Here is a 51536-nt window from a genome sequence, read left to right as displayed (position 1 = left end):
GTTATTGTCTGCGCCACCGAGCCCGAGATCAGCTGGGATAAGGTCCGGCCCCTCGTCGGTCGGGAACGTCATCCGATCCAGAAGGTCATCGATGTTGTCTCGGAGGAACGCCCAGTCGTCACCGAAGACGGCCGAGATCGGGGCATCGATGGTGACGCCATCCGCGTCGTCGTCCTCGACGATGGAGAGTCCGAAGTGTGTCGCGAGGTCGTTCTGTGTTCCAGCGAGGTCAACGAGGAGAACCTCGTGTCCCATGTTGTGTGCAGCGACGGCGATGTGGGCGGCGCTTGTTGTCTTCCCGACGCCCCCCTTTTCGACGTACGTTGCTGCCCGTTGCACTGATGCCATATACAGATACTGTATACATATCGGTGATACAAATAACTCCGTCAGACACTCACCGACTAGGGACAAAGTCAGCTACCGAATTACGGAGTAATTCGTCGAAGAATACCGAACATAGTGGATCCTTGGTTCAGATCAATTTGGGTGTACGGTCGCGTGGTCAAGAATTCTTGCTCAAAGTGGTGCTGACCGTAGCCTATGCGAGTTCATCCGGTCCCTCTGCGTCAGATACATCAGAGGTCGTTCAATGCTATGAATGAATCCCTTGAGGAGTAGCCACTCCGGTCGAACAGATATAACATCACTCGGTGGTGATTTTAATTTCGTCGTTGCACCACTGGCTTAGGAATACACTTTCTAGCTCTGCAATTTTTTCGACTGCTTCATTCTCTGTGTTGATCTGGTAGAGCGTACTTCCCCCCATCTCGCGGGTCTGTGCAACCACGCCCAATTCAACAAGGTCATCCAAGTGTTCATAGATCGCGCTTCGACTCACTCCGGAGAGTCTAGAGATGTCACTAATATTGATATCTCTCTCTGCTTCGCTCAGTAGTGCAGCGATAATTTTGACTTTCGGGGTATCTCCGAATGCCCACGTAAGGGGAGTATCCTCTGCATATGCCTCTTCGCTGTCTGGGTCTCGATTTGGTGACTGGTTGGCTTCCGTCTTCATAATGGACATTCCTCTGGTGGGTCCAGAATGGCGCTGGGTGACTGGAGTGTAAAGGTTTCGCGCCTATTTCTGGCCGCAGGGGCGTACTTGAGCCCGCTCAGTTGGTCGTAGCATACTCTACCTTATGTGGCACCGGTCTTGCCTACTGCCTGTCCCGTGGGGTTTCTATCGGCTCGCTGGTTGTTCTCGAGTGGGAATCCTGCGGTCATCGCTTCCGTGCAGCTTGCACAGGCGTTTTCGTAGCTTGGCACGCACACTCGAAAAATATGAGTGGTAACCGTAGATTACACGATTTCACTCATACCCCGGCCGGATGGCTAGGTACCATAAGTAGCAGCTAAGTCTGATTTTCGGCACGGTAGGCTTTTATCTTACCGTCGACCTAATCAGCAGCAGCCACGCGTATTCTTCTCTTTATCGCAATATCTGGTTGGCTAGGTATTGCAAGAGGAACTTCATCCTTTAACTTTCATTGTCGGATGCGTTGAGCTGCCGAGATTAGCTGCTCGGTAGAGGAGGGGGCTCATCTGATCCCACTGCGGGAGACACAGGGGATCGCTGCCCTCGGTGGGGCACTTCGCATCTTATTCAATGGCCTATGTATGGATAAATGTTTGGATAAAGGACATTGTTGTCTGAATTGAGTCCAAACCAGTAGTCACTAAGTACATCAGTGTTGTCTCTGGCAACACTTATTTGTATCTTTAATGCGTTTACTCGCATGGTGACTGGATATTTCAAATACATTAGAAGGGGTTAGTAACCACAATGACCCCACAGCCATTGGTGTGAAGCTCGCACAGAAGGCGCTGAGAAAGAGGATCGTGGGTTCCCGGAAGGTATCAGTACAGACAGCAGTGGGATGGCTCCCTTCAGATGAACAGGGTGACGGGAAGCAAGTGATTGATGTCATGTGTACTGATCCATCTCTGCCATTCGAACGCTACGGCGGCGGCGGTCGTGAGAATATACGCCTCACTTCCTGTGAAGATGCGATTGAGTTCATAAAAGAGTACGACGGCTCACTCCCATTCGGATTCGACTAGTCACCTCGAATGTCTGTTATATTGTCTCTCGTTCGTAGCGGAAAGGAGGCAAAGCAGGTCAACACAGGGACCTAATCTGTTAACTGGGAGGTAGGAGACCTGGTGCGGTTCTAAAAATCAACGGACATATATCTGCCTACTATGTATGGGTCCAACCCCAACATTGATTATTGTGGGGGTCGTACCCCAACATGCCCGCCCGGGCGTGAACATGTCGTCCGTAAACGACACATACGAAACTCCGGGTGGCAGCCTGATCGAAATCACACACACAGACGCGACAGATGATGAGGATATTCCACACGACCGAGCATACGAGTGCACCCTCACAGGGCCGGGAGGGCGCGAGCTCCTATACGCGACGAACAAAGGAGGTGTGTCTCACCGGTATCACGCAAGCGTTAGTGACGCTGTTGACCTGTACTCTACGCCTCGTCAGTCGTGGCGGGAACACCTCGACCAGTTTCTTGATATGGTGGAGGAACTGGACGACTCTGTCGGATAGTACTGCGCGGACACAGTCGGTCACTAGCCAGGTTGCCCCCAACTGTATAGCGCCTGGAGAGAGCGATCCACACTCTCTTCACGGCTCAACTGCCGGGCGGGGAAAAGAGGTGATAACACATGGAACACAACGGTATAACCGACGGAATTGCCGAGTAGGCGCTCGTGCTCGACAGACTTGCGAGAGCACCCCACCGGATGCCGACTTCGATAGAAATTTCGCAGTTGGCACAGGTTTGGGGCTGTTCACCCCTGAGACAGTCGGAAAGCCTGCATCGCTCCCCGGGCAAAGTGAGGGTCGATACTCCTCGCTTTGTCCGGCGAACCATGCTGCTGTGCAGCCTAGTGAACCAACGAGACTACACTGGAAACTATCAACGATGACCCCTCAAGAACTCGGTTCGAAGGAGGATGCTGAGTCCGTACTTCGGATCGAAGCAAAGCCGTGGGAGTCGTTCAAGGATGATGTCCTTACGACTGCTGCGGCTGTCGACGAAGGGGAAGATCCAGGTCCTGATACGGTGAGCTTTAGCGATCCAGAGCGGATTGCTCGGATCCTCACCGGGACACGTCTTGAACTACTCAAGGCGGTAATGGAAGAGGAACCTGAGAGTATGCGAGCCCTGTCGCGGCTCGTAGATCGCAACCCCAAGGAAGTGAACGATGATGTCCATCTCTTTGAAGAGTATGGCATCATCTCACTCGAACAAGACGGCCGCGCCAAACGGCCCGTCGTCCCTTACGACCGAATCGAGTTTGCGGTTACACTCGAATTAGACGACTCCAGCGAGTCTGATAGCGACGAACGACTCGCTGTGCAATAACACTTTATTCCTCCCAATCAGCGGTAGTTGATGAATAAGTGAATATGTGTAGTATAGATACAGACTGGGGACTCATCGCAATTCTCGGATTAGGTGTATTGATACCTGTTATAGTCGTTCTGGGATTTTTCATACTGCCACTCTGGTCAATTCACTTCTACACGCTGATTGATGTTCTTGGTGCAATTGCCCCACCGCTGGTATCGCTGGTTTTAGCGTATCTCTACCTACAGTTGCGGGACATTTCCTCGGACCAGCGAGATATTGACCAAACGCAAAGAGACATCCAACGGCAACAACAGCGGCTATTGGAATTAGCACAGCTACCGCAATTGATCGTCGACTCGTGGCGAATAGATGCTGATCAGATAGAGTTTGAAATATCGAACGTCGGTGATGGTGCTGCATACAATATCGGATACGTACTCGAAGCGATCCCATTCAAGATTCCGAACCCTCCAATCCAGACAGAATCGAATCCGACGTTCGATTTCGACCGGATGCTACCATTTGCTCGAGTTGATGACGGTGTCAGTCAACACAAGAATACGCTTGAGGCAGGACAGATGGGGTCATTTGCTGAAACTGCTTGTCTAACCTTCGAAGAGGGGGATACGTACCGCCCGTTTACGAGTTCCAGCGCTGATCTTGATTATCCAGAGCCGGAGTGTTATGTCAATCTCCGCCTCTGGCTCACATATAACGACGCAGTTCATGACGAACTCCAATCGCAACCAGTCATTGATATTAGCTTAAAACGTGAACACGTGGAGGGCGAAAGTTTTGAGGCAGCGATGTGTGCAGATCCGGTCGGCGACACTCGCTACGGAGACGGTAGCCGTATGGTTTTGCCTGACAACGTGGCCGAAAGTCGACTACAACGATTCCGACGCTCTGGACGGACAACAACCTACATAAAGTAAGGCTGAGATATGATGGTGCTTCCGACGGTATACATACTGGCTCAACTCCCGAGAGTGGTGTCAAATAGGCAGTGGCGCCGTAGGTACATACCGTAGTTCAGCTCATCAGCTTCGGCGATGTGTGCGGTAGCACCTCGTCGTGAATGAACCGCGTGAACTCGACCCTGTCCCTGTCTTTTGGGTTGTAGATAGCGAGCCACCCACCCTCTGAGAGGACGAGCTTCAACAACTGTCCTTCGTACTCCAGGTTCGTCAAGCCCAGCTGACTGTTCTCGTTGCTGTGGATGAACTTCACCAGATCGGGCTCACTGTCGATGTCGCCGTAGGCAGCGCCACTGTCGATCGGGCCGTTGCCCGACCGGAACCAGCCCATCCAGGGGTCTGCGTTAGGGTGTGCTGCCGCGAACGACTCGAGGTCAACTTGTGCCCGGTGAATCGTCTCACCTGTCGCCTCCTCCATGAGCTGGTCTGCGAACTCGTCCTGGGTACTTTCGGTGACAAAGAACTCGCCAGGCACGTGGGAAAACTCCGTCGTCTGCGGAACAACGTCGGTTTCCTCGCGTCCGACTTCGACGCCACCATCGGTACGGATACGAGTTGTCTTGATCTCGGCCGTTAATTCTTCGGCGATGCGACCATGCGCAACCTGCTGGCCGCCCAGCATGGACTGCTGCCAGTCGACGTCGACGGTCGCGAGTAATTCGTGACCGTCTTCGGTCCGCTTTTTCGGGAACTGTGCATCGTCGATGTCGTGACCGCTGTCAGTGACGACAGCGATGCCGCCTCGTTTCATAGTCGTTGGGTCAACTGCGTCTGGTCTGCCTGCAGCGTGACCCTGGGAGATGCCCCCACCCCGGCAATCGGAACGCTCTAGTGGAGGCCGGTGCTACACTCTCCCACGGGTCACTACGTGAGGCCCGCAATGTAGTACCACGGCGCGGACACGAGCGCCAGCCGAGTTGGTCCTGGTAGACATCCTCGGCTGGACGCAGTGTCCGGTCGGGGAACCATTCTCTCGGTACCGACCACACAGCACCTGGTGTGGGCGGTGCGATCGTCATCTGTGGCGCATGGTATACCCATGGGGGTCCCCCTGAAAAAATGGAATTATTGACCTAGCTGTAGTTTCAGTATAGCCAGCTGTACCATGGTCCTAGTGTTTTATTGTCGGGTAAGATATGCCCAGAGCTAGGTGTAAATTGGCGAATCAGGTATGAATGACTCCGAATCCGCGCCACCGGCACAGAAGGTGACGAAAGACGAGATAATCGCAGTAATCGATCAGATCTGCGAGAAACGGGGACAACCAGTTGTTCGACTTGATGATATTGTGGAGGTAGAATCAATCCCTGTCGGCAAGCAGGCCATCAAGAACCATCTTGATGAGCTCGAAGAAATGGGCCGTGTGAGATTTCTGCAGTATGGACAGAAGGGTGTCTGGTGGATACCAGCGAACAGCGATGTGCAGTCGGATACTGATGTCGGGGTCATAAATTGGGAGAACATCGATGCCAACGAAATCCCGCATAGCGTGCTAGCTGAGCTTCCTGAATTTCAAGACCAGACATACTGGGAACATGCCAGTGATACTTGGGGGACTGTCGGCGTTGGTGCATTCTTCCTCATGTTTGTCGGAGTTATTGCCGAAATCCTCCGACAGAACCTTTCACTACAGTTGGGTGCTGATGCTGCGGGTTTCTTTTCTGTCGTCATCGTCGGCGCTTTGAGTGTCGGTCTTCTGAGTCTCGTCCTCGTCTTTTTGATGCGGATCATGCAGTGGCTGGAAAATCAGGGAGTTCTCGATGGTAACCGAGGAATATACCAAACAGCGAAACACGAAAGTAGCCGTTGGATTCGAGATAGACTTCCCGATACTGAGTGATCTTCCAGAAGAGGAGTCCGTACAAATATAGACAGAGGGCGTTGTTTAGACGCTGCCATAATCGGCTCTCACGCGTTGTGACCTACGTGCTAAACCGGCCCGTGAAGATCTCACCACCGGATTCTAGTTGGACGACTGATTCCTGACTCGGCCATTCAAGAGCATCTAAACAAGGCCGAGAGAGTGTATCTTGGGAATTTGTAGCCCTCAACAGCCCAGTCAATACGTACTCAGCCCTATCGAAGGAGCATCAGCGTCGCCAGCGTCGGACTTCGCGATTGGCTCATATCCTCACATCGACGGCCGCGCTACAGGAAGCTGCAGTCGCTCACCGCTCAAGCCCATCTCTGACGCTCTGCTGGATGGCGATGGCGGCGATGTTGGTCCCGTACTCGGCGGTCCGCTCAACACTGTCCAGCAGCAGGCCGACGACGTACGCCTCGGCGGGGTCGTCGTGGCCGTAGAGCTCCCGGTCGAACGCGGAGAGCTCCTCGGCCACCCGCTCGTGGCGATCCAGCGCCGAGTGGGCCGCGTCGATGCCAGCGTCGGTGAGGATGACGTCGGCCGCGGTGTCGACGATCTTCCGTGCGTCGGCAGCCAGCGAGTTGAGCCGGTCGGCGAACGTCGGTGGGACCGCCGCGTCGGAGTCGTGAACGAACCGCGCCATCTTGACCGCGTGGTCGGCGACCCGTTCGCACTGCCGGCTGGTGTAGTAGTACTCGAACAGTTCGTCGCGGTCATAGTCGAGCTTCTCGACCTCGTGTAGGTCGGTCAGCGCCCGCCGGAAGTGCCGGGTCACCATTGCGAACAGCTTGTCGGCCTCGCTGTCACGATCGGCGACGCGGTCGGCTAGCTCGGGGTCGTCGTCAAGCACCGCGCTGACCGCGTCCCGGTGCATCGCGAGCATCACCAGCCGCAACCTGAGCGCCGACTTGCGGATGTCGACGTTCTCGGCGTCGATGAGGTTCGTCAGCTGGATGCGGGTGTCGCCGGTCGACAGCAGTTCGAACCCCGAGAGCTCGGTGACGGTATCCTCGACGAGACTCCGGCGCTCGTCGCTGTGGCCGGTCGTGTCGACCAGCGTCACGGTGTCGAAGCCGACCGCGTGCAGCGCCTGGATGCGCTGGCGAAGCGCCGCCGGCGAGTCAGTCGCGACGTCGACCGTCGTGGTGTGCTCGGCCGCCGACCGGTCGGTCGTCACCTCCACGAGCAGAGAGCCATCGCCGTTGGGGTGCAGCGACAGCACCGACCCCGCCTCGATACCGTGTTCCCGGGCCCACGCTTTCGGCAGCGACACCGTGTACGTCGTCCCACCGGATAGCTGGACTTTCCGCGTCTCCATACCCCAAGGCGGCCGCGGTACATACCTTATGTTTTATATGAGGGCTACGTTTCAGTTACAAATCCTATATACCTATATTTGCGTCCGTGAACGCGGATTTCGACGAGCTGGCGTCGCCCGGTCGGGACCGCTATATAGCCGTCCGGACAGTCTGTGGGCCACCGCTATCTTTGGGCACTGTGACGCGGACCTATGTCCAGACAACTGTGGCAGCGGCCGCTGGCGGCCACCCAGCAAGGCCGCGACGCCACACGCGCACAGATTATCGAGGTAATCGACCGGTCGGCCCCGGAGACGAAGTCGGAACTCGCCACCGCGGTGGGGATCTCAGAGCAGTACTGCTCGGAGCTCCTCCAGTCGTTGAAAGCCGACGGCGTCGTCCAGAAGGGATACGTCGTTGACGACACCGCGCTGTACGACAACGCCACTGGCATCTCGAGGCTCCATGGCGAGGACGACCCCGGCGTGGACGGAACGCCGGACGACCACAAGGGCATGCTCCCTCCGTCGGACCGCGGTCCCGCAGTACTCTCCCTGCTCAAACGGCTCGAAGCCGTCACCACCTCACAGTACGAAGCGGCCAGAACTGCCTTCGGAGGCAATGAGCCCGAACAGTCCGCGGACACGCTTGAGTCGCTGACCAACGAGCGGTACTTCGCGGTCGTCTCGGAGCTAAAATCGTACACGCTGACGACGGACTGGCCCGGAAATCGCGTCGCCGCAGACTTAGCGACCATTGCGACGAACTTGGAGATCGTCGGCGACCGCGCCTGCTTCATCGCCGACGTAGTCGACGAGCGCGCCGCGCCTTCCGCCGGCGTCGTTACCGAGCGGCTCCAGGACATCTTCGCCGCCGGCGACCGCATCAACGACCACTTCTCGGCCATCCTCTTCGACTGTGACCTCTCTGCGTATCCTGACCTCCGCAGCGAAGAGGAGACTGTCCATCGGGACCTGGATGAACTGTTCGAGCTCGTCACCGCTTACGACATGGAACTGTACGGCTACCTCGTGACGGTCACACGGGCTCTGGAACGGGCCATCTACTACTGGGCCGACGCCGCCGAACTGGCGGTGACGCTGCATTCGGGCATCCATCCCGACCACGCGCTGGACTAAATCCACTTTTTACTTCGTCGGGTGTCTTCGCGCCGCAAAGCGGTCTGGGCGCCTCTCCTCACAAAGATGTGGGGAAAATTGCCAGACGTCTCGGTCACTTCGTCCCCTCGCGTCCGGTGAACCGCCTCGTGGTTCGGGGGACTCGCAGAGTCCCCCGTCATCACAAAAGAGCGCGGGGCGCTCTTTCGAGCGACTCCGCTCGCCGGATGCTCGTGTCCACTATACCGACAGTACCACACAATTTGATTGCAACGTTAGTGGCTGCTCTATCTCGCTCACAGCGACGAAAACCGAACACTTCAGTCGGCTGCTTCGACAGATTCGGGCGCGTAGCGTTCCAGAAACAGATCGAGATTACGGAACGCGTCCAGCCGCTCGGCCAGTGTCGCGTGGTCCCAGTCCCACCACTCGGTCGCCTCGATGCGGGCAGCAATCTCGGGATCGAAACGCCGACGGATGGGATCGGCGGGGACGCCCGCAACCACCGTGTAGGGAGGCACGTCGCGGCTGACGACCGCGCCTGCGGCGACGACGGCACCGTTGCCGATGCTGACGCCCGGCAGGACGATGGCGCCGTGGCCGAGCCAGACGTCGTGGCCCACCTTGACGGACTGGTCGGCACGCCACTCGAAGATGGACTCGTCGTCCTCGCCCATCTCGTACATCCCCGCTCGGTAGGTGAAGTGGTGCGCCGTCGGGCGGTCGATGGGGTGGTTCGTCGGCCCCAGGCGAGCGTCGGCGGCGACGTTGCCGAACTTCCCCACGGTCGCGTAGTCCAGTTGCACGCGCTCCATCAGGTACGTGTAGTCGCCGATGGCCGACTCGTTGAGCCGTGCCTCGGCGCGTACCTCGGTCCACGCGCCGAGTTCGCTCTCGGAGATACTGACGGGTTCGTGCAGTGTCGGCTCCGGACCCAGTTCCCGGATGCGGTCGGTGCCGTGGTCCTCGATGTAGACCATCTACCGTCGCCCCGCGGTTGACTCGATTATCTTCTTCGGCGCGTTGACGAACGCTTCGAGGATACCACTCTGTTCGACGTCCTCGTCGTCGCGGAGGTACGACCGGACCCGCTGGCTGAGGAGTTCGACGGTCCCGGCCAGCAGGAGGATGAGGATGATGCAGGCCATCATCTCCGTGTAGTTGAACGTCTTGCGCTGGACGTCCAGTTCGAGGCCGAGGCCGCCGGCCCCGATAAGGCCCAGTCCGATAGCAACCCGGACGTTGTGCTCTAGGTCGAACGCGATCCAGGCGATGAACTGGCGGAACACCTGGCTCAGCATCCCGAAGGAGATTATCTGGGACTTGTCGGCGCCCGTGCTGCGGATGCCCTCGATTGGCCCGTCGGCGATCTCCTCCAGTTCGTCGGTGAAGAGCCGACCGAGGTAGCCGGTGGTGTCGATCATGATGGCGAGCGTCGCGGTGAACGGCGTCACCCCGCCCAGCGGGATGAGGATGAGCACCCACACCAGCGCCGGGATGGCGCGGATGAAGCTCATCGTTCCGCGGAAGAGGAAGTTCAGCGGGTAGGGGACGACGCGCTCGCTGGCCATCACGCCGAAGAACAGGGCGCCAGGCAGGCCCAGCACCGACCCCGCGAACGCGATGGCGACGGTGATGAGCGACGCCTGGAAGAGGTTCTCTTCGACGATGAACGACCAGTACTGGCCGACGTCGACGAAGGGGATGCCGTAGTAGGTCGTCGGCGGGAAGTAGCCGTACAGCGCCTCGATGAACTGCGGAATCTGACGGATCAGTTCGGCCAGCGAGAAGCCGACCGTCCGGAGGCTCACGAGGAAGAACAGCCCGCCGACGACGAGGCCGACGAGCGTGTAGAGCCGGCGCATCGTCTTGCGCCGTTTCATCTCCGTGAGCTTCTCGTCCGTGGGCGAGTCGCCGGCCTGCGCGAAGCCCAAGTACTCCTTCAGTCCCGTGTCGGGGGATTCGGAGCTCACGCCTGCACCCTCCGGTCGTCGGCCTGCTCGCCGGTGCCGTCCCGACTCTCACTGTCGCCGCCTGTTCGCGTGGTCTCGGCCAGCCCGACCGTCTCGACGTTCCCGTAGAGGCGGTCGATGCGCTCGGCGGTAAGTTCGTCCGGGCCGCAGTCGAACAGCAACTGGCCGTCCCGGAGGCCGATGAAGCGGTCGCCGAAGTGGGCGGCGATGTTGACCTGGTGGAGGCTCACCAGCGCCGTCACCTCGTGGAGGCCCGCGGCCTTCTTCAGGTATTCCATCACCGTCTCCGCGCTGGCGGGGTCGAGGCTCGCGACCGGCTCGTCGGCCAGTAGCAGCGACGGGTCCTGGACGAGCGCGCGGGCGATGCCCACCCGCTGTTGCTGCCCGCCGCTCATCTGGGAGACACGCTGGTGGGCCTCGTCGAGCAGGCCGACGGTCTCTAAGGCTTCGAGCGCCCGTTTCTTGTCCTCGCGGCTCTGCCACTGGAAGAGGCTCTCGAGGAACCCGCTGCGTTCGAGCGAGCCGTTCAGGGCGTTCAGGTACGCCGAGACGCCGTCGACGAGGTTGTGTTGCTGGAAGATCATCCCGACCTCGGGTTGGGAGCCAGCTAGCGACTCGCCGTCGAGGTAGACGCCGCCACTCGTGGGCTCGGTCAGCCCGTTCACGCAGCGCAACAGGGTGGACTTCCCGGCGCCGGACTCGCCCAGCAGGACGACGAACTCGTCTTCGATCTCGAAGGAGACGTCGTCGACCGCCGTGACGTCGCCGTACTCTTTGGTCAGGTTTTCGACTCTGAGTGTACTCATGATTGAAAAACTCCGCTGTCGCGGTTACTCGCCCAGCTCGATGCCGAGGTCGTTCAGTCGCATGATGACGGGCTCGTATTCTTCCATCGAGGTGTCGGCGAGCGTGGTGAAGGGGAGCTCCTCCTCGTTGTAGTCCTCGGGGTAGTACTGCTCGATGAGGTCCTGGTCGGAGTTGAGCAGGACGTTACCGATCTCCTCTTTCGCCGGGTCGTCCCACGTGGCGCGGGCGTAGACCGGCTGCTTCGGGATGGGGAAGGACCACCAGAACGGCCGGAACCGCGGCGTCTCCGTCTCCATGGTGTCGAGGAAGGAGCTCTTCTCCTCGACGCGGTCCGGGAGCTCGGTGTCCTCGGCGATGTGCGGGATGCCGTTGCCGCCCCACGTCGTCGCGGCGTCGGCCTCGCCGTTGCCCACCTTCTCCAGGGCGATGTCGTGGTTCGACCAGCTCCCCTCGAAGTCGACCGGCTGCCCGCTGGGGGCGTCACCCACGTCCAGGCCGGCCTCCTTGAGCGCGTAGACGGCGAAGATAGAACCACTCGTCGAGAGCTTGTCGGCGAAGGCCATCGTCTTGCCCTCGATGTCGGTCCGCTCGTCGATGCCCGAGTCGGGGTTGGTCACCATCATCGAGAAGTAGAACGCCGACCCGCCCGTGACGGTCGTCCCGTAGACGTCCATCAGGTCGGGGTTCGAGATGAGCGTGATGTCGTCCATCCCGATCTCGGCCTGCTCGCTCTCTAGGGCCGGCCGGATGGCCGAGTAGTCTTGGGGGACCTGCATCTCGACGTCGACGCCGACCTCGCCCTCGATGAGGTTCTGCATCGGCTTGTATCGCCGCCGGGCGTCGGCCGGCGTCCCCGGCGTGAGCACCATCGTAATCGTGTTCGAGCTGCCGGAGTCCCCCAGCACGCTCGAACAGCCGGCCAGGCCGGTGAGTGCGCCCGCCGCGACGCCCGACTTGATGATGAAGCCACGGCGGCTGGTCGTTCGCCCTGCTCCCACGTCCGCTGAGTTGCCATCTGTCATCGTCTGTGCGGTGGCAAAGGGTTCGAATAAGGGTTGGCTGCGTAGAGTCCGGGCCGGATAGAGCCGCCGTCGCGAACTGATTCGGCGGCCCTGAACCGAGGAGCGGAGTCCGGACTCGTCCATACCTCGAACGACGGGCCCGGGCTCGAACACCGACAGTCAGCGGACGATAGAGAGTACCCAGTCAACCCTTATGCGGGAGTTGGGCCGCCGTTCACCCAGTGTATGGGAGACCCAACTGACCGTTCGGACCGGTTCGAGCTCATCGCCGACTGCGACGGCGAGACCCTCGCCCGGTTCGCGAACGAGGTACTGGAATCGGACCCGCCGCTGTCGGTGCGACAGGACCCCCGGCCACAGCTGCTGATGCAGCAGGTGGTCGAGCCCGTCGAACACCGGCCGTTCAACCTCGGCGAGGTCGTCGTCACGCCCGCGGCCGTCGAACTCGACGGCCAGCGCGGCTTCGCGATGATACCCGGCAAGGCCGAACGCGCCGCGCTCTCGGGGGCCATCGTCGACGCCGCCGTTGCCGGCGACCACCCCGTCACCGACGACGTGCTTCGGGCCCTGGAGCAGGTCGCGGCCGACCGCGAGGCCGAGCGTGCGCAGGCCTGGGCCGAGAGCAAGCACACCACCGTCGACTTCGAGACGATGGAGGACGAGGAATGAGGGCGGTCGGCGTCGACCCGGTCCACGGGACACGCGAGACATACCGGGCGCTGCTCTCGGCGATGAGCCAACCCGGGACCGTCGAATCGACTCCCGAACCGGCCGATTACGCCGTCGTCGTGACGCTCGTCGACCACGAGGTCGGCTGCTGGACCGACGACGACGGGCTCCGCTCGGACCTCGCGGACCAGGGCCGTCTGGACGCGGTCGACCAGTCCGAGGCCGCCGTCGTCCACGCTCGCCACCACGAGAACGTCGCCGTCGAGGACTGCCGACGCGGCTCGCTGGTCGAACCGAGCGACGGCGCGACAGTCGTTTACCAAGTCGACGCGCTTGCCGAGGGCGCCGCTGCCGACCTGACCACGGTCGGACTCACGGGACCGGGCGTCGACGGTACGGCCGCGCTATCGGTCGCACTACCCGCCACCGAACTCGAGGCCATCGCCGCGGCGCAGTCGGACTACCCCCGTGGTGTCGACGCGGTCTTCGCGAGTGACGACGCCGTCGCTGCGATTCCCCGCTCGGTGACGATGGAGTCCCTGGAGGTGGCCTGAATGGGCTACGTCGCGGTCACCGCCGGCGAGGAGATCATCGAGCGCGCCGAGGAGCTGTTCGAGAAACAGCGCGTCGAGGGCGAGGCCGACGATGTCACCGTCGACCAGCTGGAGGGCCAGCTCGGCCGGCTCACCGCGCAGGCGATGAGCGAGGGCGGGCTGTACGCCCCGCAGCTCGCCGGGCTGGCCGTCAAACAGGCCCAGGGCGACACCGTCGAGGCGTCGTTCCTGCTACGGGCCTACCGCTCGACGCTGGAGCGCTATGACGAGACGGTGCCGGTCGAACCGAGCGAGATGGTCGCCAGCCGCCGGGTCTCCCCGGCGTTCAAGGACGTCCCCGGCGGGCAGATTCTCGGCCCGACGAAGGACTACACCCAGCGCCTGCTGGACTTCGGACTTCTGGACGGCGAGCCGGAGGACCCCACCGAGGACTGGAACACCGAGGACGTCGGCGAGCCCGAGGAACTGACCAACGTGATGGAACTGCTGCGCGAGGAGGGGCTGGTCGACGAGCCCGACGCGCCAGACGTCGACGAGCCGACCGACACCACCCGCGAGCCGGTGACCCATCCGCCCGCCCGCGACGCCGTGTTGCAGGAACTCGCCCGCGGCGAGACCGGCGCCGTGACGGCGCTTGGCTACTCCTCGCTCCGTGGCTACGGCCAGGTCCACCCGACGCTCGCGGAGGTCCGGGTGGGCCACCTGCCCGTGAAGATCGAACATCCCCTCACCGGCGACGAGGTGACCGTGTGTCACACCGAGGTCAGCGAGTCCGAGGCCGTCGTCCCCGTCTACGCGAAGCGGGACGACCCGCAGTTCGCCTTCGGCTACGGGCTGACCTTCGGCCGCAACGAGCGCAAGGCTATCGGGATGACCATCCTCGATGCGGCCATCCAGCTCGACGGCGTCGAGGAGCCCGCCGAGAACCCCGAGTTCGTCCTCGACGTGGTCGACGGGATGGACTCCTTCGGCTTCATCGAGCACCTGAAGCTGCCCCACTACGTCACGTTCCAATCCACGCTGGACCGGATTCGGGCCATCCGCGAGCGGCGGGGGCTGGCCGACGAGGGCCGCGTCGATGCGTCTGAGGCTGGGCGCAACGACGATACCGAGACCGAGGAGGACAACCGACCGGCCGAGGACGCGCCGCTCGCGGAGGTGAGCGATGATGACTGAGGAACTGACACAGCACGCGGACGACCCAGTGGTACAGCCTGAGGGCGGCACCGAAGTCGCGACGGAATCCGTCGATTCGACCCTCGAATCGCTCGGCAGCGAGGGCCTCTCGGGGTACAACTACGCATACCTCGACGAACACACTAAGCGAGAGGTCCGGCGGGCGACGCTGAAGGCCGTCGCGCTGCCCGGTCACCAGGTGCCCTACGCCTCCCGGCCGATGCCGCTGGCGCGTGGCTGGGGGACCGGTGGCATCCAGGCCTCGTTATCGATTCTCGGGCCCGACGACGTGTTCAAGGTCATCGACCAAGGTGCCGACGAGAGCGTCAACGCCGCCAACATCCGGCGGCTGGCCGAGAACACCGCCGACGTAGAAACGACGACCGATACCACCGAGGCGGACCTCGTCCAGACGCGCCACCGAATCCCCGAGGAGGTCCTGACCGACGACCAGATTCTCGTCCTGCAGGTGCCCATCACCGACGCACTGCGGAAGGTCGACCCCTCCGACGCCGCCAACCGGCGCCGGCACGCCCACCGGAACTACGGGAAGATGTGGGTCCACCTCTACGAGAACGTCGTCGAGTACGGCGAGATACAGATCGCCTCCCGCTACCCGACGATGGTCGCCGGGCGCTACCTGATGGACCCCTCGCCGATTCCACGCTGGGACGTGCCAAAACTCGACGACGCAGACAACCTCTTCGTCTTCGCCGCCGGCCGGGAGGCCCGCATCTACGCGGTGCCGCCCCACACCGAGGTCGAGCCGCTGGCCTTCGAGGACCGCGAGTTCACGGTCGAGCGGTTCCCCGGTGAGTCGTGTCACGCCTGCGGGTCGACGGACACCTATCTGGTGGAAGTCTCGGAAGAAGGGAGCGAGGACGACGGCTTCGACACCCGCTACGCCTGCAACGACTCGAGCTTCTGTGCGAAACGCCGCGAGGACCCCGGCCTCCCGAAGGACCACCACCTCGACCGCGAGGGAGTCGACTGGGGGCCGGGGACGCCGGACGACGAGACCGGAGACGCCGACACAGCAGACGAACCGGCCGCCGAGGCAGGAGGTGACGGGCAGTGACACTGCTGGAAGCAGAGGGCCTGCAGACGGTCTACGGCGACGGCTGTCCACAGTGCATCGACTCGACGGGCGACCGCGCCGGGACGAACCAGTGCCCTCACTGCGGCAGCGTCGTCGCCTGCGCCGAGGCGGACCTCTCGGTGCGCGAGGGCGAGGTGCTGGGCATCGTCGGCGAGTCCGGTTCCGGCAAGTCGAGCCTCGCCGAGCAACTGGCACTAGAGCGGGACCCCGACGCGACCACGGCGGGCGTCGTCGACTACGCCGGCCACGAGGGGAACCTGCTCGACGTCGACTACGAGACCCGCCACGACCTCCGGACGGGCGACATCGCCCTGGTCCACCAGCACATCCGCGACGGGCTGAACCTGGAGTTCACCGGCGGCGGCAACGTCGCCGAGAAGCTGCTCTCCGCGGGGTGGCGCTCCTACGAGGACGTCCGCGACCGGGTCCGGGAGCTGTTCGCGGAGACCGAGGTGCCGGTCGCGCGGATGGACGACCCCACCAGCACCTACTCCGGCGGGATGCAACGGCGGGTTCAGATTGCCCGCGCGCTCGCGAACGACCCTGAACTGGTCGTGCTCGACGAGCCGACGACGGGACTGGACGTCAGCGTCCAGGCCCGCGTGCTGGACATGTTCCGCCGGGTGCAGCGCGAGGAGGGGGTCGCCGCCGTCGTGGTCTCACACGACCTCGGCGTCGTCCGCCTGCTGGCCGACCGGACGCTGGTCATGCGCCACGGCCGCATCGTCGAGTCGGGTCTGACGGACCGCGTGATGGAGGACCCGCACCACGAATACACGCAGACGCTCATCAACTCAGTCATATGACAGTAATCACCGTCGACGGCCTCTCGAAGACCTTCGACATGCACGTGCTCGGCGACACGCAAGTCACCGGGCTCTCGGACGTATCGTTCGACGTCCGCGAGGGGGAGTTCCTCGCGGTCGTCGGTGAATCCGGCAGCGGCAAGTCCTCGCTGCTGAAGTGCCTCTACCGGACCTACGACCCCACCGAGGGCCGCATCGTCTACCACGGCGCGGACGGCGAGCGTCGCGAAGCCGTCGACCTCGCGTCGTGCGACGACCGAACCGTCATCCGACTGCGCGACGAGGCCATCGGCTACACCTCGCAGTTCCTCGACGAGATTCCCCGCGTCCCGGCGGTGGACGTCGTCGCCCGGCCGCTGCGCGAGCAGGGCCTCTCGACAGACGAGGCCCGTGAGCAGGCCCGTGACCTGCTCGAACGACTGCACCTGCCAGAGGAGCTGTGGGAGGCCTACCCCGCGACCTTCTCCGGCGGCGAGCGCCAGCGGGTGAACCTCGCGCAGGCGCTTGCGCCCAAGCCGGACCTCCTGCTGCTGGACGAGCCGACCAGCGCGCTCGACCCCGAGACTCGGCAGGCCGCCATCGACCTTCTGCGGGAGTACCTGGACGACGGCACCACCGTCGTCGGCGTGTTCCACAACACCGCCGTCATCGAGGCCGTCGCGGACCGCGTGGTCGTACTCGGCAACGGGGCGCTCCAGGGGATCGTTCCAATCGAGGCGTACGAGGGAGCGGTGGTCGGATGACGGCCTCTACGACCGGCAGCCGGACCGCGGGCCCGGAGACCGCCGCGACCAACTCACTCGTCGTCATCGACGGCCGAATCGTCACCCCCGACAGCGTCGTCGAGGGCGGCGTCCGCGTCGAGGGCGACCGCATCGTCGCCGTCGGTGACGTAGAAACCGAGGCCGAGACGGTCGTCGACGCCGACGGCCGCTACGTCATGCCGGGACTCATCGACCTCCACGGCGACGATATCGAGAACCACCTCCACCCGCGTTCGGGTGCCCGGATGGCGACGCCGATGGCGCTGGCCGCGGCCGACCGGAGCAACCTCGCAGCGGGCATCACGACGAAGTTCCACGCCATCTCCTTCGAGCTCGACGAGTCCGAGAACCGCTCGCCGGAGCTGGCCGCCGACCTCACCGACGCCATCACCGATGCCGACGACCTGCTGGCGGACCACCGCCTGCACGCCCGCTGTGAGGTCACCCAGCCCGAGTGCGTCGACGGCGTCCTGGAGGTCGTCGACAACGGCGACGCCGACCTCGTCTCGGTGATGAGCCACATCCCCGGCAAGGGGCAGTTCCGCGACATCGACTCGTTCCGCCAGTACTACGAAGAGTCGGCCAACCACACCGCCGAGGAGGCCGAGGAGATGATCGAGAAGCGCTGTGATGTGCCGATGGCGACGGTCCGCGAGCGCGTCACGCACGTCGTCGAACACGCCCACGACGCCGGCATCGTTACCGCCTCCCACGACGACGAGGACCCCGCGGAGGTCGACCGACTGGCCGACACCGGCGTCGACATCACGGAGTACCCCATCACCCTGGAGACGGCCCAGCGGGCCACCGAGCGGGGGATGCACACCGCGATGGGCGCGCCCAACCTCGTCCGCGGCGAGAGCCAGTGGGGCAACCTCGCGACGGCCGACGCCATCGAGGCGGGCGTCGTCGACACGCTCGTCGCGGACTACCACCCGCCATCCCTGCTGGCCGCGGCGTTCGTCGACACCGGCGAAGCCCTTCCCGAGCGGGTCCGCCGTGTGACGGCCAACCCCGCCGACGCCGTCGGACTCTCGGAGCGCGGTCGGCTCGCACCCGAACAGCGCGCCGACCTCGTCGTCGTCGACGACGAGCCCACGCCGACGGTGACCCAGGCAATCGTCGACGGCAACCCCGTCTACCGGGCCGACGCCGCGATCGGAGGGCAGCGATGACCGACCCGCGACTCGGCGCGGCGATGGACATCCGCTTCGGCGCGAGCGTCCCGGAGTTCCTCGACTATATCACGGGTCTGGGACTGGACCACGTCGAGTTCAAGCGCGAGTACCTCCACGGCCATCCCGACGCCCCCGACCCCGAGCGCGTCCGGGACCTCGCCGACGACTACGGCGTCTCGGTCACCTACCACGCCCCGTTCCGCGACTGGAACCTCGGGAGCTTCAACGAGGCCTCCCGTCGGGCGTCGGTCGCCCAAGTCAAGCGGACCATCGACTACGCCGCCACCGCCGGCGCGGGCGCCGTCGTCGTCCACGGCGGCTCGGTCCCCCGTCGCTACCCCGAGTGGGTCCGCTCGACGGCTCACGAAAATGCGCTGCAGTCCCTCGCCGAGTGCGCGGAGTACGCCCAGCTCGTGGGCGTCCCGCTCTGCCTGGAGAACCAGCCCGAGAGCGACGCGAAACGGCGCTACACGACGACCCCCGGCGACCTCGCGGCCGTCCTCGAGGAGGTGGATGTGACGCCGAAGTACTTCGGCGTGACGCTGGACGTGGGCCACGCGAAGGTCAACGGCCACGACTGGCGGGCGTTCGTCGACCGCTTCGGCGACCGTATCCGGGTGTGCCACCTCCACGACAACGACGGCACCGCCGACGAGCACGAACCACTCGTCGACCACGGGTCGGTCCGTGAGGCGGTGCCCGCGGACTACTTCGTCTTCGAGACGAAGTCCCTGCCCGACATCGCTCGCTCGGTGGGCGCCGAACCGACCGCGCCGGAGACGCGACTGGTGAGCGATGCCTGAGCGGGGTCGTTCGTGCGCGTACGAGGCCGTCGTCTTCGACATGGACGGCGTCGTCGTCGAGCCGACCGACCGCGCGGTGCTGGTCGATGCTGTCGTCGACACCTTCGCGGCGTTCGGCGTCGAGATCGACCGGGGCTTCGCCGAGCGGACCGTCGCCGAGGACTTCGTCCCGGTCGAGGCGGCCCGCGACCACGGTCTCGACCCCGAAGCGTTCTGGCACCAGCGCGAACTGACCGCCAGCCTCGCCCAGCAGGCCCACGTCCGCGACGGTGGGAAGTCGCTGTACGACGACGTGGCCGCAATTCGCGATCTCGACCGCCCGCTGGCCCTGGTGAGCAACAACCAGCACGCCACCGTCGAGTACCTCCTCGCCCACCACGCTATCGGCGACCGCTTCGAGTCGGCCCGCGGTCGGGCGCCGACGCTCGCCGGCGCGGCCCGACGAAAGCCCGAACCGGACTACCTCGAGGCCGCGCTGGCCGACCTCGGGACGACCGACGCGCTGTACGTCGGCGACAGCGAGAAGGACGTCGTCGCCGCCACGCGGGCGGGCATCGACTCGGCGTACCTCCGCCGGCTCCACGTCGCCGACGTCGACCTCTCGGCCGAGCCGACCTTCGAGGTGTCCGACTTGCGGGCGCTACTCGACCGGCTCGGCGCGTGACTGGCCCCAGGTCCGGACTCTCCGGACGGTACGTTGATACCGAGTCCGTCAGGGGCTACGGTATGCACCGACGTCGAGTCCTCGGGTCCGTCGCGGGCGGCCTGGGGATGCTGCTGGCCGGCTGTGGAGGTTCGACCGTCAGCGGCGCGGTCGTCAGCAACGACACGCCGTTGTCCATCGCCTTCGAACACGCCATCCAGGGAACGCCCTCCGGCACTCGTCTGCTCGTCGACGTCACCGCCGAGAACACGGGCTCGGAGCCAGTTACGCCCGACGGTGAGGTCCCGAAGCTCTCCTGTACGTTTCTCGATGGCGCCGGTAGGACGCTCCACCGGTCCGGCGTCCAGCCCGTGGAACCGATCGCCGCCGGCGACTCCGTTGCGTTCCAGTTCCAGCTCGGAACCCAGGTCAGCGACGTCACGCGATACGAACTCGTCGGCGAGTTGGTGCAGGAACAGGACTGAGCAGGCATCTCGGGCCGGCATCAATCAAGCAGACTGTCCCGCACACAGACAGGGAGCATTGCCAAACCTAGCGCGACTGTCGGATTCATCGACACCTACTGTCGGCCGGCTCGAAGAACTCCGGACTGAGAGCTGAATACAGACCTACTAACCGAAAGGCGACACGAGTGTGTGCCAAGGCGATAGTCGCACTCGCCAACCGTACTCTACGAACATCACCCGAGATTGGTAGATGTCGCGGTGCTCAACTCGCACATCTACTGACCAGTCGTTTCTGACTCTTCACGGTGAAAACAGGCTGCCAAACGCTCAAATCCGTCGCATCGTCGTCACAACCTCCCGGCCGGTGACTCGCCACTGACACCCATTCTAAACGGCCTCGATACGCTCGAACCCACCATCGCTCCGCGGCTCGAACTCGATCTTCCGCTTGGGACCACGCACGGGCTCGTAGACGAAGCCATTCGCGTCGACGACCGAAACCTCGCTCATGCTTCCACCGCCCGAACAAGGTCCCCAACCAACGACCCACCGACATGCGGGCCGATGTCCCAACCGCGCTCGGAACGCGTATACTCGCACCACTGCCCGAGTGTCTCGACGGGCGCCGCTGCCAGCTCGACTTTCTCTGCGTCGCCATCAGCCGAAACAACAGCACGGCGAACTCGTAGCTGTCACAGTAGTGGGCGGCACCCTCGCCGTCGACGCCGAGAAACAGCGGTCGGCCCTTAGTGAGTAGTTTGCGGGCGGTCGGCCTGTAGAGCCAACCGATTCTCAGAGTCCATCAGCATCTCTCAGTAAGCGAAGTAGCAGACCAAGAGTCAGTGCCATCGTTACAATGACTGTAACCGCGATAATGAGCGTCCCTATCCCAATCATACGTGATTTCGTGGAGTCTTGACCTGCTACGTCGGTGGGAGTCGTGTTTCCGAAGCCCACTGCAAGGTTGGGTTGCCACTAGTCGATTGCCAGACTGCTTCAAAGTCTAATCCCGACAGCTTTTCACGCGTGTTCGCACGAAAGATATCGGCAGATCCATCTCCAACAGCCTGTTCGACACCTGACCGTGAAACATTCCAATAGGTGTTTGTAACGGTACCGCCGTCCATCTTACCGATGACACCGCCCACCTGTGGTGGGTTCTCACTGGTGGTGACTCGGCTGGCCGAATAGGCTCGGTCTATCGTCCCGCCCTGCATATTGTGACCGATGAGACCGCCGATAGTACGGTGATGGCCATGGACTGTGCCGTTCGCGAATGAATCGGTAATACGCCCGCGAGCGTGGACTCCAGCAAGACCCCCCACCTTCCACCCACCGGTTACGTTTCCAGTCGCGAACGACTGGTTAATTCGTCCGACATTGGTTCCAACAAGGCCGCCGATTTCGCCAGGGTTCCCAACAAAGGCACCATTGACATCGCCGAGAGCTGCGGATTGAACGATCCGGCCGGTGTTTACCACAGCCACCCCTCCAGCACCCTTGCCGGTCACATTCACGTTTGATTTCACACGAACGAGTTTTGCGTCGGTGTCAGTCTTATACCGGTTCCCAGTTGAGTCTCCATTGGTCACAACCACCCCACCGATGTTACTGCCACCGTATCCGGCATCGGTTGGAGACCCACTAACCGTTCCAGTAACGGTCACGTTTCGAATCACTCCTCGGTTCTCGTGAGCAAGGATGGCAACCGACTCTTTCGCGACCACGTCTGCATCGGTAATACGAAGATCATGTATCGTCCCTCCGGTCACACCAAATAGTGCAACTGAGCCTCGGTGAGGTTGCCGGAGAGTAAGGTTCCGAATCGCGTGGCCATTCCCATCAAGTGTGCCTCGGAACACCGACCCATACCCACCGATTGACCTGAAGCCGGTACGACCAGCCGCATTGATATCTGCTGTCAGTTCGTAATTGGCATCTAGGTCAGCACGGATACAACTCAGTTGGCCGACCGTCTCTACTTCATATGGATTCGATTCGGTACCGACTCCACCCGCGAACTCGGGATTGACACATCGAGCACGGACTCCATTCGTATCCAGACCCCGCCCCATCGAGTTTGTAATCACACTCCAATCGTTCTGAGAAGTGCCTGATTCATCCCCTGTGGCGTATCCGACCGCGTCATTAGGGGCATTGTAGCTCATAACACTGGGATATTCGCTGTAAGGTATCTTTTCCGAGTCGACACCACGGAATTCCTTCAATCCAAGAGAGTGGCCGAGTTCGTGAGCGAATACCGACTGGTCCGGTTCGAACGCAAACTTGCCAACGCCCGCCATTCCGCCAAGCCTCATGGCATCCGCGTTGCTTCGTTGAAGATCGTTTACACCGAGAGCATAGTGGTATCCCTTTCGTTCAAAATCGCGGAATTTGGCTTCATATGCGTCAAAGTTATTGAGCTTCTCATTCCGAGATACCGAGCTGAAGTAGATTCCATCACGATACGGGACAGCCTCATCATACCGTATATGTAGAGCGATTCCTTCCGTCCCGTCCGGATTTGTAACCGGTGCGGTTGCAAATTCTTCCACAACCTCTTCTGTGTTATAATCGTTCCGGCTTAGCCCGTTACCGGTCATATAGTCTACTTCAACGTAGACATCTTTCCGGAGTGGGTCAGCATCAGGATAGATAGATGGTCTCTTGACTTCGAGACCATCAGGAATACCATCGCCGTCCGTGTCTCGTTGAGATGGATTCGTTCCAAGCGTGGCTTCGCGTTGATCGTTCAATCCGTCCCGATCTGTATCCCACCTTGTTGGGTTTGATTGGCCCTCGACCTCGGCGGAATCAGAGAGGCCATCCCGATCTGAGTCAGCTACCCGGGGATTCGTTCCGTATTTGCTGACTTCACGGCCATCGACAAGCGAGTCGCCGTCTGTATCGGCGACAGTTGGATCGGTATTCAGTTGAAGTTCAACAGCGTCAGCCAGACCGTCACTATCAGAATCATTCTGGTGCGGATTCGTTCCTAATTCCTGCTCGCGGGCGTCAGTAAGCCCATCACCATCTGAGTCGACAGGTGCCGGTGTTGAGGTCGTCGTTGACGCTTCAGTGGTTGCATCGTCTTGTATAGCGGCTTCCGTCGCGGTACCCATTGCTCGTTCCGGTGAGGAATCGGATAATCCGAAACCTGAGCAGCCTGATAGAATCACTAGGCCGACGAGTAAAAGCGTGATACACGGCCGTCGCATACAACCTTCCCTATCAGAAAACCATATAAAACTTGGTACGATATCATATTCGCCATACCCATAATAATAGCACACGCTTAATATATAACAAATAGTGGTAATTTTTAGAGTTCGCAGAAAAGATCATCACCAACGTAAATTTTGGATTACATATCAATGTTTTATGATATCCACAATAAAATAAAGCTCGGAAGTCTTGGTCCATTATATGATTCGACGGACAAGACGTGAATGGCTTCGTTACCTTGTCTTAGCCAGTGCCGGAAGTATGGGTGGCTGTTTGTCCTCAAGTGACAATTCTTCATCAAATGAGGAGACTCCAAGTACAGACGAAGTAGCTACAGAAACGAGAACACAAACTGAAAATCCAAGAACAGGGACAGATACCGAAACCGAGACTGAAACTGAGACTGAAACTGAGACCGAAACTGAAACTGAAGAACAACCAGAAATCAGCGGCTGGCCAATGTTCCAGTCTGATCAGGCTAATAGCGGAATTACCGCGGAATCTGGTCCTTCAGGAGGAGTCAGCGAATATTGGGCCTTTCAAACAGGTGAAGATATACATTCGTCGCCTGCCGTTGTAGACGGGACCGTCTATGTGGGTAGCAACGATGAGAGTGTCTATGCGCTGAATGCTGCGACCGGTGAGAAACAATGGGAGTACAGCACAGATAGTTCTGTAGAATCTTCTCCAGCAGTCGTGGCCGGGACGGTTTATATCGGTAGTAACGACACGACAGTGTATGCACTTGATGCGGCTACTGGCAAGGAAGAGTGGTCATTTAGTACAGGTGGCCCAGTACAGACGGATCCAGTAGTTTCGGAGGGCACTGTTTACATCGGAAGTGATGATGCGAATCTCTATGCCATAGATGCCGCTACTGGAGACCAGCAATGGGCATTCCATACTGACGGAGACATCACAGCCTCTCCGGCAGTATATGATGGCAGAGTATTCTTCGGGAGTTTAGACTACCATCTCTACGCTGTGGATGCTGCTACTGGGGACCAGCAGTGGTCCGTTGAAGCCGAGAGTTACATACGTTCAGCACCGGCAGTGGCAGATAATACAGTCTATTTCGGAGAGGGCGGTGGAATTGTCTACGCAATAGCAGTGGATACCGGTGAGCAACAGTGGTCCTTCGATACCGGGGGACCAGTATGGGGTTCGCCGGCAGTGACCGAGGATTCGGTGTACATTGGAAGCTATCACAGTTCTACCACGCGAAATGTGTACGCAATAAGAGGGGATTCTGGAGACCAACGCTGGGATAAGCCCCTCAATTCACCGATACCGGTGTCACCGGCAGTGATTGATGGAACTGTCTATCTCGGAACTGTACGAGGCAATCTTCACGCTCTCGAAACATATACGGGCGACCGAGAATGGGACTTTCAGCTTGGATCTAGAATACATTCCTCACCTGCGGTAGCAGATAAACGAATCTACCTCGGCAGTGGAGATACGCTGTACGCACTCACCGAACAAGAGCAGTAACAGTTCAGCGAGCACGTGTATTGACCAGCAGGCCCTGAGCCTTTCTGGTGCAAACGGAACGCTTGAAGTCTCAAATCCGCCGCATCGTCGTCACGACCTCCCGCCCAGTGACCCGCCACTGACACCCGTTCCAGACGGCCTCGATGCGCTCGAAGCCTCCATCCGACCGCGGCTCGAATTCTATTTTCCGCTTCGGCCCTCGCACCGGCTCGTAGACGAAGCCGTTCGCCTCGGCGACCGACAGCTCGCTCACGCCTCAACACCTCGAACGAGATCGTCGACGAGCGACCCACCGACGTGGGGGCCGATGTCCCAGCCACGCTCGCCACGAGTATACTCACACCACTCCGAAAGCGTCTCGAAGGGCGTCTCCGACAGTCCGACTTTCTCTACGTCGCCGTCAACTGAAACAACAGCCACAGCGAAGTCGTAGCTGTCCCAACAGTGGGCTGCACCGTTACCGTCGACGCCAAGGAAGAGTGGACGCTGGGGTGAGTAGTTCGCGGGCGAGCAGGTCAGTACAGGCAAAGTACCTACTGTTTCGTCTAAGAGAAAGCTCCCCCCAACAGCTCGATGACCCTTACTCTGCTTGGTTATTTGGGTCAAGTATGTAATAAACCACAGCTATTGTGACAGACATCGACACCGCCTGAAAAGGGACCCAATCACCCAGTAACAAGGAGAATACAAGGACAGCAATTCCGGTTAAGATACCTGTCAGAACTGCGTATCCTCCGCGCGATAGAGTCCGTATCCGCGCATCTACACGACGATAGAGATGCTTCACAGTACCAGTACAATATCAATATCCCTCTATAAGCCTGGTCAATTTGTACCCAGACTGACCAGTCCTCGCTGAGCCTTCCCCAGTGAAACAATCCAAGCCGGCGCTCAAATCCGCCGTATCGTCGTAACGACCTTCCGGCCGATAACCCGCCACTGACAGCCGTTCCAGACGGCTTCGATGTGCCAGTAGCAGTGCTGAGCTCCACCACCTAACAATCCAATAGTAGGCCCCGAGTGGCCGTGAGCGAGTTCGCTGTGGCCGCGGCCCGCACGAATCAGTCTCGATGGCTACCCACATTCCAATTCCGACGCGAGAAGCGACGACAACGGGATTAATCCCTAATTCATCGACGTTAATTCGGCGAAAACCGGCCCCAAATCGGGCTTCGCTCTTCCGAAGCAGATTGTTGGTCGGGTAGAGCTGTCGCTGTGAAAGCGTAGCGGGCAAGGGTGACGCGAACGCGTCACCCGGACGCAATGTTCCCATTTGAATTGCTGAGTTCAGAGGAGAGCGCCGCGAACCTGCTGGAGCAGGTTCGCTGGCGCGAGGGCCTCTGTTGCCCGCGCTGCCGGTCTGAATCGGTGATCAAACACGGCAGCTATCGAGAGTATCAACGGTATCTCTGTAAGGATTGCGACCGCACGTTCAACGACAAGACCGGCACGATCTTCGCGCACGCGAAGATCGGCCTTGACAAGCTGTTATTCGCGTTCTACTCGTTCCTCCGGTTCAATACGAGTATCCGCCAGCTAGACGCTGAAATTGACGTTTCGTATCGCTCGCTTCGCCGGCGCGTCGAGCAGTTCGCCAGAACGCTCGACGCGCCAGCCATCAACCTCGTTGGCCCGGTCGAGATTGACGAGTTCTACGTCTCTGCTGGGAAGAAAGGCCGCGAGCGCGACCAAGAGTCGCGCTCGCGTGCTCTCTCGAAACGCGGACGAGGAACGTATGAGGGAGACAAACCGCCAGTGTTCACGCTCGTTGATCGCGGCAGCGGTCAGCGATACGTCGTCCCAGCGAAATCCACCGATGAAGCGACCGTGCGACTCCTTCTCGACAACCACGAGAAGGAGTCGCTGACCGTCTACACGGACGGATTTCGGGCCTACGATCCACTCGACGATGACGAGAGCTTCCACCGAGAATCAGTAATTCACGGTGACGGCGAGTACGTTGATGAAGACGCACACGTGAACACGTGCGAGAGCCACGCGTCGCTGGCGCGACGGTGGCTCTCGCCGCACCGAGGTGTCTCAAAAGACAAACTGACAGCGTATCTCAGACCGTTCCAACTTCGGCGACGAGTCCTCCGCAAACCGGGACGAGAAGCACTGAAACAGATTATCCGAGAAGTTCTCTGACTCACCAACAATGTACTTCACAAGAGCGTTGACTTATTGTTCGTCGTCGGCTTCCGGAACGATTTCCGGAATCCACCGGGGTGGATTCAGCCGGTGTACTCTTCACTGAGGGAATATAGAACTGTGCCAAAGAACTATATTCCTCTGAGCCGTGCGTTTCTATATGACCGACCGAAGCCCACCAGATGAGTTTGCTGACGTCAACGAGGCGGTCAGCGAGGAATGGGAGTCCGAAACGACGCCCTACGAGCGCATTCGACACGTCGTTGCACATACGTACAGCCCCGTCTCAGCTGATTCGGTAGCTGACGATGCACGGACGGCTCCAAAGACCGCTCGAAAGCACCTGAACACACTCGCAGACGAGGGGTTTGTCGAGACGACACCCGGCGAACAGGGTGGCACGCTCTATCGGCGCTCACCTGAATCACTCGTCGTCGAACAGGCTGCCGACATCCTTGAGCACGTCTCGACCGATGAACTCGTCACCCGAATTCAGGAGATGCGCGAGCAGCTCACCGAATATCGGTCCGAATTCGGTGTTGATTCCCCCGAAGAATTGGCGGTCAACCAGACGAACCAGGCCCTCAGCGAGACCGGGTCACAGGACGAGATCGACCCAGAGACGATTCGTGAGTGGAAGACGCTCCGACGGAATCTCGCGTTCGCGAACGCTGCCCTCTCGATCGGCAACGCCGAGCAGTTCGTCGATAGTGACCGTCGCTCGACTGACGACAGCGTCCCTGCCTGAGCAATGCGGGATTCGCCTGACCAAGCAGAAACCCATACTCTCCGGGGAGCTGCGGATCGGCCGGTGCTACTGACGATTCGTGATGTCGTCGAGGAGATGGAACCGCTCGCAACACCTGAACTCGACGACTACCTCCATCCATCAGTCCTCGAAGTCATGCTTGACGATGGACTGTGTGGGGCCGAGGACGCCCGGATCGATATCCAGTGGACGACACGAGATGATTACAAGTTCCATTACACGGACACGAACGGGGTGAATCTGCGCTGGGGGAAGCATCCACACGCAGGAGACTATATCCACGTCCCCGGATTAGAACACTATCATCCACCGCCGAACGCGAGTTCTGATTCAGACGAGGTCGAAGCGTCCTGTATCTCACAATCTCCTGAAGAATTGGTCACCCGCGCGGTCCTTAAACTCTGGCGGGTCGCCTACCACACGGACTCGTATGAACCACTCAACGCAGGTCGTAACCCACCGTAGGAACCATCCGGGTGCTTTCCTTTACGAACCCCCACTGAGAAGCGAGTTCTTCAGGCGATAGGCTCCAGCGACTTCATAGAGAAATCTGACTTTGAACAATACCGTTCTGCAAGCTCCATCAACGCTCGAGTCCGTCGGATATCCGCGACATTGTGGATGATGAGTGGCTCGTAGGCTCCCTCCTCCCATGCGGTGACTGCCTCGCTACTGTCGGTAAATGGATCCAGGTCGTTCAATCCGGCGCCGATCAGTTCCTCGTAGACGCCACTCAGTGTGTCTTCACTCGTATTGAAGCGTGTCTCGAAGACATCCATCACGTCGACGTATGGCAACGTGCCAAACGGCCACTCGAGCCCGTGCGTACAGAGCCGTGTGCGAAGGAACGGGAGGTCGAATCCTCCGTTCCACCGCTCACCGTTGTACGCAACGAGCTTTGCATCTCGTTGGGTGAGTGTCGATGTGACAAAGGTCGCCAGTTCGTTCAGGAGCTCCTGTTCGCTGTCGTGGAGTGAGAGCTGTACCGGTGTCTGGAGGGCGTCGTTGAGCCGATCTGCGAGGCCTGTTTGTGGTGCCGTTCCGGTATGGAGAAACACTCGCGACGAGACCGCGGAGTCGAACCCAACTACTGTGAGTTCATCATCGGCCTGAAATCCCGTCGTTTCGATATCGAATGCAATTGTCGTCAACTCAGTCATTCTACACCTCCAGTGGTACCTTCGGCGGGCGATTGCTGCTGTTCGCCCCCGGTTTCCGAAAGCCGTTGCTCAAGCTCTTCGAGGCGTTCCTCGTGGTCGTCGAGGCGGGCCTCCTGTTCGAGATCGATGCTGAGTAGCGCCGGTAGCAGCGGATTCTGGTGGTTCAACAGCCCGCTCGCGTCGGCGTGCTCGCGGGCGTACTCGAACAGTCGGTCAAATCGTGGCTGGTCGCGACGCCGCAGTGCCCGGCGGAACTCCGCCCAGCGCTCTTCGATGGCTCGCAGCGCATCACGGTACGTCGGGTTCGTGCGCCCCATCGCTATCGCCCTCCGCCGCTTGCCGTCCATGCATCGAGCAAGGGATCTGCGGTGGCCGCCACCGTCTCACCGTCAGCGGTGACGCCTGTCCCGACGCGCTCCGGAGTCGGTGTCGACGGCGTCGACGTTGTCGGTTCCACGCCGACCTGCGTGGCGCGCGCCGCGAGCAACTGCCGCCAGTACGCGAATGTCGTCTGGTAGTACGCGCCGTCGTCGACGGGATAGACGAGCGTCTCGAAGTCCTCGCCGACGACCCTTGGCCCCATCCGGGTCTGCTCACATTCCAGGTGGTGGTCGGCGGCCGTCGCGACCGGCGCCGTGAAGTCGTCGCGCTGCGCCCGGGTGACGAGCACCGGGATGTCGTATCCGTCGGCGTAGGTCGCCAACCGGGCCAGGGTTCGGGCTTGGAGGGTTTTCGCGTGGGTTTCGCCGAGGGTGTCGTCGGCGCGGTACTGGGCGTCGACGGCCGGCGCGACGATGAGGGCGGGCGTGTGGGGCGACACTGTATCTGCTCTTTCTCTCGTGTGGGGGCGCTCTGGTGGTGAGCCGATCGAGGCCTTAATCAGCGCATCGACCGCGTCGGGGAGGTCGGACACGGCCGCGAAGTGCTGGGCCGCCGTAAACCCCCGCGCAATGTGAATCCGCTCCAGGAGCCGCCGGCTGGGGGCAAGCTGCGCCAGCGATGTCGTCGTTGCGTGGCCATCGGCGTCGATCCAGAGGGCAGGCCCCTCGTGTAAGAGTAGGTGGTCGAGCACGAGCGACTGCAGGATGGGCACCCCTCGATCGCCGTCGACGTCCAGTAGCGTGATCCCATCTTCGAGCGACGGCAGCAGCATCTTGTCAGCTGCGGGGTCGGCTTGGTTCGCTAGCTTCTCGTTTCGGTCTGCCCCCCGCGTCGGCTGCTCGACAGCTAGTGGGTTTGAATCCAGAACTGGTGGCATACTCGATTCGACGGCGCCTACCCCCAAATGCCGTGCAGGGTGGTTTCCGGAGTTCTGGGAACGTGAGATTCGATCAACTTTCGCCCGAAGGCCCGAAGCTGATACCTTGTGATCAGCGTTTCCGGGAAGGTTCCGGAATAGTCGTCCACGGAGATTAACCAACAAATCCGAGCACTGCTCGTTCCGTTGGTTAAGAAACCGACCTAGTTGCCCTTGGGGGCTTGAATTTTGGTGGCAATGCGATTTCTGCCCTACTCTTGGATGTCAGCCGACATCACAACACTGTATTCACGGTCTCGGCTGGCACCCCTTGCTTCAACAAAATTGTACTGGGCCATCTTCGACAGGTAGTCGCGGACGGTCCGTTGGGTTCGGGGATTGTCTACTTTCTCGGTGTTCTTCTGGTGAATCTCGGCCGGACTCAGCGGTCTCCGGTCCCTAAAAATGTCGTACACCACTCGCTGGTGTGGCGTAAGCGCGTTAAGGCTCTTCTGCTGGATTTCGGTTCTATGATGCACCCTCTGATATTGGCATTGTTGGCCCTTGTATTCAAAAATACTAATAAAGAGTAGATATCACTGTGATACATGGCGTGGGAGGTGACTCGAACAGTCCGGGTACGACTTGACGTACCTGACAACCGCAAGAGTGACCTCCACGCTACTAACAGCAAATTTCAGTACTGTGCAAACCACACGGCAGACTGGGCGTGGCGCTATCCTGAGGAAGACTGCGTAACCAGCAAGAGCGAAGCTGAAGCCGCCATCTACGACGACTTACGGGAAGAAACCGACTACCTCCACGCAAACCTCGTGCAGAAGGCGATTAAACGCGCCACCGACGATATCGACAACTGTGTAGACCGGCTCACTGAGGGTGAAAACACCAGCAGGCCCCAATACGACACATTCAGCATCGTCTACGACAAGCGAGCCGCCAGCTACTACCGCGACAAGGTGAGTCTCGCCACTGTCAACGGGAGAGTCGAATGCGAGTACGAGCTCCCCTATGACGTTGAAGGGACGCCTCACGGCGAGTATCTGCTGAACGACGACTACTCGTTCAGTACGAGTACCGTTCACTACGATAGTGAAGCCGACGAGTTCTACCTGCACGCGGCAATGAAACGAGAAATCGATGCGAGCAGTCCTGAGAAAGCTGAGCATTCGAAAGTGCTTGGCGTGGACTGTAACGTTGACGACCACATTGCCGTGACCTCAACAGGCCAGTTCGTCGGAAATGCCGACTATTTCAATCACACGCGCCACGAGTTCGAAAACCGCCGCGCTAGCCTCCAACAGACCGGTACGCGAAGCGCCCACCTGACGGTCCAGCGAATCGGTGACAGATTCGGACGCTGGAGTGAAGATTATCTGCATCGGTGCTCGAACGAACTTGTCGAAGAAGCCCGCCGCCACGTCTGTACACATATCGCGTTCGAGGACTTGGAACAAATCCGCGACCGGATCAGCGACGGCAAGAAGTTCCAGCAGTGGGCATTTCGCGAGTTACAGCGACAGGTCGCCTACAAAGCCGAGGAAGACGGCATTATCGTGGACACGGTGGAACCACAGTACACGAGCCAGCAATGCTCGATGTGTGGCTGTACCTTGGAGGAAAACCGCGACGGGCAACACTTCGAGTGCTTGGACTGTTCGTACACGGTGAACGCTGACTACAATGCGGCGAAGAACGTGGCGCGGAAACTCGCACTCAAACTCCAGCGAGGGCAGAAGTCCCCCGCTGGAGGGGCGTTCTGTCAGTACGCCCTGAAGTCGGGGACTATGACCGTGAATGCGACTGACGTGGCGTCCGACACGCCTGTGTCGGCAGAACGTGAGTCCACCGACAAGCCAACGGCTTAGCTGTTGGTAGCTGACAGACGGCGCCGTAGTGCTGATTGGCGGTGGAATCCCCGTGCGACGTTGATTCGATCAAGTAATCGCCGGCTGGGCGCGATCTGGGAGAGTGTCGTCGTCGTCGCGTGTCCGTTTGCGTCGACCCAGAAGGCGGGCCCGTCGTGCAGGAGGAGATGGTCGAGCACGAGCGACTGCAGGATCGGGACGCCGCGGTCCCCCTCGACGTCGAGCAGCGTGATGCCGTCGTCGAGCTGCGGCAACAACATCTCGTCCGTAGCCGGATCGGCCTGGTCAGCGAGGGACCGATTGCGGTCAGCGCCCCGTGTCGGCTGGTCCACCGCCAATCGGTTCGATGTTGAGTGTTCTCCCATACTCGACTAGTTGTCTACGTTCCCGATAAGCCGCGGCGTGTCGCTTCCGCGTTTCAGGGAACTCGACTTGATCCCCTCCAATCGCGGTACAGTCCCGAGTAATCTCTGTTTGGATCCCGTTTCCGAGAATAGTTCCTGAATCCAGCGTTCTCCGTGTTAACCAACACTGGTGCGTATCGACGGCGGTTTGTTGGTTAATCCTTCACAGCTATAGTCTCGGGCCTGACTGCTCGGTATGTTAATGCTTGACGCCACGTTGGAAGAGGTGCTCTATGAGCTACCCACAAACCCACGTCGACCACCGAAACCCCGATCACCACGAGTCAATGCATCCAACTCGAAATATCGCGAACGCCCACGTTGTTGCCGGTGAATTCCTCACTTCACGGTACCACGATGCGCTTCAAACTGTTCTCCATCCTCTCGGCGAGTCTCTGGACACCAAAGACCAACATGCGCTCAACGACCTTGGAATCGTCCATGCTACTGGTTCTTTGAACGAGCTATCCCCTATTGTTCGCACATACGTCAAACTCGACGAGTATTGGACACGCACCCATCGTACTGCGCTCAACGAATTATTCGCTGATCGACGTGCTCACGTCCTAAGTTGCTGTACACGGTTCCTTTCTGAGTTCTCTCGACACACTCTCGAAGTTGAATCTGGCCGTTCCGGAACTGCGCTGGATACTACCCTTGCTCCGCTTCTCGAGTGCGGATTTCTCTCACACACAGATGATGAGAAAACCCCATACTCTGTTGATGAACACCACGCGCTATATCGACCGACTGAACGGCTCTTCGACGCACTTCTTGACCAAGCACCTGTTCTCTGTGATCTTCTGCCACCGACCGAGCTCTAATCGCACGATCCAGAGGCTTTTCGGCTCTGTAAAAATCCTCTTGGCCACATACCAATAGCCGGTACGTAAGCTTGCGAGTCTTACACACACGAAGGGGAAGGATTCAACCGTCCTTTTCTATCGGAAGAACCCGCCCATCCTCCGTAACACGGAGATTTTCAAACTCTAAAGCCGTATTCAACTTCTCTACCACTTCTTGATGCTTCTCCTGCTCGCCGATATACTGCTTAGGATCCGCGGCCTTCTGAACAATCTGCACAACATATCGGTAATCCTCGCTGTTCAGCTCTTGCAACTTCTCTTTAGCAAAATAAACGCGATTACTATGGCCCTCAGCCTTACTCCGCAACGGATCATCATGGCTTAAATTGTACCTCATTTCATCCGCGTCAAATCCAACTATCTCGAAGAAATCAGCTATCTCATCCGTACTACGTCCGTCAGCGATAACCTCTGCCAGTTCATCCAGCACCTCGTCACTGAACTGCTTCTTTTCCTTCAACTCCTCCAACCACTCTCCGCCTGCCAGATTCATTTCCTCTACTCTCTCTGACTCAGCGTATATACTCATCACCTCCTCCCACTTCGGCGTCCAGACATACTCATTCCCGTTACTATCCTGGAAGATGATATCCATCTTGATTCTGTTATCTGGGAATGTACCCACAGAATCTATCTTGTCGAAGAACACCCGTTTCATGCTTCCACCAATCGGATGTAATGGTGAAATAGTTTTGTAGGTTGTCAGTAGAGAAGTGCCGTTTATCTGTTTTCCATAGAAGCCTCCTCTGTTGTATAGAACCTCTGTACTTGCCAATCATCCCAAATCTACCATCAAACGAAGGGGCCTCAGAACCAGCCCTTCACATTTTCAAATACGTTGAAGACTCTCCCAGTTGGATCAGGATGTATGTGTGGTCGAAACTCGCTCTTCATCGACCAGGCCGACCTTGAGGCCCGTTTCGACGCCGAGGTCGTCACGGACGGCGGGTACACACCCCGATACAACATCGCACCTGGTGACGACCTCCACATCATCACGAACGAGGCTCAAGACGAGATCGACGCCTACCACTGGGGGCTGATTCCGTTCTGGGCGGACGAGCCCGAGGGGGGCATCATCAACGCTCGCTCCGAGACTGCCGACGAGAAACGCGTCTTCCAGCGGGCGTGGGAATCTCGCCCTTGTCTCGTCCCCTCGTCGGGCTTCTACGAGTGGAAAGCACCAAACGGCGGGGCGAAACAGCCCTACCGAATCTATCGCGAGGACGACCCAGCGTTCGCGATGGCTGGCCTCTGGGACGTCTGGGAGGGCGACGACGAGACAATTTCGTGCGTCACGATTCTCACGACGGAGCCGAACGAGTTGATGAACTCCATCCACGATCGGATGGCGGTCGTCCTCCCGAGGGACGCCGAATCCGACTGGCTCGCCGCAGACCCGGAAACCCGCAAGGAACTGTGCCAGCCGTATCCGAAGGATGATCTGGACGCCTACGAGATTTCGACGCGGGTCAACAACCCCGGCAACGACGATTCTCAGGTCATCGAGCCGCTGGACCACGAGCAATCGGGCCTCGGCGAGTTCAGTTCCTGATAGCTGACGGGGTCACGGTCACTGCATCGGCGACGCCGCTGCCGAATCGACGAGCGAGTATTCCCGATCCCGACTCGTCCCCTCCGCCTCGAGGAGGTTGTATTGCTCCATCTTTGAGAGGTACGTGCGGATAGTCCGTTTCGTCCGTGGGTCATCGACGTCCTCGGAATAGCGTTCGTGGATCTCACTCGGCCCGACCGGGCCGTGCTCGCGAACGATGTCATAGACGACGCGCTGGTGTGGCGTGAGCGAGTCGAGGCTTTTCTGTTTGATTTGGGCCCGAGCATCCTCGGCGGCGTCCAGGAGAATATCGTCAGTGATGCGCTCGTGGTTCTCGCGATCGGCCTTGCCAGCGGCCGTTCGGAGGATGCCGATTGCGAGGCGGGCGTCGCCGGCGGCCGCGTCGGCGATCCGGTAGAGCTGGTCGTCGGTGATGACGTCCTCATCGAGGCCCCACTTCGCCCGCGAACTCAGAATGTCGTACAGCTGCTCGTCGTGGTACTTGTCCATCCGGACGTGTTCGCTGGAGCGCAGCCGGCTCACGAGGCGGTCGTCGACGCGGCTGAACAGCTCCTCTTCCTTGTTCGCGATGCAGATGATCGCGAACTGCGGGAGGCTGTGGAGGTCGTAGATGACGCTGGGGTCTTCGAGCTGATCGACCTCGTCGAGGATGACGACCGTTCGCGGACCGTCGTGCTGCTGGAGGCGGTCGACGAGTTCGTCGTGCGGTGTCGACTGCCGGTGGATGTCGATGGTCGCGCCCAAGTCGTCGAGGATCTGGTAGAGTGTGCGGAACCGGGTGTAGTTGCGCCAGCAGTTGACGTAGGTGGTCTCGACATCGAGGACCTCTTCCCGGAGTCGTTCGGTGACGAATTGCGAGATGCACGTCTTGCCGGCGCCGCTGGGTCCAGTGACGATGGCCGTGTCGGCGGGTTCCCCGTTCGTGATGGGCTCAAGGACGCTAGAGAGGTGGTTTACTTCTGCGTCGCGATGCTCAACTTCCCGAGGGACGAACCCGGCGCGGAGAACGCGAGCATCGCGGATCATCGTTGCTTGATAGACTGGTTTTCTGGCTAGTACTAAAAACGTGATTGGGTTGTTTCCGGAAACCATGCATTCAGTTCCATTTTACTTGTCGTATCCCCCTGCTGTCATGCGATTCCTAATTGTGGAAAACCCAGATTTCCGGGAATTTCCGGAATCGGCTCATTAACGGGAGAACCACTTTCTAGTATGCGCATTCTGTCGCCGAGGGCCAGGTAGTCGATGGCGTCCTGATTACGAGACCGTCCGTGCGAGATCCCCTGTTTTGGAGGGGATTGACCGTTCAAAAGGACGAACCAGCCACGTTTACAGAACGCTAATCAAACACCTCTTCGATACGTCGAATATGGCAGACGACAGAACCGAGGGTGTGATCGTCCACCTCGTGGACAAGCACGGGGAGGGCGAGATCGAGCGCGAATACGACGACTGGGAGATTGTGGACGAGGGATGGATTAGATGCATCGGCCCGTCGCACGGTGGCGAACTCGACAGTGGCCACGTACCCGTCTCGTACTACCCACCCGAGCGTGTGGTCTCCGTCGACGTTTACGAGAAGCCTTCACGAAAGTCGGTCTGACGCGCCGGCAGCGAAGCGCTCCCGTCCAGCTCAGGAATCGATTAGACCGGGAGAGCAAAGCAAACGTTCTCCACCTCTGGCGCAAGTGAGATGACCCGAGCCTTCCGCTGCAATTCTTGGCGCCGGTCTTCGATACGCTGCTCAAGTTTGTTGAGCCGTTCTTGTTGACCACGGATTGCGATATCCATATTTGACCCAGCCTCTGCTTTCCGTTCATAGTTCTCGATGAACTCCTCGATTCGCTGGCGTTCAGCCTCCGCATACTCCTCGAGGTCATCTAGTTCTTGCTGGGTCTCCTCTCGGCGGCGCTCGTGTAGTTCTTCCCGCAAAGATGTGACCTGCTGGCTGATGTACCGGTCCCCAGCTTCTCGCAGCTGATCCTGACTCTGTATCAGCGATCGCACACGGTCCGCGTCGGGCGACCCTTTGATACTGTCACCCTGAACAACACGCTGACCCATCCGCTGCCGGGGGTCATGATGGCGGGCATCGACATACACAGGGATCATATCTTCCCGGATGACCTCGCCCGTCCCGTCCTCGAACGTCACGCGATAGTTATACGCAATCCCCGGTTCGTCGACGAACGGGAGGAGCTTTAGCCCAACATCTCCGTGCTCACTATCCAGGATTTGCTGCATTAGCCGCTGGACCAGATCATCATCGGGAGAGACGTAGTCAATACCATCGTGGTCCATCGCGAAGTCTCGGCTGAACGTGAACGGCCCGTACTCCTCGTCAGTTCCTTGCCGTAGAGAGCGTGGCAGCTGGGCCCTGTAGAGATTGCTCCCGGCTTTTTCGACGTCGCCACCGAGCGCCTCGACGCCGCGCTCGACGAACTCGTGGATGTCGGCCTCCGTCCCGTAGACGTCCTCGGACTCGTCCATCACCTCCTGAATCTTCTCCCGGCTCTCCTGGTCAAACGTGCTCGTGTCGATGAGGCTGCGTTCGTACCACTCCTGGAGCGTGCGTTGACGCTCGTCGATGAGTTCCTCGAGTTCCTCCTTGGTTGCACTCGCCGGTTCGTCGTTCTGGATGGACTCCATGATGAGCGAGTCGACGTTGATGTCATCGAGCATCCCCAACACGTCAGCCGTGTTGCCGAGTTTGCCGCGGATGTTCTCGACCTTGTTCTGGAGCATGTCGAAGATCTCGCCCTCACGAGTGTCCTCGAACGTGAAGTTCCAGACCTTGACCTCCTTGTCCTGCCCGTAGCGGTGGAGCCGGCCGATCCGCTGCTCGAGGCGGTTCGGGTTCCACGGCAGCTCGTAGTTCACCATGATGTGGCAACTGTGCTGGAGGTCAATCCCCTCGCTCGCCGCGTCGGTCGCAAACAGTAGCCGGGACTGGCCGTGGTTGAACTCCTCCTCGATGCGGGCGCGTTCCTCCTTGTCGACGTCACCGTGGATGACGAGGATCTCGTCGGCCCAGGGTTCGTCCTTCACAAGGTCGAGTAGGTAGTCCAGTGTGTCGCGATACTCGGTGAACAGGAGGAGTTTCTCGTCGGGTTGCTCTTCCAGCAGCTGCTGGATGTAGCGGCGGACCTTCTGGGCCTTCGAGTCGACGGAGATACCCTCGGCGAGGGAGACGAGGTCGCGGAGCGTTTCGATCTCCTCTTCGAGTTGCGCATCGCTCTCGGTGACGGTCAGCGCCGAGAGTTCCTCCTCGGCTCGTTGTTTGTCCTCTTCGTCGAGATCCTCGCCGTCGAGGTACGCGGACGCCTCCTCCGAGAGGTTCGTGGAGGTCGACTGCTCGTCGACGAGGTCGCCCAAACGACGACTCAGTGTCGCTTGGATGGCGCCGATACTGCTGACAAGACGTTTCTGCATCAGCGCCATGGCGAACCCGACCGCTGGCTCGTTCAGCTTCTCGGAGCGGTTATAGACGTTCTGGACGTAGTCAGTAACGGCCCGATAGAACTGCCGCTCATCGTGGGTCATCTCCACGGGAACGGTGTTGACCTCACGGTCGGGGAAGATGCGCTCGCCGTCATCGTCGTACAGCGTCTGCTTCCCGCGGCGGATCATCACGCGGTCAACGGCTTCCTTGGAGAGGTCCTGGTCTTCGGCGACGAGGAACGGGTCGATGTACTCGATGAGCGAGCGGAACGCCTCGCCCTTGCCGTCGTGTGGCGTCGCGCTGAGCAGGAGGAGCGAGTCGGAATTACCGGCGACCCGTTCGACCATCTTCGACGTCTTGCTGGGGGACTCACCCCGTTTGGCGGCCTTGTGCGCCTCGTCGACTATCACGACGTCCCAGAACGCTTCCTCGAGGGCCGGCTGGAACTCGTCCTGTCGGAGGAAGGCCTGACTGGTGACCATCTGTTGGTGGTCTTGGTCCCAGATGTTGGCCTCCTCACCGAGTCGCCGGCGTTCACCCTCGACCCACTGCCGGTCGGCCGGCGTGAGGTCGATGTCGAAGAAGCGGTTCATATCACGAATCCACTTCTTCTGGAGGTGGGCAGGGACGACGAACAGGACCCGGTCCGCACGATTTCGAGCGGTAAGCTCTTTGAGGATGAGTCCCGCTTCGATGGTCTTCCCGAGGCCGACGTCGTCGGCGATGAGCGCACGTTGGCGCAGCTTCTGCATCACCCAGTTGACTGCGGCGAGCTGATACGGTTCGAGGCGGACCAGCGAATTCGAGATACTCAGTAGCTGCCCCTGTTCGTGGGCGATCTGAAGCTGAAGGGCTTGCGAACGAAGATCGAACCACTCGGCCGAGACAGCCTCGTGGTCGGGATGTAGCTGTTCGGCTGACGCCGAGCGCAGTTCCCCAAGCTGATCGCGTTTGGGTTCGACCTCGACGTCGTCGATACAGACGGTTTTCACGCCGGCGTCTTCGACGTAGGCCCGGAGGTAGTCGAGATCGCCGACGGAGTAGGTCTTAATGACCTCGGCAGTGCGTCCATTGAGTAGGACCGTATCACCGGGATCGAAGTTAGTCATTAGCGGTCATTCCTGCGTGATCGTGACGAAGTTGAGCACGAATTCCTGGGGGAGAACCCCACCGTGGTAGAAGCGAGCATCGGGAAGTCCCTGATTGCGGAAGCGCTGAATTGGATCTGCGAGGACACTAATTTTCGTGTCATCGTCAAGGTAGCCGAGATGAGTGTTCTCGTCGAGGAGGACGCCAGGTGCATCCTCGTCGATGTTTGTTCCGGCCACCCAACGGCGCGTCACCTGCTCCGCCTCGTCCGGTGGATAGATGCCATCAAGATCGATGCTCTGGGGAAGCGAGACAAAACCGTGGTCGGCGAGGATGTATGCGCGGTCCCACTCTCCCTGGTCGAGCTTCTCGCAGATGATGTCCGATATCTTCTCGATACGGTCGCTGAACAGCGCCTCGAAGTCGGTTAGCTCTTTTTCACCAGCTTTGTCGAGGTCGTTCCAGTAGTACGCAACGCGAGTGTTGCTCCACCCCGACTCGTCGTCCTCGCTTTGCATGATGTAACTCCAGCCATCGTCCTTCAGCATCTTCTCGCGCTGGTAGTTAGTGATCTCGCGGCCGTTGCGTTCCGGAACGAGTTCCCCGTCGTCGAGTTCGATGTTGAAGCTGAACTTGCTCCCGGGTGTGAGTGCTGCCTTCCCAAACTCGGTATCCGAGGGGAGTGTTCCGACCCAAGCAGTCTCGTCGACTTCGAGGCCGGGGAGTTCACGACGGACAGACTCCGCCAGTTCGTGAGCGAGGTCGAAACGCAGCGCGTCGACGATGAACAGCGCAACGCTCTGGCCACTCTGGAGGTGTTCTTGCTCCTGGTCGAAGAACTGGTGGGCGTAGTTTTCGCCGACAAACGGTGAACCTGCCTCGATCTGGTCGACGACCAGTTCGCCGAGATCGCTGAGGTAGTCGAGGTAGCGTGACTCAGTCAGCGACGTGCGCAGGTCGTCGAGACTCGCCGTCGCGGGATGCTCCTCTGGGAGCCCTTGTTCGGGCTCGCCCGAGATGATGAGATTGAACACGGCGTTGTCGATCTGCCAGGTCCCATCGTCGACGTCACCGTAGAGGTCGACGATGTCGGTCGTATCGCCGCGCTCTTCCCACGTTTCGAGTTCGTGCGCGAGTTTGGCGACCTCGACAGCCTGGTTCCAGACGCTCGTCCACGGGACGTCGCCGTAGGTCGTTTCGAGACGCTGGTAGCGTGTGGCCGCTCGGGTCGTGCACGTCTCGTACTCCCCGTCGTGGAACGCTTGCAGCCACTCGTTCCAGAGTTCGTGTTCGAGCGAGGCGTCGACGGGACAGTCGGCCAGTCCCCAGGGGTCGTCGTAGGATCGAAGGATATCGTGCCAGAACTGGGCGTCTGGATCGAGGTACACGTGCGCTAGCTCTTCGGCGCGTTCTGGATCGACCTTGCTCAGTAGCGACTGGAGTTCAGGTCGAGAGATTCCGAGGCCCGAACTGGACTCGGGTCGGTATTCGGCGTCGAGGAGCGACGGATCGAGTCCCTCCTCGACGAGCCATTCGGCGACCGCCCAACGTCGTGTTCGTGTCACGAGAACGTCCTCGTCGGTGACGCCGTCGACGGCCGCGACGCCGTTGTCGACCAACAGGTCCCGAATTTGTAGTAGATCGCTGGTCTCGTCGGGAAGGTTCTCGGCGCCGTGTTCGAGGACGAACTGAACCGGGTCCTCATGGCCATCGAGGACGATCTTCGTTTGGAGCCCCTGGAGCGTCGGAAGGCCCCCTTCGCCGTTGAGCTCCTGGAAGAGCGTCTTGGCGACCTGTTCGCGATCACCTTCGCCGACGTCTTCGTAGGCCGTGCGGATCGAAGCGGCCTGGATACGCTCGTTCTCGAAGCAGCGTGCCGCAAGCTTACCGATGTGCGCTTCAATGACCCCGCCAGTGTTTTCGACATCCTTGAACCAGTCTACGTCGTCGCTGTGGGTCTGTGGTACGTACCAGACGGTTCGGTCGCGGGGCGCGTCGGCGCGCAGCTCGAGTGGCGTTTGCTCGGCCGCATAGAACTCACAGCCCAGTGAGTGGCTGACTCCTTGGACGATATCGCGAAGGTACCCACCGTCGTCCCACCAAAGCACGACCGGATCTTCGTCGGCCGCCTCGTCGATGGCAGTCTCGATGGCATCTTCAGCGCACTGTGGGAGGGTTTTGGTTGCAGGCATTGTTACAGGACGTCATCGTCGACGGTTTTCGGGACAATCTCGGCGTCGGCGAGCGGTGTGATGTTGATTTCGACGCCGTGCTTGTGGTTGGGCTGATAGCCAGCAGTCGTTACCTCTGAGATCGCGCGGTCAGCCCAGTCCGAAGGAACGCGCTTGTCGATTGTCTGGCAGCGGTCGTCGATCTCTTCGGCTAGTGCCTTGAACTCGGCCAGCGGCGGCAGCTCCTCGATGTCGTCCACGCCCTCGTCGTCGGCGACTGCTTCGAGGTACTCCTCATCAACGATGGAGACATCGTCAAGCCCCATCGCCAACGAAGCGAGGCGGCGTTCGTCTTCGGAGAGATGATCGTGGGGTTGTCCGTTCTCGTCGAGCAGGTCGGAACCTTCACGCTCGAAGTAGTAAGTCATGAACAGGATGCCTGAACTGGAGTAGTGGTCTGAGCCCTTGAGCCGCCAGTTGAAGTAGTCGAACAGGTCAGCAAGGTGTGCTTCTACAGGCTCGTCGGTCGGCTTGGCGTATGCTTCACAGGCACCTTCGAGTTCCGCAAGCGCGTCGAGCCACTCGTCGCGCCACTCGTCGACGGTCTCCCAGAATTTCTCCGAGAAGGTGTCCTTGAACCACGTCGAGTCCTTGCGCTCGTGCAGCTCCCCGAGCGTGTCAACGCGCTCGCGGGTCTCCTCGCAGAACGCGGCGACTTTCGGCGCGAGGTCCTTCACCAGCGCACGATCCGATTCTTCGAACTCGCGTTCGTCTACGCTCCCGAGATCCTGGATGACGTCCTCGAAGACGGCGATCTGGTCGAGTCCGCTTGCACAGCGCTCGTACTGTTCGGCTGCCTCGGCTTGCTCGCTGGCGGACAGAGAATCATCGCTCCGGCGGCGGTTCGCGGCACTGCGCTGCTCTCGGAGTTCGGCCTTCCGCGGTTCTAGGTATTGGTTTGAGAGACGGTCGAATAGCCCCGAGTCGAGGCTGTGGTAGTCGACGAAGCACGCGAACCCCTCGCCGGTGGAGTCGGCGAGTAGACGCTCGGTTGTCAGCTTCCAGACGATGGGCGTATTTTCCATCCGGCTTACGTGGTAGTTGAACAGGTCCTCGGCGATCCACCGCCGGAGGTTGGGATAGGCCTCCTCGGCGGCGGACTCGGCACCGAGAATTTCGTCGACCTCGACCAGTCGGTCCTCGGCGTGCTCACCGTAGGCGTTCTCGAAGCGCTCGACGATGCGGTCCAGCATGTTCGGCTGGTCGTCGACGCCGTGTAGTGGGACAATGCCGTCGTTTTCCTCTCGGACGGCCTCCATTGCGAAGTGATGGACGAGGTCCTTGACCTGCTTGTCGATGTTGTCTGGGTTCTCGGGGACAGACTCTAGGCCCATGACTTCGCGATCTTCGGGGCTTTCAGCGGTTCGGAGGAAGATTTCTTGTCGGATTTGATTTTGTGTGCCGTCTGTAATATCTAAATCCTCGAATACTATTTCATCTGCTTTTTCTGCGAGTTCTTCCAGTTGCTTGTTAATCTCTACCCTGGATCCTATAGATTGACGAGCTGCCTCCTGCAGAGACACCCTTGGAGCTACTTCTTGAAATGTAATGTTCTGTATGATCTTCCGATTACGAACGTGTTCATGGTTGTAGAACCATCCAGAGCTAGATCGGGTGGGTAAAATTCGCGGGCCAACGTAATACGGGCTAGTCGGATTACTGGATCTTAGACTAATGACTTCCTGATACTGAGATTTGGTAACCTCAGCAATTCGTGAGTCTTGTTGATCGAAGACCCAAGGAATTCTAGCAACATCTCCGGGATTCCAGTGCCGTTCGGGCGTTAAAGAGAGGAACAGAGCATGATATAAGTCTGTATTTAGAACCCCCATCAGTTTCCATGGTGAAAGATAGTCTTCAGGGAAGACCATCGATCCGGTTTGGTCGAAAATCCCTCCTTCTGGGTAAAACCCGAACCGGCGTCCTGTCTCCTTTACTTGATTCCAAGTAAGACCCTCTTTCCCGTAGTGCTGTGGGTTCTGGAATCGGGCAGAGTCAATCCGTTGCATCTCAACCCCTCCATCCCGCCAGTTTATTTTTGTGGTCACTGATGGGACTACCCAGGCATCTTCCCCACCTTTGGCTAAGGGCTTGAATTCATCTGTATCTGGGGATCCCCAGTGTTTCCGAATGAATCGCGGATTATCTCCCGTCTGCAAACCCGTTGCGATTGTTGAGACAGATCCTCCCTCAATGCCTGCAGTATCCGCATCTAACTTTTCATGGGATTGATGTAGTTCTCGGACTTCATCTGGGGTCCAGTAACTAATTGGGCTCCCTGGAACCTGAGTGAATTCATCAGCACTTACTGAATATCGTCTTTTAACGTCGTCAAACTCTCCTTCAAATGAACTACGGATGAATGCCTCTTCTTTCTCATCTGATTTAACATCATGTAATCTGATGAATGTCCCTAGGTTGGAAGATTCCGTGTTCGGCGCTAAAACCGTGCCAGAAGTCCTTACAGTAGCGTTATCGAGTATACCTAGGCCGAATTCTGCTAAGAAATCGATAGTTCCCCCCGAATTCAAAAACTGATCTCTAAAGGATTGGAAACTGCTCTTAAACATAAACGATCGAGGAACAAGCATACCCAATCTACCGTTCTGCGGTAGTAAATTCGAGCATACCTCAAAGAATGAAATATAATATTCGTCTTTATAACTGTATTTTTCCTCGACATATTCTTGTACAATATCAGGCATTCGCCCGTGTGCTCCATACGGCGGATTCATCAGCGCCACGTCGTAGTCCTGGGCCAGAATGTCCAGCAGGCGCACGAAACTCCGGAGGTCCTGCGCGAGGAACGAGTCCGACTCCCGATGTTCCTCGACGGCTTCGCGCAGGCTGTGTAGTACCTGCCCGAGTGTGTGACTTTCGCGGGGGTCGTCGCCGAGGGTCAGCTGTGTGCCGCCGATGTCGGCGTCGTCTTCGAACAGGTCACCGAGGGTGCCGCGCACGTCGAGCAAGCTACCGAGACCGTGGACCTCCTCGAAAGCGTCGAGGATGCGCTCAAGCGCCTGTTGGACCTCGGGATCATCGCCGGCGACCTCGTCGAACACCGCCTCGACGCCGTCGATCTCCGCGATCGAGGCGTCGGCACAGACGATCCCCACCTCCGGCATGTCGAAGCCATCGGCGCCCTCGGCTTCGGCCCGGGTGCGACCCTTGAGGTAGAGATTGAACGCTGCGAGCTGGCAGGCCCGCATATCCAGGTCGACGCCGTAGAGGTTGTGCTGCAGAATCTTTCTGGGAATCTGCTCGCTGGGGTGGTCTGTTTCGGTGCGCCAGATGCGTTCGAGCACGTCGAAAGCGTAGAGGAGGAAGTGGCCGCTGCCACATGCCGGGTCGATGACCCGCAGCTCCCGAGGGTGGTCGAAGTCGGTCGGCTCGCCCGCCTCCTCACTCGGAACAAGGTAGGTACAGAAGTCGGCGATGTCGGGTGACTCGTCAGGTGAGAGTGGACGGTTCTTGCGCTCCTCGGGGGCGAACGAATCCTGGGTGTCGACGACATCCTGCAGCTCCCCGGTGTGTTCGAGATAGAGCTTTCCGAGGGAGTTGTCGGTGAGCATCCGGACGACCCAGTGGGGGGTGTAGAACTGATTCGCCGGCGGGACATCCTCGGGGTCGAGCCCTTCGCGGTCGCCCTTGCGACGTAGATCGTCGAGGAGTTTGACGTTGTAGTATTCGTAGACCCAGCCGAGCACGTCATCAGCCCGCCAGACTTCGTCGTCAACACTGTCGAGCATCCCGCAGAGTTCCTCGAAGGTGTCGTCATCGGGATCGATGAGGCTGTACGCCGAGGAACGATCGAACAGTATCTCAATTTCCTCAGCGAAATCGTTACAGGCGTTGTGATACGCTTCCAGGATAGCTTCGTCCTCTAGCAGGAACTCCTCATGGACGAGGGTCTCGGCGGCGGGCGTCAGGCCGTTATCCTTGAAGACAGTGATCTCCTCGTCGATGAACCCCCGCACTATTCGTCTTTAGCTAAGACTCACACCTCGGTTGTGTAGCGGTAGCGAGCGTCTCTTGTAAGATCGGTCGTTGTTGGTGGATTTTCTGGGCATCTTCGATTAGCCGCTCCAACAACGGCGGTGGCGAGTAACCGAGGTACTCACCGAGTTCGTGAAGGATGAGCTGGGCGTGCGACCGGAAGGTCGCCGCCCAGCGTTCCGGCGGAAACACGATCTCATCGTCGGCCTGCTCAGTGACCAGATCCAACAACTCACGACTCACCAGCAGTGACAGCAACGCTGCGTACAGTAGAATCTTCACGACATCAGGGTTGTTCGTGTCGAATTCGTCCAGTTCGTACTGCGTCTTCAACTCACGGAACAACGTTTCTACTTCCCATCGACACCGATACAGCGTCGCTAGATCCGCCGGGAGAAACTCCTCTCTCGGTAGATTCGTGATGTATAGGTGGTAGTCGTCGGCGTCCTCGTTGCGGACGCCGACGACGCGAAATCGCTTCGTGTCCAGCGACCGGGTTCCCTCGTACTGGCCACGCTTGAACTCCGCTTCCACCTCTACGTCGATGTACTTCCGCGAGAGATCATCGACCACATCGTGGATCTGTTTGCCCTCCAAGGGAATGGCGCGGCCGCGCCATTCCCGTAATTCCGCCGTTATCACCGGATTTGCGTTCTGCTTCAGCCGACTCACGAAGTAGCCGTCGTTCTCGTCGATCAACGCAAAGCGGCGGTATTTGAAGTACGCTCGATCAAACAGAACCAGTCGTCCTTGCAGCCACGATCCTGTCTTGAATAGCGCGCTGTCGTGCGTTTTCTCATCAGTCACATCGATCCGTTCTATGGTCTGGTCGGTAGCGTTGTGGAGCAGGTGGAGCTTCGCTCCAGCCTGCTCCTCGTGGCGGGCTTGAAACTCATCAGAAAGAAACTCGTGCAACCGCAACACCGTTCCATCAGCGATCATCACGTCCCTGAACCGGTCGATATCAGCATCAACAGCATCAGGGACAGCGACTTCGTCGAGGCCGCGCTCGACGAGGTCGCGGAGATACTCTGCGAGTAACGGTGTCAACCGGTGATAGAAGCCGCCAGAAGAGATCGGTTCGTCAGCTGTAGCGTTGTAGCAGCGTCTAAACCCAGCGAGTGTTCGGCTCTCGCCTGCGGCGAAGCCGAACACGAGCGCCCACACGAGGACAGGAATCTGGAGCTTACCCTCTCGCTCGACCACGCCGAGTTCCTCGGCGTGCTCTTCGAGGAACTCAGAGGGAAACAGTGTAGTGAGCCGACGCATGATTCTCGATGAGGAGGCTCTGTTGGACACAGCTATCGCCTCCTCATTCCTCTCGAAAAGAAGCCTCGATAAGCCGCTGCTGTCACGCGGTTTCTCTCTTAGCTAAAGACGGATGTCCCGACACGATTTCGGGTGACGATTGATGGCTGTCACTGATTCCGTCGACGCCGGTGTCGGCCCGGCGCTCGTCGAGACGATCCAGGATATCGAAGCAGGTGACTTGCTCGTGGTCAACGGCGACACACGCACCTGGGACGTCACCGATGTTGTCGAACGGGCCATCGAGGACCCGACCGATGACCGCGAATCGAAACGCGTACTCCGACTCAATTCTCGATCGGCGGTGTTCGGCCTGGAGCTGGTGCGCTATCCCGACCATCATGAGGTCTCGCTGTACGCGCTCGAGTCGCCGGACTGGACTGAAGACGGTCGGGCGTTCGACGTCGACGACGTCGAGGTGCTGGACCAGCGGGTTCCGTGGGTGGTCGTCAGCGGCGGGAAAGCCGAGAAGTACCACTTCCCGGACCCGCAGGCGGCCGCCTACGGCGAAGCCGCGCCCGCCTGTGGCGCTGGAAACCAGGGGTCTACGTACCGCATTACCCGGTGCAACGCGGTCGTCCCTGCGTATTCTGGGTGCAAGGACTGTCTGCGCCACGCGAAACCCGTGACTCTTCAGGCGGTCCGGTGTCCTGACTGTAGGAAGCACATCTGTCAGGGTGTCCTCCAGCGCGTCGAGGCGGCGGCTATCGACGGCCTGTCGATTACCTGTCCACAGTGTGGGTTCGACAGCATTGTCGATGCCGAACTGGCTGGCGAGTTCGCTGATATCGACTGAGTCCTCGGGGTAATCTGATCAGCAGCGTCATCATCGGTAAACTGTATACTGCTATATCGAATATCTGTAGACTAGAGTCGAATAGCATATCTAGATACAATATACAGATACACAAGCCGGATGCAAACTCCAGATACTGACTACCGATATCAGTCGTTGTGAATACGGCTATACTATTCGCGAGGTTGTGGATGGCTTTCAGTCAGTACAGTGAACTAGTCGACTGTTCAGAGCCCATCAGCATCTCTCAATAGGCGAAGCAACAGACCGAGGGTCAGTGTCATCGCCACAATGATTGTAACTGCAACAATGAGTGTCCCTATTCCAACCACATGTGAGTTCCGAGAGCCTTGCCAAAGAAAGCCTCGGCATGAAACCCTTTTATCCGGACAAATCCGATTGGTCAGTACGGACTATATATCTTATATTTCTAGTAAAAATCAACATAGACTCTGCAAAGCGTTTTATTATATATTAAATTTATTAATTTAGAAGATGATAGATACAGAAATTTATATATAAGCAATCAGCTATATTTTGTAGCATGGAGAAACGTGCTGTCTCGTCGGTTATCTCGGTTCTTCTTATGACGGCGGTGGCAGTCATATTTGCGGCGACAGTCTCTGTAATAGCTCTTGATATTATTGACGCCAGCCAGCCAGCCCCGAGTGCCGGATTTGAGCAACGATTACTTGATGAAGATAGTTCTGAAGAGCGACTTGAACTTACGCTCACGCACGGCGATAGAATCCGCGCAGATCAGGTGCTGATCGTCTCGACAGAGCCGGTCGATATCGGTGGCCCAGATACGGACCCAAATGGTGGGTACGCAACGGTTGGCGAAAAACTGACCGAAGGGAATGATCAGTCTGGTGTAGGGGACTACTGGACAGCCGGAGAGTCGATTTTGCTCGGCGGTGTCGGTGACCTGTCGGGAACTACCATCCGTGTCGTCTGGAATCCAGCGGAAGTTCGAAAAGACGGCCAGAACGGCAGAGCACCGAGCGCGTTAATCGGTGAGAACTCTGCAATTCTTTGGGAGTACACTGTTACATAGTTCGCGTGGGAGTTGGTCAGCGCAAACGTGGGATGTAGCACGACGAGTGAGGTCGGCTCAGTCGAATGTGGCGGAACCAGCCGGTAGGATTGGCTGTGTGTCTCCGATGTGGACTAACAAAGACCGACATAGCCGTTCCGGGCAGCCTGTCTTCAGGACCGGCTCCGCAGTCACGTAGCCCTCGTCATATGGCACCACACTATGAGTTTACACAAGACCCTTGTGGGCCGCCCGACCAGGCGAAGCTATGCCTGGACCCACGTTCTTGGAGGGCGAAACCGTGACCCTCCGGCCGGTCGAACGCGAGGACGTCCCGTTCGTGCAGCGCGCCATCAACGACCCCCGCATCTGGCGGCCCGCGATGGACGTCAACCCGACGAACGGCGAGTTGGCCGAGGAGTTCTTCGAGACCGTCCTGACCGCCGAGGAGGACGTTCACTGTCTGGCCTGCGTCGACGGCGACCCCGTCGGCCATGTCTCGCTGATGGAGTCCCGATACGGCCCCGACGAGACCCGTCGCGCGCGGTCAGCCGAGCTTGCCTACTGGGTGCACCCTGACCACCACAGTCAAGGATACGGCTCCGACGCCGCCCTCCAGATGGTCCGGTACGCCTTCGAAGACCGCAACATGCGCCGCATCCACGCCCGCGCTGGCAGCTTCAACGAGGCCTCGGCCGCGCTGCTAGAGTCACTGGGCTTCGAGCACGAAGGCACCCGCCGCGAGGCCGCCTGGTACCGCGGCGAGTACCACGACATGGAGCTGTACGGCCTGCTGCGGGACGAGTGGGACGGCGGCCGGTAGCGACGGTTAGGCCGTTCCTCCACATAGGGGACTGACGGTCATTGCTTTTGTGAAGCACGTTGTTGATTTTCAGGGGGCGTCGTCTGAACTCTCGTGCAGATATGAAAGAGTTGTGGCCTCCATCGTGTACGGCACTTCGAACATCATCCGAAGCTGGTAGGACCCTCGACGTCCAATACGCAGACATACTGAACAGCCGTTTCAGCTGTTCAGAAGAATAAATAAACCGTATTCACAACAACCGATATGTGATGCAAAAAGAGCCGATTAGAACTGCGTCTCTTGGCGTTCGGTGTACGTCTCGTACCCTGCTTCACCGGCTTCGATGAGGTCTGGACGAACCTCAGCAAGTCCTGCCCGAACGAGCAAGCCCAGAACTGACCCACGACTCTCCGAGTCGACCCCATCCCTGTCGAGATACTCGCGAACATCGGCCCCAACGGCGTCGAGTTGATTGGCCTCGTCAAGGCCACGGATCAGTGCTGCAAGGTTCTGATCCCGCATCGTCAGATTCGTTGGTACCTCGCCGGCGTCGAGCTCTTCGTAGATGTCGGCGATGTACTCCTCCAGCGAGGGCTCCTCTGATTCGGTGTCCTGTTGCGGTTGGCTGCGGTGACGTTTCTGTTCTTTCGACTGTTCAAGCAGTTCTTCAGGGTCGCGGTCGTCAGTAGTGTCACTCATCGGTCTGTGAGTTGGGTCAGCAGTTGCTCAGTGTTCGCACTGTACGCCTCACGGGCTCGCTTCCCGGTCGCATAGAGTTCGTCGTCAGGGACGGCATAGAGCGTCCGACCGGCGTTCTGGTTGTTCCCGATATCGGCGGTCTTGGTGACGGGTTCACCGACGATCTCAGGGTACTCTTCGGTCACGTACTCGACGAACGACTCCGAGAGGGTCTCCTGGCTACTGATGATCGTCGGGATGATTAGCGCCAACCCGAGGTCGACATCGAGGTCAGTGCTGATCTCGTCCAGCGTCGCATCCAGTTTTTGGAGCTGGTCACGCTCGAAGGCACCGGGTTTCAGCGGAGCGACGACGTTCCGAGCAGCGAAGAGCCCGTTGAGTGCGATGTTGTCCTCCTTGCCGGGCAGGTCGAAGATGACGAGGTCGTACTGGTCGGCGACGAGGTCCTCAACGAAGCCATCGAGTTTCTGGTAGCGCTCTTCGAGTGGGACGTTCGCGAGGTTATTGTCTGCGCCACCGAGCCCGAGATCAGCTGGGATAAGGTCCGGCCCCTCGTCGGTCGGGAACGTCATCCGATCCAGAAGGTCATCGATGTTGTCTCGGAGGAACGCCCAGTCGTCACCGAAGACGGCCGAGATCGGGGCATCGATGGTGACGCCATCCGCGTCGTCGTCCTCGACGATGGAGAGTCCGAAGTGTGTCGCGAGGTCGTTCTGTGTTCCAGCGAGGTCAACGAGGAGAACCTCGTGTCCCATGTTGCTGTCTCTT

Annotated in this window: 47 protein-coding genes and 4 pseudogenes; 25 read left to right on the top strand and 26 right to left on the bottom strand. The window is 59.5% G+C overall.

What is annotated here, in order from left to right; genetic code table 11:
• The coding region (locus AMS69_RS18905; protein WP_155120011.1) for a ParA family protein at positions 1-348 on the bottom strand (348 nt) is incomplete at its 3' end.
• A 298-nt stretch (positions 349-646) separates the two neighbouring features.
• The gene (locus AMS69_RS18900; protein ID WP_053969582.1) at positions 647-1018 is read right to left on the bottom strand and encodes a winged helix-turn-helix domain-containing protein; all 372 of its coding nucleotides are present in this window, start codon (positions 1016-1018) and stop codon (positions 647-649) included.
• Between the two features lie 788 nt (positions 1019-1806).
• Between AMS69_RS18900 and AMS69_RS20385 the strand changes: the two genes are divergently transcribed.
• The 3 genes from AMS69_RS20385 to AMS69_RS18885 all read left to right on the top strand — a co-directional run bounded on the left by AMS69_RS20385 (position 1807) and on the right by AMS69_RS18885 (position 4315).
• Positions 1807-2064 (top strand): hypothetical protein, encoded by a 258-nt coding sequence (locus AMS69_RS20385; protein ID WP_155120010.1) that lies wholly within the window; start codon positions 1807-1809, stop codon positions 2062-2064.
• Between the two features lie 884 nt (positions 2065-2948).
• Positions 2949-3392, top strand: coding sequence for an HVO_A0114 family putative DNA-binding protein (locus tag AMS69_RS18890; protein WP_053969580.1), 444 nt, complete (start codon positions 2949-2951; stop codon positions 3390-3392).
• Between the two features lie 38 nt (positions 3393-3430).
• Positions 3431-4315 (top strand): hypothetical protein, encoded by an 885-nt coding sequence (locus AMS69_RS18885; RefSeq protein WP_162231000.1) that lies wholly within the window; start codon positions 3431-3433, stop codon positions 4313-4315.
• A 97-nt stretch (positions 4316-4412) separates the two neighbouring features.
• On the opposite strand, the gene AMS69_RS20995 is transcribed toward AMS69_RS18885, so the two are convergent.
• Positions 4413-5108: a hypothetical protein gene (locus AMS69_RS20995; protein WP_238378589.1), complete on the bottom strand. Its 696-nt coding sequence runs from the start codon at positions 5106-5108 to the stop codon at positions 4413-4415.
• A gap of 420 nt (positions 5109-5528) precedes the next feature.
• On the opposite strand from AMS69_RS20995, the gene AMS69_RS18875 reads away from it, so the two are divergent.
• Positions 5529-6197 (top strand): hypothetical protein, encoded by a 669-nt coding sequence (locus AMS69_RS18875; protein WP_053969578.1) that lies wholly within the window; start codon positions 5529-5531, stop codon positions 6195-6197.
• 328 nt (positions 6198-6525) lie between these two features.
• Here AMS69_RS18875 and AMS69_RS18870 read toward each other — a convergent pair whose 3' ends face one another.
• Positions 6526-7539 (bottom strand): phosphate uptake regulator PhoU, encoded by a 1014-nt coding sequence (locus tag AMS69_RS18870; RefSeq protein ID WP_053969577.1) that lies wholly within the window; start codon positions 7537-7539, stop codon positions 6526-6528.
• 192 nt (positions 7540-7731) lie between these two features.
• On the opposite strand from AMS69_RS18870, the gene AMS69_RS18865 reads away from it, so the two are divergent.
• A complete protein-coding gene (locus tag AMS69_RS18865) occupies positions 7732-8658 on the top strand; it encodes an Lrp/AsnC family transcriptional regulator (protein WP_053969576.1) in 927 nt (308 codons plus the stop codon).
• A 299-nt stretch (positions 8659-8957) separates the two neighbouring features.
• Here the strand turns inward: AMS69_RS18865 and AMS69_RS18860 are convergent, their stop codons facing one another.
• From AMS69_RS18860 to AMS69_RS18845, 4 genes are read right to left on the bottom strand one after another with little or no spacing between them, the layout of a single operon-like run.
• The gene (locus AMS69_RS18860) at positions 8958-9617 is read right to left on the bottom strand and encodes a DapH/DapD/GlmU-related protein (RefSeq protein ID WP_053969575.1); all 660 of its coding nucleotides are present in this window, start codon (positions 9615-9617) and stop codon (positions 8958-8960) included.
• A complete protein-coding gene (gene phnE / locus AMS69_RS18855; RefSeq protein WP_053969574.1) occupies positions 9618-10610 on the bottom strand; it encodes a phosphonate ABC transporter, permease protein PhnE in 993 nt (330 codons plus the stop codon).
• On the bottom strand, positions 10607-11416 hold the full coding sequence (locus tag AMS69_RS18850) for a phosphonate ABC transporter ATP-binding protein (RefSeq protein WP_053969573.1): 810 nt from the start codon (positions 11414-11416) through the stop codon (positions 10607-10609). Before AMS69_RS18850 ends, phnE begins: the two co-directional genes overlap by 4 nt.
• A gap of 24 nt (positions 11417-11440) precedes the next feature.
• Complete coding sequence (locus AMS69_RS18845) at positions 11441-12439, bottom strand: substrate-binding domain-containing protein (RefSeq protein ID WP_053969572.1); 999 nt, start codon at positions 12437-12439, stop codon at positions 11441-11443.
• A gap of 225 nt (positions 12440-12664) precedes the next feature.
• On the opposite strand from AMS69_RS18845, the gene phnG reads away from it, so the two are divergent.
• The 10 genes from phnG (at position 12665) to AMS69_RS18795 (ending at position 20616) form a co-directional block, all read left to right on the top strand.
• Positions 12665-13108 (top strand): phosphonate C-P lyase system protein PhnG, encoded by a 444-nt coding sequence (gene phnG / locus AMS69_RS18840; protein ID WP_053969571.1) that lies wholly within the window; start codon positions 12665-12667, stop codon positions 13106-13108.
• Positions 13105-13662, top strand: coding sequence for a phosphonate C-P lyase system protein PhnH (phnH, locus tag AMS69_RS18835; RefSeq protein WP_053969570.1), 558 nt, complete (start codon positions 13105-13107; stop codon positions 13660-13662). The genes phnG and phnH overlap by 4 nt, the downstream gene beginning before the upstream one ends.
• Entirely contained in the window at positions 13663-14838 is a 1176-nt protein-coding gene (locus AMS69_RS18830) for a carbon-phosphorus lyase complex subunit PhnI (RefSeq protein ID WP_053969569.1), read from the top strand.
• Positions 14831-15916, top strand: coding sequence for an alpha-D-ribose 1-methylphosphonate 5-phosphate C-P-lyase PhnJ (locus AMS69_RS18825; RefSeq protein WP_053969568.1), 1086 nt, complete (start codon positions 14831-14833; stop codon positions 15914-15916). The genes AMS69_RS18830 and AMS69_RS18825 overlap by 8 nt, the downstream gene beginning before the upstream one ends.
• Positions 15913-16743 (top strand): ATP-binding cassette domain-containing protein, encoded by an 831-nt coding sequence (locus AMS69_RS18820; RefSeq protein WP_053969567.1) that lies wholly within the window; start codon positions 15913-15915, stop codon positions 16741-16743. Before AMS69_RS18825 ends, AMS69_RS18820 begins: the two co-directional genes overlap by 4 nt.
• A complete protein-coding gene (locus AMS69_RS18815; protein ID WP_053969566.1) occupies positions 16740-17486 on the top strand; it encodes a phosphonate C-P lyase system protein PhnL in 747 nt (248 codons plus the stop codon). The genes AMS69_RS18820 and AMS69_RS18815 overlap by 4 nt, the downstream gene beginning before the upstream one ends.
• The gene (locus AMS69_RS18810) at positions 17483-18682 is read left to right on the top strand and encodes an alpha-D-ribose 1-methylphosphonate 5-triphosphate diphosphatase (RefSeq protein ID WP_077067841.1); all 1200 of its coding nucleotides are present in this window, start codon (positions 17483-17485) and stop codon (positions 18680-18682) included. Before AMS69_RS18815 ends, AMS69_RS18810 begins: the two co-directional genes overlap by 4 nt.
• Entirely contained in the window at positions 18679-19488 is an 810-nt protein-coding gene (locus AMS69_RS18805; RefSeq protein WP_053969565.1) for a sugar phosphate isomerase/epimerase family protein, read from the top strand. Before AMS69_RS18810 ends, AMS69_RS18805 begins: the two co-directional genes overlap by 4 nt.
• A complete protein-coding gene (locus AMS69_RS18800; RefSeq protein WP_053969564.1) occupies positions 19481-20152 on the top strand; it encodes an HAD family hydrolase in 672 nt (223 codons plus the stop codon). The genes AMS69_RS18805 and AMS69_RS18800 overlap by 8 nt, the downstream gene beginning before the upstream one ends.
• A 62-nt stretch (positions 20153-20214) precedes the next feature.
• Positions 20215-20616, top strand: a complete 402-nt coding sequence (locus tag AMS69_RS18795; RefSeq protein WP_077067840.1) for a hypothetical protein — start codon at positions 20215-20217, stop codon at positions 20614-20616.
• Positions 20617-20985: 369 nt separating this feature from the next.
• On the opposite strand, the gene AMS69_RS21155 is transcribed toward AMS69_RS18795, so the two are convergent.
• The 3 genes and pseudogenes from AMS69_RS21155 to AMS69_RS20380 all read right to left on the bottom strand — a co-directional run bounded on the left by AMS69_RS21155 (position 20986) and on the right by AMS69_RS20380 (position 23720).
• Positions 20986-21108 carry a hypothetical protein gene (locus AMS69_RS21155; protein WP_274378018.1) on the bottom strand — a complete coding sequence of 41 codons (123 nt, stop codon included), beginning with the start codon at positions 21106-21108 and terminating at the stop codon, positions 20986-20988.
• A pseudogene (locus AMS69_RS20990) lies at positions 21105-21394 on the bottom strand (hypothetical protein). The gene AMS69_RS21155 and the pseudogene AMS69_RS20990 overlap by 4 nt, the downstream one beginning before the upstream one ends.
• A 127-nt stretch (positions 21395-21521) precedes the next feature.
• A complete protein-coding gene (locus tag AMS69_RS20380) occupies positions 21522-23720 on the bottom strand; it encodes a hypothetical protein (protein ID WP_155120009.1) in 2199 nt (732 codons plus the stop codon).
• A 376-nt stretch (positions 23721-24096) separates the two neighbouring features.
• On the opposite strand from AMS69_RS20380, the gene AMS69_RS19925 reads away from it, so the two are divergent.
• On the top strand, positions 24097-25317 hold the full coding sequence (locus tag AMS69_RS19925; RefSeq protein WP_162230999.1) for a PQQ-binding-like beta-propeller repeat protein: 1221 nt from the start codon (positions 24097-24099) through the stop codon (positions 25315-25317).
• Between the two features lie 70 nt (positions 25318-25387).
• On the opposite strand, the gene AMS69_RS18785 is transcribed toward AMS69_RS19925, so the two are convergent.
• Positions 25388-25570: a hypothetical protein gene (locus AMS69_RS18785; RefSeq protein ID WP_053969562.1), complete on the bottom strand. Its 183-nt coding sequence runs from the start codon at positions 25568-25570 to the stop codon at positions 25388-25390.
• Positions 25567-25831 (bottom strand): annotated as a pseudogene (locus AMS69_RS18780) (hypothetical protein). Before AMS69_RS18780 ends, AMS69_RS18785 begins: the two are co-directional and overlap by 4 nt.
• Positions 25832-26580: 749 nt before the next feature.
• Here AMS69_RS18780 and AMS69_RS18775 point away from each other — a divergent pair.
• From AMS69_RS18775 to AMS69_RS18765, 3 genes are all read left to right on the top strand, one after another.
• Positions 26581-27465, top strand: coding sequence for an IS1595 family transposase (locus AMS69_RS18775; RefSeq protein WP_053968371.1), 885 nt, complete (start codon positions 26581-26583; stop codon positions 27463-27465).
• Positions 27466-27628: 163 nt separating this feature from the next.
• Positions 27629-28216, top strand: coding sequence for a DUF7342 family protein (locus AMS69_RS18770; protein WP_053969560.1), 588 nt, complete (start codon positions 27629-27631; stop codon positions 28214-28216).
• Positions 28217-28219: 3 nt separating this feature from the next.
• Entirely contained in the window at positions 28220-28702 is a 483-nt protein-coding gene (locus AMS69_RS18765) for a hypothetical protein (RefSeq protein WP_053969559.1), read from the top strand.
• 50 nt (positions 28703-28752) lie between these two features.
• Here the strand turns inward: AMS69_RS18765 and AMS69_RS18760 are convergent, their stop codons facing one another.
• The 4 genes and pseudogenes from AMS69_RS18760 to AMS69_RS21190 form a co-directional block, all read right to left on the bottom strand.
• Complete coding sequence (locus AMS69_RS18760; protein WP_053969558.1) at positions 28753-29397, bottom strand: ribonuclease H-like domain-containing protein; 645 nt, start codon at positions 29395-29397, stop codon at positions 28753-28755.
• Positions 29394-29714 carry a hypothetical protein gene (locus AMS69_RS18755; protein ID WP_053969557.1) on the bottom strand — a complete coding sequence of 107 codons (321 nt, stop codon included), beginning with the start codon at positions 29712-29714 and terminating at the stop codon, positions 29394-29396. Before AMS69_RS18755 ends, AMS69_RS18760 begins: the two co-directional genes overlap by 4 nt.
• Positions 29715-29716: 2 nt before the next feature.
• The gene (locus tag AMS69_RS18750) at positions 29717-30655 is read right to left on the bottom strand and encodes a hypothetical protein (RefSeq protein WP_053969556.1); all 939 of its coding nucleotides are present in this window, start codon (positions 30653-30655) and stop codon (positions 29717-29719) included.
• Positions 30656-30906: 251 nt separating this feature from the next.
• Positions 30907-31164: pseudogene (locus tag AMS69_RS21190) on the bottom strand (AAA family ATPase); the annotation flags it as partial.
• A gap of 78 nt (positions 31165-31242) precedes the next feature.
• Here AMS69_RS21190 and AMS69_RS18740 point away from each other — a divergent pair.
• Positions 31243-32520 carry an RNA-guided endonuclease InsQ/TnpB family protein gene (locus AMS69_RS18740; protein ID WP_053969554.1) on the top strand — a complete coding sequence of 426 codons (1278 nt, stop codon included), beginning with the start codon at positions 31243-31245 and terminating at the stop codon, positions 32518-32520.
• Here AMS69_RS18740 and AMS69_RS18735 read toward each other — a convergent pair.
• Positions 32519-32885 (bottom strand): annotated as a pseudogene (locus tag AMS69_RS18735) (hypothetical protein); the annotation flags it as partial. The gene AMS69_RS18740 and the pseudogene AMS69_RS18735 overlap by 2 nt on opposite strands.
• 966 nt (positions 32886-33851) lie before the next feature.
• Positions 33852-34448, bottom strand: a complete 597-nt coding sequence (locus tag AMS69_RS18730) for a hypothetical protein (RefSeq protein ID WP_053969553.1) — start codon at positions 34446-34448, stop codon at positions 33852-33854.
• A gap of 210 nt (positions 34449-34658) precedes the next feature.
• Here AMS69_RS18730 and AMS69_RS18725 point away from each other — a divergent pair, with 210 nt between their 5' ends.
• On the top strand, positions 34659-35345 hold the full coding sequence (locus AMS69_RS18725; RefSeq protein WP_053969552.1) for an SOS response-associated peptidase: 687 nt from the start codon (positions 34659-34661) through the stop codon (positions 35343-35345).
• Positions 35346-35363: 18 nt separating this feature from the next.
• Here the strand turns inward: AMS69_RS18725 and AMS69_RS18720 are convergent, their stop codons facing one another.
• Positions 35364-36392 carry a Cdc6/Cdc18 family protein gene (locus AMS69_RS18720; RefSeq protein ID WP_053969551.1) on the bottom strand — a complete coding sequence of 343 codons (1029 nt, stop codon included), beginning with the start codon at positions 36390-36392 and terminating at the stop codon, positions 35364-35366.
• Between the two features lie 343 nt (positions 36393-36735).
• On the opposite strand from AMS69_RS18720, the gene AMS69_RS18715 reads away from it, so the two are divergent.
• Complete coding sequence (locus AMS69_RS18715; RefSeq protein WP_006182478.1) at positions 36736-36969, top strand: hypothetical protein; 234 nt, start codon at positions 36736-36738, stop codon at positions 36967-36969.
• A 41-nt stretch (positions 36970-37010) separates the two neighbouring features.
• Here the strand turns inward: AMS69_RS18715 and AMS69_RS18710 are convergent, their stop codons facing one another.
• The 4 genes from AMS69_RS18710 to AMS69_RS18690 are packed head-to-tail and all read right to left on the bottom strand — an operon-like array spanning position 37011 to position 47393.
• The gene (locus AMS69_RS18710) at positions 37011-39917 is read right to left on the bottom strand and encodes a helicase-related protein (protein WP_053969550.1); all 2907 of its coding nucleotides are present in this window, start codon (positions 39915-39917) and stop codon (positions 37011-37013) included.
• Between the two features lie 6 nt (positions 39918-39923).
• Positions 39924-42089, bottom strand: a complete 2166-nt coding sequence (gene pglZ, locus AMS69_RS18705) for a BREX-5 system phosphatase PglZ (RefSeq protein WP_053969549.1) — start codon at positions 42087-42089, stop codon at positions 39924-39926.
• Between the two features lie 2 nt (positions 42090-42091).
• The gene (gene pglX / locus AMS69_RS19915; RefSeq protein ID WP_202904584.1) at positions 42092-46105 is read right to left on the bottom strand and encodes a BREX-5 system adenine-specific DNA-methyltransferase PglX; all 4014 of its coding nucleotides are present in this window, start codon (positions 46103-46105) and stop codon (positions 42092-42094) included.
• A gap of 13 nt (positions 46106-46118) precedes the next feature.
• Positions 46119-47393 carry an IS4-like element ISHma1 family transposase gene (locus AMS69_RS18690; RefSeq protein ID WP_053966624.1) on the bottom strand — a complete coding sequence of 425 codons (1275 nt, stop codon included), beginning with the start codon at positions 47391-47393 and terminating at the stop codon, positions 46119-46121.
• Between the two features lie 142 nt (positions 47394-47535).
• On the opposite strand from AMS69_RS18690, the gene AMS69_RS18685 reads away from it, so the two are divergent.
• From AMS69_RS18685 to AMS69_RS18675, 3 genes are all read left to right on the top strand, one after another.
• Positions 47536-48228, top strand: coding sequence for a hypothetical protein (locus AMS69_RS18685; protein ID WP_053969546.1), 693 nt, complete (start codon positions 47536-47538; stop codon positions 48226-48228).
• 544 nt (positions 48229-48772) lie between these two features.
• The gene (locus AMS69_RS18680) at positions 48773-49285 is read left to right on the top strand and encodes a type IV pilin N-terminal domain-containing protein (protein ID WP_053969545.1); all 513 of its coding nucleotides are present in this window, start codon (positions 48773-48775) and stop codon (positions 49283-49285) included.
• A gap of 247 nt (positions 49286-49532) precedes the next feature.
• Positions 49533-50087, top strand: coding sequence for a GNAT family N-acetyltransferase (locus AMS69_RS18675; protein ID WP_053969544.1), 555 nt, complete (start codon positions 49533-49535; stop codon positions 50085-50087).
• A 267-nt stretch (positions 50088-50354) separates the two neighbouring features.
• On the opposite strand, the gene AMS69_RS18670 is transcribed toward AMS69_RS18675, so the two are convergent.
• Positions 50355-50768, bottom strand: a complete 414-nt coding sequence (locus AMS69_RS18670) for a hypothetical protein (protein WP_053969543.1) — start codon at positions 50766-50768, stop codon at positions 50355-50357.
• A complete protein-coding gene (locus AMS69_RS18665; RefSeq protein WP_077067843.1) occupies positions 50765-51523 on the bottom strand; it encodes a ParA family protein in 759 nt (252 codons plus the stop codon). Before AMS69_RS18665 ends, AMS69_RS18670 begins: the two co-directional genes overlap by 4 nt.
• Between the last annotated feature and the right edge of the window lie 13 nt (positions 51524-51536).

It is taken from the genome of Haloarcula rubripromontorii, assembly GCF_001280425.1.
Classification (GTDB): domain Archaea; phylum Halobacteriota; class Halobacteria; order Halobacteriales; family Haloarculaceae; genus Haloarcula; species Haloarcula rubripromontorii.
This window is presented reverse-complemented; position numbering and strand designations above follow the sequence as displayed.

Coding starts and splice junctions, on each gene's coding strand:
- AMS69_RS18850 (WP_053969573.1), bottom strand. CDS start 11,416: ATGAGTACACTCAGAGTCGAAAACCTGACCAAAGAGTACGGCGACGTC.
- AMS69_RS18760 (WP_053969558.1), bottom strand. CDS start 29,397: ATGACTGAGTTGACGACAATTGCATTCGATATCGAAACGACGGGATTT.
- AMS69_RS18690 (WP_053966624.1), bottom strand. CDS start 47,393: ATGCGTCGGCTCACTACACTGTTTCCCTCTGAGTTCCTCGAAGAGCAC.
- AMS69_RS18865 (WP_053969576.1), top strand. CDS start 7,732: ATGTCCAGACAACTGTGGCAGCGGCCGCTGGCGGCCACCCAGCAAGGC.
- AMS69_RS18825 (WP_053969568.1), top strand. CDS start 14,831: ATGACTGAGGAACTGACACAGCACGCGGACGACCCAGTGGTACAGCCT.
- AMS69_RS18680 (WP_053969545.1), top strand. CDS start 48,773: ATGGAGAAACGTGCTGTCTCGTCGGTTATCTCGGTTCTTCTTATGACG.
- AMS69_RS18720 (WP_053969551.1), bottom strand. CDS start 36,392: ATGATCCGCGATGCTCGCGTTCTCCGCGCCGGGTTCGTCCCTCGGGAA.
- AMS69_RS18870 (WP_053969577.1), bottom strand. CDS start 7,539: ATGGAGACGCGGAAAGTCCAGCTATCCGGTGGGACGACGTACACGGTG.
- AMS69_RS18890 (WP_053969580.1), top strand. CDS start 2,949: ATGACCCCTCAAGAACTCGGTTCGAAGGAGGATGCTGAGTCCGTACTT.
- AMS69_RS18685 (WP_053969546.1), top strand. CDS start 47,536: ATGGCTGTCACTGATTCCGTCGACGCCGGTGTCGGCCCGGCGCTCGTC.
- AMS69_RS18875 (WP_053969578.1), top strand. CDS start 5,529: ATGAATGACTCCGAATCCGCGCCACCGGCACAGAAGGTGACGAAAGAC.
- AMS69_RS18810 (WP_077067841.1), top strand. CDS start 17,483: ATGACGGCCTCTACGACCGGCAGCCGGACCGCGGGCCCGGAGACCGCC.
- AMS69_RS18725 (WP_053969552.1), top strand. CDS start 34,659: ATGTGTGGTCGAAACTCGCTCTTCATCGACCAGGCCGACCTTGAGGCC.
- AMS69_RS21155 (WP_274378018.1), bottom strand. CDS start 21,108: ATGAGCGAGGTTTCGGTCGTCGACGCGAATGGCTTCGTCTACGAGCCC.
- AMS69_RS18845 (WP_053969572.1), bottom strand. CDS start 12,439: ATGACAGATGGCAACTCAGCGGACGTGGGAGCAGGGCGAACGACCAGC.
- AMS69_RS18795 (WP_077067840.1), top strand. CDS start 20,215: ATGCACCGACGTCGAGTCCTCGGGTCCGTCGCGGGCGGCCTGGGGATG.
- AMS69_RS18665 (WP_077067843.1), bottom strand. CDS start 51,523: ATGGGACACGAGGTTCTCCTCGTTGACCTCGCTGGAACACAGAACGAC.
- AMS69_RS18770 (WP_053969560.1), top strand. CDS start 27,629: ATGACCGACCGAAGCCCACCAGATGAGTTTGCTGACGTCAACGAGGCG.
- AMS69_RS18765 (WP_053969559.1), top strand. CDS start 28,220: ATGCGGGATTCGCCTGACCAAGCAGAAACCCATACTCTCCGGGGAGCT.
- phnH (WP_053969570.1), top strand. CDS start 13,105: ATGAGGGCGGTCGGCGTCGACCCGGTCCACGGGACACGCGAGACATAC.
- AMS69_RS18755 (WP_053969557.1), bottom strand. CDS start 29,714: ATGGGGCGCACGAACCCGACGTACCGTGATGCGCTGCGAGCCATCGAA.
- pglZ (WP_053969549.1), bottom strand. CDS start 42,089: ATGCCTGCAACCAAAACCCTCCCACAGTGCGCTGAAGATGCCATCGAG.
- AMS69_RS18675 (WP_053969544.1), top strand. CDS start 49,533: ATGCCTGGACCCACGTTCTTGGAGGGCGAAACCGTGACCCTCCGGCCG.
- AMS69_RS18715 (WP_006182478.1), top strand. CDS start 36,736: ATGGCAGACGACAGAACCGAGGGTGTGATCGTCCACCTCGTGGACAAG.
- AMS69_RS18805 (WP_053969565.1), top strand. CDS start 18,679: ATGACCGACCCGCGACTCGGCGCGGCGATGGACATCCGCTTCGGCGCG.
- AMS69_RS20380 (WP_155120009.1), bottom strand. CDS start 23,720: ATGGGTACCGCGACGGAAGCCGCTATACAAGACGATGCAACCACTGAA.
- AMS69_RS18710 (WP_053969550.1), bottom strand. CDS start 39,917: ATGACTAACTTCGATCCCGGTGATACGGTCCTACTCAATGGACGCACT.
- AMS69_RS18670 (WP_053969543.1), bottom strand. CDS start 50,768: ATGAGTGACACTACTGACGACCGCGACCCTGAAGAACTGCTTGAACAG.
- AMS69_RS18815 (WP_053969566.1), top strand. CDS start 16,740: ATGACAGTAATCACCGTCGACGGCCTCTCGAAGACCTTCGACATGCAC.
- AMS69_RS18800 (WP_053969564.1), top strand. CDS start 19,481: ATGCCTGAGCGGGGTCGTTCGTGCGCGTACGAGGCCGTCGTCTTCGAC.
- AMS69_RS18860 (WP_053969575.1), bottom strand. CDS start 9,617: ATGGTCTACATCGAGGACCACGGCACCGACCGCATCCGGGAACTGGGT.
- AMS69_RS18740 (WP_053969554.1), top strand. CDS start 31,243: ATGGCGTGGGAGGTGACTCGAACAGTCCGGGTACGACTTGACGTACCT.
- AMS69_RS20995 (WP_238378589.1), bottom strand. CDS start 5,108: ATGAAACGAGGCGGCATCGCTGTCGTCACTGACAGCGGTCACGACATC.
- AMS69_RS18830 (WP_053969569.1), top strand. CDS start 13,663: ATGGGCTACGTCGCGGTCACCGCCGGCGAGGAGATCATCGAGCGCGCC.
- phnG (WP_053969571.1), top strand. CDS start 12,665: ATGGGAGACCCAACTGACCGTTCGGACCGGTTCGAGCTCATCGCCGAC.
- AMS69_RS18730 (WP_053969553.1), bottom strand. CDS start 34,448: ATGAAACGGGTGTTCTTCGACAAGATAGATTCTGTGGGTACATTCCCA.
- AMS69_RS18900 (WP_053969582.1), bottom strand. CDS start 1,018: ATGAAGACGGAAGCCAACCAGTCACCAAATCGAGACCCAGACAGCGAA.
- AMS69_RS18775 (WP_053968371.1), top strand. CDS start 26,581: ATGTTCCCATTTGAATTGCTGAGTTCAGAGGAGAGCGCCGCGAACCTG.
- AMS69_RS18750 (WP_053969556.1), bottom strand. CDS start 30,655: ATGCCACCAGTTCTGGATTCAAACCCACTAGCTGTCGAGCAGCCGACG.